This is a genomic window from Anabaena cylindrica UHCC 0172 (assembly GCF_034931625.1).
Taxonomy (GTDB): Bacteria; Cyanobacteriota; Cyanobacteriia; order Cyanobacteriales; family Nostocaceae; genus Anabaena; species Anabaena cylindrica_A.
In genome coordinates, this window is record NZ_JAYGGY010000091.1 from 1 (window position 1) to 57,671 (window position 57,671).

Annotated in this window: 50 protein-coding genes and 1 pseudogene (1 of these 51 running past the window's edge); 26 read left to right on the forward strand and 25 right to left on the reverse strand. The window is 36.8% G+C overall.

Going from position 1 to position 57,671, the window contains the following annotated elements; all coding sequences use genetic code 11:
* Positions 1-51: 51 nt before the first annotated feature.
* Positions 52-387, forward strand: a pseudogene (locus tag VB713_RS19810) (pyridoxamine 5'-phosphate oxidase); the annotation flags it as partial.
* 3 nt (positions 388-390) lie between these two features.
* Here VB713_RS19810 and VB713_RS19815 read toward each other — a convergent pair.
* From VB713_RS19815 to VB713_RS19830, 4 genes are all read right to left on the reverse strand, one after another.
* Positions 391-1,098, reverse strand: coding sequence for a L,D-transpeptidase (locus VB713_RS19815; RefSeq protein WP_323313223.1), 708 nt, complete (start codon positions 1,096-1,098; stop codon positions 391-393).
* A 69-nt stretch (positions 1,099-1,167) separates the two neighbouring features.
* On the reverse strand, positions 1,168-1,920 hold the full coding sequence (gene cysE, locus VB713_RS19820; protein ID WP_323313224.1) for a serine O-acetyltransferase: 753 nt from the start codon (positions 1,918-1,920) through the stop codon (positions 1,168-1,170).
* 109 nt (positions 1,921-2,029) lie between these two features.
* Complete coding sequence (locus VB713_RS19825; protein WP_323313225.1) at positions 2,030-2,515, reverse strand: hypothetical protein; 486 nt, start codon at positions 2,513-2,515, stop codon at positions 2,030-2,032.
* Between the two features lie 122 nt (positions 2,516-2,637).
* Entirely contained in the window at positions 2,638-4,311 is a 1,674-nt protein-coding gene (locus tag VB713_RS19830; protein WP_323313226.1) for a DUF3352 domain-containing protein, read from the reverse strand.
* A 62-nt stretch (positions 4,312-4,373) separates the two neighbouring features.
* Between VB713_RS19830 and VB713_RS19835 the strand changes: the two genes are divergently transcribed.
* Complete coding sequence (locus VB713_RS19835; RefSeq protein WP_323313227.1) at positions 4,374-4,733, forward strand: rhodanese-like domain-containing protein; 360 nt, start codon at positions 4,374-4,376, stop codon at positions 4,731-4,733.
* 167 nt (positions 4,734-4,900) lie between these two features.
* Here VB713_RS19835 and VB713_RS19840 read toward each other — a convergent pair whose 3' ends face one another.
* The gene (locus VB713_RS19840; RefSeq protein ID WP_323313228.1) at positions 4,901-5,911 is read right to left on the reverse strand and encodes a class I SAM-dependent methyltransferase; all 1,011 of its coding nucleotides are present in this window, start codon (positions 5,909-5,911) and stop codon (positions 4,901-4,903) included.
* Positions 5,912-6,603: 692 nt separating this feature from the next.
* On the opposite strand from VB713_RS19840, the gene hrcA reads away from it, so the two are divergent.
* Entirely contained in the window at positions 6,604-7,698 is a 1,095-nt protein-coding gene (gene hrcA, locus VB713_RS19845) for a heat-inducible transcriptional repressor HrcA (protein ID WP_323313229.1), read from the forward strand.
* 12 nt (positions 7,699-7,710) lie between these two features.
* Complete coding sequence (locus tag VB713_RS19850) at positions 7,711-8,391, forward strand: DUF2834 domain-containing protein (protein WP_323313230.1); 681 nt, start codon at positions 7,711-7,713, stop codon at positions 8,389-8,391.
* Between the two features lie 122 nt (positions 8,392-8,513).
* Here VB713_RS19850 and VB713_RS28290 read toward each other — a convergent pair whose 3' ends face one another.
* Entirely contained in the window at positions 8,514-8,600 is an 87-nt protein-coding gene (locus VB713_RS28290; RefSeq protein ID WP_416242459.1) for a DUF1563 domain-containing protein, read from the reverse strand.
* A 5-nt stretch (positions 8,601-8,605) separates the two neighbouring features.
* Between VB713_RS28290 and VB713_RS19855 the strand changes: the two genes are divergently transcribed.
* Complete coding sequence (locus tag VB713_RS19855; RefSeq protein ID WP_416242460.1) at positions 8,606-9,802, forward strand: AAA family ATPase; 1,197 nt, start codon at positions 8,606-8,608, stop codon at positions 9,800-9,802.
* 7 nt (positions 9,803-9,809) lie between these two features.
* Positions 9,810-10,574, forward strand: coding sequence for an RloB family protein (locus VB713_RS19860; protein WP_323313232.1), 765 nt, complete (start codon positions 9,810-9,812; stop codon positions 10,572-10,574).
* A 7-nt stretch (positions 10,575-10,581) separates the two neighbouring features.
* Here VB713_RS19860 and VB713_RS19865 read toward each other — a convergent pair whose 3' ends face one another.
* The 5 genes from VB713_RS19865 to purB form a co-directional block, all read right to left on the reverse strand.
* Positions 10,582-11,031, reverse strand: coding sequence for an SRPBCC family protein (locus tag VB713_RS19865; RefSeq protein WP_323313233.1), 450 nt, complete (start codon positions 11,029-11,031; stop codon positions 10,582-10,584).
* A gap of 19 nt (positions 11,032-11,050) precedes the next feature.
* Positions 11,051-11,239 (reverse strand): CPXCG motif-containing cysteine-rich protein, encoded by a 189-nt coding sequence (locus VB713_RS19870; RefSeq protein ID WP_015212398.1) that lies wholly within the window; start codon positions 11,237-11,239, stop codon positions 11,051-11,053.
* A gap of 66 nt (positions 11,240-11,305) precedes the next feature.
* Complete coding sequence (locus VB713_RS19875) at positions 11,306-12,937, reverse strand: radical SAM protein (RefSeq protein ID WP_323313234.1); 1,632 nt, start codon at positions 12,935-12,937, stop codon at positions 11,306-11,308.
* Positions 12,938-12,952: 15 nt separating this feature from the next.
* A complete protein-coding gene (locus VB713_RS19880; RefSeq protein WP_323313235.1) occupies positions 12,953-13,207 on the reverse strand; it encodes a SemiSWEET transporter in 255 nt (84 codons plus the stop codon).
* Positions 13,208-13,477: 270 nt separating this feature from the next.
* The gene (gene purB / locus VB713_RS19885) at positions 13,478-14,773 is read right to left on the reverse strand and encodes an adenylosuccinate lyase (protein ID WP_323313236.1); all 1,296 of its coding nucleotides are present in this window, start codon (positions 14,771-14,773) and stop codon (positions 13,478-13,480) included.
* 636 nt (positions 14,774-15,409) lie between these two features.
* On the opposite strand from purB, the gene VB713_RS19890 reads away from it, so the two are divergent.
* Together VB713_RS19890 and VB713_RS19895 are read left to right on the forward strand one after the other, a co-directional pair.
* Positions 15,410-16,807, forward strand: a complete 1,398-nt coding sequence (locus VB713_RS19890; RefSeq protein WP_323313237.1) for an ATP-binding protein — start codon at positions 15,410-15,412, stop codon at positions 16,805-16,807.
* A 308-nt stretch (positions 16,808-17,115) separates the two neighbouring features.
* Positions 17,116-17,457, forward strand: coding sequence for a multidrug efflux SMR transporter (locus VB713_RS19895; protein ID WP_323313238.1), 342 nt, complete (start codon positions 17,116-17,118; stop codon positions 17,455-17,457).
* Positions 17,458-17,460: 3 nt separating this feature from the next.
* On the opposite strand, the gene VB713_RS19900 is transcribed toward VB713_RS19895, so the two are convergent.
* Positions 17,461-18,006 (reverse strand): DUF5673 domain-containing protein, encoded by a 546-nt coding sequence (locus VB713_RS19900; protein ID WP_323313239.1) that lies wholly within the window; start codon positions 18,004-18,006, stop codon positions 17,461-17,463.
* A gap of 140 nt (positions 18,007-18,146) precedes the next feature.
* Positions 18,147-20,084, reverse strand: coding sequence for an FAD-dependent oxidoreductase (locus VB713_RS19905; RefSeq protein ID WP_323313240.1), 1,938 nt, complete (start codon positions 20,082-20,084; stop codon positions 18,147-18,149).
* A gap of 528 nt (positions 20,085-20,612) precedes the next feature.
* Here VB713_RS19905 and VB713_RS19910 point away from each other — a divergent pair.
* Positions 20,613-21,386: an ABC transporter permease gene (locus tag VB713_RS19910; protein WP_323313241.1), complete on the forward strand. Its 774-nt coding sequence runs from the start codon at positions 20,613-20,615 to the stop codon at positions 21,384-21,386.
* 66 nt (positions 21,387-21,452) lie between these two features.
* On the opposite strand, the gene VB713_RS19915 is transcribed toward VB713_RS19910, so the two are convergent.
* The gene (locus VB713_RS19915; RefSeq protein WP_323313242.1) at positions 21,453-22,505 is read right to left on the reverse strand and encodes a glycosyltransferase family 1 protein; all 1,053 of its coding nucleotides are present in this window, start codon (positions 22,503-22,505) and stop codon (positions 21,453-21,455) included.
* Positions 22,506-23,159: 654 nt separating this feature from the next.
* Between VB713_RS19915 and VB713_RS19920 the strand changes: the two genes are divergently transcribed.
* The 4 genes from VB713_RS19920 to VB713_RS19935 all read left to right on the forward strand — a co-directional run bounded on the left by VB713_RS19920 (position 23,160) and on the right by VB713_RS19935 (position 27,536).
* Positions 23,160-24,350: a hypothetical protein gene (locus VB713_RS19920; protein ID WP_323313243.1), complete on the forward strand. Its 1,191-nt coding sequence runs from the start codon at positions 23,160-23,162 to the stop codon at positions 24,348-24,350.
* Positions 24,351-24,430: 80 nt separating this feature from the next.
* Positions 24,431-25,534 (forward strand): polysaccharide pyruvyl transferase family protein, encoded by a 1,104-nt coding sequence (locus VB713_RS19925; protein ID WP_323313244.1) that lies wholly within the window; start codon positions 24,431-24,433, stop codon positions 25,532-25,534.
* Positions 25,527-26,714: a hypothetical protein gene (locus VB713_RS19930; protein ID WP_323313245.1), complete on the forward strand. Its 1,188-nt coding sequence runs from the start codon at positions 25,527-25,529 to the stop codon at positions 26,712-26,714. The genes VB713_RS19925 and VB713_RS19930 overlap by 8 nt, the downstream gene beginning before the upstream one ends.
* A gap of 66 nt (positions 26,715-26,780) precedes the next feature.
* Positions 26,781-27,536 (forward strand): class I SAM-dependent methyltransferase, encoded by a 756-nt coding sequence (locus VB713_RS19935; protein WP_323313246.1) that lies wholly within the window; start codon positions 26,781-26,783, stop codon positions 27,534-27,536.
* Positions 27,537-27,586: 50 nt separating this feature from the next.
* On the opposite strand, the gene hpsE is transcribed toward VB713_RS19935, so the two are convergent.
* Positions 27,587-28,525, reverse strand: a complete 939-nt coding sequence (gene hpsE, locus VB713_RS19940) for a hormogonium polysaccharide biosynthesis glycosyltransferase HpsE (protein WP_323313247.1) — start codon at positions 28,523-28,525, stop codon at positions 27,587-27,589.
* Between the two features lie 365 nt (positions 28,526-28,890).
* On the reverse strand, positions 28,891-29,841 hold the full coding sequence (locus VB713_RS19945) for a glycosyltransferase (protein ID WP_323313248.1): 951 nt from the start codon (positions 29,839-29,841) through the stop codon (positions 28,891-28,893).
* Positions 29,842-30,653: 812 nt separating this feature from the next.
* Here VB713_RS19945 and VB713_RS19950 point away from each other — a divergent pair.
* The 4 genes from VB713_RS19950 to VB713_RS19965 all read left to right on the forward strand — a co-directional run bounded on the left by VB713_RS19950 (position 30,654) and on the right by VB713_RS19965 (position 36,300).
* The gene (locus VB713_RS19950; RefSeq protein ID WP_323313249.1) at positions 30,654-31,553 is read left to right on the forward strand and encodes an ABC transporter ATP-binding protein; all 900 of its coding nucleotides are present in this window, start codon (positions 30,654-30,656) and stop codon (positions 31,551-31,553) included.
* A 69-nt stretch (positions 31,554-31,622) separates the two neighbouring features.
* A complete protein-coding gene (locus VB713_RS19955) occupies positions 31,623-32,012 on the forward strand; it encodes a DUF2358 domain-containing protein (protein ID WP_323313250.1) in 390 nt (129 codons plus the stop codon).
* 43 nt (positions 32,013-32,055) lie between these two features.
* Positions 32,056-33,243: a TRC40/GET3/ArsA family transport-energizing ATPase gene (locus VB713_RS19960; RefSeq protein WP_323313251.1), complete on the forward strand. Its 1,188-nt coding sequence runs from the start codon at positions 32,056-32,058 to the stop codon at positions 33,241-33,243.
* Positions 33,244-33,576: 333 nt separating this feature from the next.
* Positions 33,577-36,300 (forward strand): GAF domain-containing protein, encoded by a 2,724-nt coding sequence (locus VB713_RS19965; RefSeq protein ID WP_323313252.1) that lies wholly within the window; start codon positions 33,577-33,579, stop codon positions 36,298-36,300.
* A gap of 289 nt (positions 36,301-36,589) precedes the next feature.
* Here VB713_RS19965 and dnaN read toward each other — a convergent pair whose 3' ends face one another.
* The 3 genes from dnaN to dnaA form a co-directional block, all read right to left on the reverse strand.
* Positions 36,590-37,738, reverse strand: coding sequence for a DNA polymerase III subunit beta (dnaN, locus tag VB713_RS19970; RefSeq protein ID WP_323313253.1), 1,149 nt, complete (start codon positions 37,736-37,738; stop codon positions 36,590-36,592).
* A 507-nt stretch (positions 37,739-38,245) separates the two neighbouring features.
* Positions 38,246-39,205: a hypothetical protein gene (locus tag VB713_RS19975; RefSeq protein ID WP_323313254.1), complete on the reverse strand. Its 960-nt coding sequence runs from the start codon at positions 39,203-39,205 to the stop codon at positions 38,246-38,248.
* Positions 39,206-39,427: 222 nt separating this feature from the next.
* On the reverse strand, positions 39,428-40,804 hold the full coding sequence (gene dnaA, locus VB713_RS19980; protein ID WP_323313279.1) for a chromosomal replication initiator protein DnaA: 1,377 nt from the start codon (positions 40,802-40,804) through the stop codon (positions 39,428-39,430).
* A 140-nt stretch (positions 40,805-40,944) separates the two neighbouring features.
* On the opposite strand from dnaA, the gene VB713_RS19985 reads away from it, so the two are divergent.
* The 6 genes from VB713_RS19985 (at position 40,945) to dhaL (ending at position 47,730) form a co-directional block, all read left to right on the forward strand.
* Positions 40,945-42,156 (forward strand): HhoA/HhoB/HtrA family serine endopeptidase, encoded by a 1,212-nt coding sequence (locus tag VB713_RS19985; protein WP_323313255.1) that lies wholly within the window; start codon positions 40,945-40,947, stop codon positions 42,154-42,156.
* Positions 42,157-42,207: 51 nt separating this feature from the next.
* On the forward strand, positions 42,208-42,729 hold the full coding sequence (def, locus tag VB713_RS19990; RefSeq protein WP_323313256.1) for a peptide deformylase: 522 nt from the start codon (positions 42,208-42,210) through the stop codon (positions 42,727-42,729).
* 341 nt (positions 42,730-43,070) lie between these two features.
* Positions 43,071-43,511: a hypothetical protein gene (locus VB713_RS19995; RefSeq protein ID WP_323313257.1), complete on the forward strand. Its 441-nt coding sequence runs from the start codon at positions 43,071-43,073 to the stop codon at positions 43,509-43,511.
* 114 nt (positions 43,512-43,625) lie between these two features.
* Positions 43,626-45,722, forward strand: coding sequence for a tetratricopeptide repeat protein (locus tag VB713_RS20000; protein ID WP_323313258.1), 2,097 nt, complete (start codon positions 43,626-43,628; stop codon positions 45,720-45,722).
* Positions 45,723-46,001: 279 nt separating this feature from the next.
* On the forward strand, positions 46,002-47,075 hold the full coding sequence (gene dhaK, locus VB713_RS20005) for a dihydroxyacetone kinase subunit DhaK (RefSeq protein WP_323313259.1): 1,074 nt from the start codon (positions 46,002-46,004) through the stop codon (positions 47,073-47,075).
* Between the two features lies 1 nt (position 47,076).
* Positions 47,077-47,730, forward strand: a complete 654-nt coding sequence (dhaL, locus tag VB713_RS20010; protein ID WP_323313260.1) for a dihydroxyacetone kinase subunit DhaL — start codon at positions 47,077-47,079, stop codon at positions 47,728-47,730.
* Positions 47,731-47,734: 4 nt separating this feature from the next.
* Here the strand turns inward: dhaL and VB713_RS20015 are convergent, their stop codons facing one another.
* Together VB713_RS20015 and VB713_RS20020 are read right to left on the reverse strand one after the other, a co-directional pair.
* On the reverse strand, positions 47,735-48,721 hold the full coding sequence (locus VB713_RS20015) for a 2-dehydropantoate 2-reductase (protein ID WP_323313261.1): 987 nt from the start codon (positions 48,719-48,721) through the stop codon (positions 47,735-47,737).
* A gap of 516 nt (positions 48,722-49,237) precedes the next feature.
* Positions 49,238-50,731, reverse strand: a complete 1,494-nt coding sequence (locus tag VB713_RS20020; protein WP_323313262.1) for an acyl--CoA ligase — start codon at positions 50,729-50,731, stop codon at positions 49,238-49,240.
* Between the two features lie 401 nt (positions 50,732-51,132).
* On the opposite strand from VB713_RS20020, the gene VB713_RS20025 reads away from it, so the two are divergent.
* On the forward strand, positions 51,133-51,666 hold the full coding sequence (locus VB713_RS20025; RefSeq protein WP_323313263.1) for an ureidoglycolate lyase: 534 nt from the start codon (positions 51,133-51,135) through the stop codon (positions 51,664-51,666).
* Between the two features lie 212 nt (positions 51,667-51,878).
* Here VB713_RS20025 and aroA read toward each other — a convergent pair whose 3' ends face one another.
* Entirely contained in the window at positions 51,879-53,228 is a 1,350-nt protein-coding gene (aroA, locus tag VB713_RS20030; RefSeq protein ID WP_323313264.1) for a 3-phosphoshikimate 1-carboxyvinyltransferase, read from the reverse strand.
* A 215-nt stretch (positions 53,229-53,443) separates the two neighbouring features.
* On the opposite strand from aroA, the gene VB713_RS20035 reads away from it, so the two are divergent.
* Positions 53,444-53,956: a hypothetical protein gene (locus VB713_RS20035; RefSeq protein WP_323313280.1), complete on the forward strand. Its 513-nt coding sequence runs from the start codon at positions 53,444-53,446 to the stop codon at positions 53,954-53,956.
* A 90-nt stretch (positions 53,957-54,046) separates the two neighbouring features.
* Here VB713_RS20035 and VB713_RS20040 read toward each other — a convergent pair whose 3' ends face one another.
* From VB713_RS20040 to VB713_RS20050, 3 genes are all read right to left on the reverse strand, one after another.
* A complete protein-coding gene (locus tag VB713_RS20040) occupies positions 54,047-54,601 on the reverse strand; it encodes a thioredoxin family protein (protein ID WP_323313265.1) in 555 nt (184 codons plus the stop codon).
* Positions 54,602-54,729: 128 nt separating this feature from the next.
* A complete protein-coding gene (locus VB713_RS20045; protein ID WP_323313266.1) occupies positions 54,730-54,945 on the reverse strand; it encodes a chlorophyll a/b-binding protein in 216 nt (71 codons plus the stop codon).
* An 87-nt stretch (positions 54,946-55,032) separates the two neighbouring features.
* A complete protein-coding gene (locus VB713_RS20050) occupies positions 55,033-56,913 on the reverse strand; it encodes an MASE1 domain-containing protein (RefSeq protein WP_323313267.1) in 1,881 nt (626 codons plus the stop codon).
* Between the two features lie 243 nt (positions 56,914-57,156).
* Between VB713_RS20050 and VB713_RS20055 the strand changes: the two genes are divergently transcribed.
* Positions 57,157-57,671: the beginning of a thymidylate synthase gene (locus VB713_RS20055; protein ID WP_323313268.1), read on the forward strand. 1,036 nt of this gene lie beyond the right edge of the window; only the first 515 of its 1,551 coding nucleotides appear in the window; the start codon lies at positions 57,157-57,159; the stop codon falls past the right edge of the window.

The following is a 57,671-nucleotide window of genomic DNA, read 5'->3' on the forward strand; positions in this document are numbered from 1 at the left end:
AAAATATTATTTTATATTCTTATAGCATAATTTAATTGTTTTTCGGAGATGTCTAGAGAACAATTTCGGATTACTGGAAAATTAATTTTAGTTGCTGCTAATTCTCATCCACATTTACAATCTGCAAGAATCAAAATGTGGCAAGAATTAAGTGATACAGCTAGATTACAATTTGCTTGGCCTAATCCGGGTGAGATAAGAGTAAGAACTCCAGAAGCTTTTTCACCACCGGCACCAGATCCTATTCAATCAGTAGAAACTTTTTGTTTATTATTACTTGAACCTACACAAGTAGATCATTTGGAATTGCGAGGGGAACCACAAAATAGAACTTTTTATCAACTTGATGAAAATCAAAGTTGGTATTGTCAAGAAATTAATCCTTAAACATTAAGGCAAAATTTCCACAACAGTACCTTTCTGGACTAATTGATATATCTCATCTACATCTTTATTTTTTAAAGAAGGACAGCCTAAAGTCCAGTTATTGCGTGCATCAATCATTTCATCTGCACCCGCAGGTACACCATGAATACCTACTTGACCACCAATAGGAATATACCAAGCTAATTCACCATTTATTTTAGCTTGAAAATGCTTACGCCAAGATTGAGGATGAGGGTAATTCAACCACATAAATTTTGACCATTGGGGGTGCGGATAAAGGTCTTGAATTTGTAAAATTCCTTCTGGTGTTTTTTTGTCACCTTCTCTTTGTTTGTCACCTGTCGGGTTAGCACCAAAAACCACTGGATAGGATTTGATGGGACTGAGGTTATAATAAAGCGTTAATCTGTGTTGGGATTTCTCAATTAAAATAGAGATTTTCTGTTTATTGATAGGTTTTGTAATTAATTTTTCTATTGGTTGGTCATAATTTAATAATTCATCTCCAATTATAGGTTTATGTATTTTTTGTTCTAATTTGCAATTGTAAATACATAAAATCTCAGGAATTTCTGTAACTGGAAATATTAGACCTACTCGTAGTAGCAGCCAATAAAATATAGAACCAGCAATAAAAAACAAGGGAATACTGAATATTATTCCATGTTGTTTGACATTTTTTGTTAGTGCTTCTGTATTGATGATTGGCATATTTTTTAATTATCCAAAAATCAAAAATCTCAATTAATGAATGGGCGGGAAAAACCCAAATCTACTTTTTTAAATTCCCGCACCATCAAAAAATTCTTGGATATTTTTATCTCTAATATTACAAAAGTTGTGTTCTTTTGGTAATTCATTCTCTTGAATAAAGTTACCTGCTAAAACTGGAGTTTTTGCCGGAGTTTGGAGAGCTTGAATTTGTTCTTCAAGTGCTTCAATGCGGTCAACTAAGGTGCGAATTACTTGAGCTTCTGAATCTGGTAAGTTGTTGTGTTCTAGAGGGGAAACTCGAACGCCAGCACGATAGATAATGCGACCTGGTACGCCTACAACTGTGCAACTAGAAGGAACATCTCTCAAAACAACTGAACCTGCACCAATGCGGACATTATTACCAATTTGGATATTTCCTAAAACTTTTGCACCAGCGCCAACGACGACATTTTCGCCTAATGTGGGGTGACGTTTGCCGCTTTCTTTACCAGTACCCCCAAGGGTGACACCTTGATAGATTAAGGCATAGTCGCCGACAATGGCTGTTTCACCAATAACTACTCCCATTCCGTGGTCAATAAATACGCCTTGACCAATGACAGCCCCTGGGTGAATTTCAATGCCTGTTAAGAATCGAGCTATGTGAGAAATCAGCCGTGGGAAAAAGGGAATACTAATACTACGCAGCCAATGAGCTAACCGATGGAAGATTAAGGCTTGCAAACCCGGATAGCAAAACAGGACTTCCAACCAATTCCGGGCTGCGGGGTCGCGTTCAAAGATGATGCGAAAATCGGCACTTAGTGTAGATAGCACGAGATAGTACCCTTGGAGAGCAAGACAAGCTACTCTCCCATATTATCGTTACTTGGTCATTAATGAATGATTGGGGATTAGGAACTGGGTGGTAATTGATAATTACGAATTATTGCTCTACAGTCAAAGTGTAGTTATGCTTAAATCCGCGATTAAATGTACCTACCCAAACGCGATATTTGCCACGTTTCCATTTGCTGCCAATCACACTAGCATCTTTGCTTCTACCTGTATCATCACCGCAACGAATTGTTTCGTCGTCTGGGCCTTGGATAAATAAAGTGGTGTCATAGCCACTCTTAACTAGTATTTTCAGTTGATCGAAATCTTTTTCTAAGACGAGGATGTGATCAGGATTGGGATCACCAAAGCCGATGCAAATATTTTTATCGCGATCGCGGTTGCTCATGGCAGATAATGAATAAGATCCACCTGTATAACCAGTTACAGTTCCTTGTCCTGGTTCAAAACCTGGTAATAACTTCAGAGTTCCAAAATTTGCTGTCTCTGCGGCTACAGGTGTAGCTATTATGGTGATAATTGTAGCTAACAGCAAGCCACCTCGAAAGTGAAGCCAGAAGTGACGATCCTTCATGTTAGCTCTCCCAGATGTTGATTTTTGTGACTATATATACTAATTTTATGTGAAAAAATAGCCGATTGCTAGTACTTGTGTCACATGGAAATGTGACACAAATAGCACTTTTCTATTGATATTTATTTGGTGAAGCGATTAAGCTGCAAGAAAACACCACCTTTGAGAGTTCCTGCTTCACTACCATAACTACTGACTGTAAGCGATCGCAGATTATCAAAGAGTGGTTTTCCTAACACTTCCACAAATTTAAGAATCGGTAGCTGACCTTCGAGTATATTTTTACTCTTTTTCCAGTCAATATATATGTATCCTTGATTGGATTGGGGGAAGGTAGCAATACTATTCTGAAAATTGCGATCATCAACGAGAGAATTTTCTTGATGTGTAAGAATTTTCTCCATTGTTGCTAGGTCTGAGGTAAAAATTTCATAATTATCAATGGTTGTATGCACTCCTCCGATTTTGGCTTCGACGTTGACGGCTAATTTGTCTTCTGTCGTAGCAGTTAACTCTGTCCACGCGGAGACTTTTTGCTTGTTGAGAATGAGAGAACTAACATTAAAACCATTGTTGATAGCGATGTTATCTAACCTAGCTATACCTGTTGCTAATTGCGGCGTTTTTTCCACCACAAGCATCCAATTTGCTTGATTGGATAAAAGTGGGTTATCTTCAGTGAGGGATGCGATCGCATATTCTCCTGTTACCCAACTAAAAATATCCTCACTCAAGTTGAGATTCCAGCGTTTTTGGAAATCCACCAAAGGTTTAACCCAGCGAGAAATAGCCTGTTCCTCAGAACCGTAGATTGTTGCTGTTCCTTGTTTCCACAGTTTTGCTAAATCGCTTTCACCTAAATTACTTAAATTCACCCCAGCAACAGCCAAACCTGCTGATTTGGGAATATAGTGCAATGCACCCACAGGTTTAGACAATAATGGAGATGAAGGAGTAACTTCCGTCGTTGCTAAAAATGTACTTTCCGCCAGCAATCCTTGGGGATTTAATACTAAAGAAACAATTTGGCTATTATAGGTTGATTCTACTAACTCCAACCCTTGCCACTTAGCAACTATAGGCAGATTCAAAAAAGCTACAGCTACAGCATCTTTGGGCAATTCTTGAACAGCTTTTTGATATTCGGGAGCATCACTCAAATTCAATTGCGGTGCTTGAACATTATTAATCGCTTCTCGTAAAACCTTAGCATCATTAGCAAACAAAACAAAATTATCAACAATCGCACCAGCTAAACCATTTTGAATTTTTTCAGGTGTTGTTACTTCTTGAGTATCAGAAAGCAACTTCACACCTTTGTATTGTTCAACAGCCAAATTTGCTCCAGCTAAAGCCCGTTTAGAGAATAACAACTCTACAAACTCACGGCCTTTTTCTGGCTTCTCCGTAGAAAGCGCCATCAGATACCCCGGTTGCAGTCCGTTTTCTGAATCACGGTCTATATCTTCACTAATTACAGCCAGTGTAATTTCATTACTTAGCCAAGGTTTGATATCATCTTGGAAATCTATATTACTTTTAGCCAATAAACTGTTCTTGACCTTGGAAATATCCCCTTTTTCGTCTATTGCTTGCAAACCGTCGGGATTTATTAATAATGACACCATCACAGGTGACATTTTTGACACAAATATAGCAGCCCCAGGTTCAGACTTAGGAACACTGAGGTTGAATGGACTTTTACCGAAAAACCAATAAAAGCCAGCCATACCAATTAGTAGCAAGACGATAACACCAGCTACTAGGAAACCAAAAAATGAGCGCTGACTATTCACTTAAACCTATTTTCCAGCTTTTCTGCCAACATGAATAGTATAGGATCGTTTAGAAAAACTACATGACAGGTACATCTTTTGTTCAACCCTTTGCCTCAATTAGCGTAGAAGAACTAGCACAACGTCTTGCCACAGGTGATTCTAGTATGCAACTGATGGATGTGCGCGAACCCCAAGAAGTCGAAATATCAAGTCTAGAAGGCTTTGTCAACCTGCCCCTGAGTGATTTTGCCGCATGGGGTGAGCAAGTCCCTACCCGCTTTGATCCTCATGCAGAAACCCTGGTTTTGTGTCATCATGGTGTACGTTCTGCCCAGATGTGTCAATGGTTAGTTGCTCAAGGATTTACAAATGTTAAAAATATTACGGGCGGTATTTCTGCTTACTCTATCTTAGTTGATTCTTCAGTCCCACAATATTAGGCAATATTCATATCTTGCATCATCATAACCCTGATTATTCCCTAATAATTTTGTAGAGTGGATATTGCTCACCAGTGATTATTGAAAAGGTGCAAGATATGAAGAATCAGGAGTCAGAAGCAAGAAGAACAAGAAGAATATGTTTGAGTCTCCTCCTTGTCTCCTGATTAACCCTCTTTTAAAGGGTGTTCTAAAATTAATTTATAATATCCGAAAGCTTCTCCTTTAGGGCTGACAGTGAAAGGCATTAAAAGACCTGCAATTGAATTTCTCACTAAATATTTAGGTAACAAAAAAGTAAGTATTTTGACTTGCCAAGACAAGTAAAAAAGTTTCAGAGATAATTTTTGTAATTTTGATAGAGTAGGCTGAATTGCTGAAGAAACATCTTCAATAGCTAGAACTCGAAAACCAACTGAATGTGCGATCGCATTCCAATCATCAATTTCTGAAAATCCATGACGAACTGCCATTGATACTTCTACAAGTTGAGTTGCAGTTTGAAGTAATTTAGGAAGTTGTTCCAGTTTAATTTTTCGATAGCCATCGAATATAATTAATTGTCCACCTGGGCGCAGCACACGAAAAATTTCTGCTAGTGGTATTTCGGTTTCAGATGCGTGACATAAACACTCAAAAGCAAAAACAATATCAAATGATTGATCTAAAAAGTTTAATTGATTAAAGTTACCTTCTTGAAAAGATAGGTTAGAATATTTCTGTGATTTTCGATTTGCTATTTTTATATGTGATGGAGTTAAATCAATTCCAGTGAAGTTTACTTTTGGATACTGCTCTGCTAAAAAACAGCTATTAAATCCTTTACCGCATCCTAATTCTAAAACATTTTCTGCCTCAAGTTCACGGATTTGTTCAGCAACTGCTCGTGGTTGAACGTAGTAACCATCTGGATCAAATACACCATCAAAGTTCAACGCCATATGGATAGCATCTTGTCCAGAGTGATAGATTTTATAACCCCACTCACTTTGAGTATAGTAAGATATAGTAGCCTCTGAATCAAATTCCTTTAAGACAGATTCGCAATTAAAAAGCCAGTCAATTTTGGCAATAGCATCTGCTAAAGTTAGCTGATTAGCCAGTTCAGCATAGTCAGGTTCTACTCCCCCAGTCAGTAATTTAATAATGATATTTTTGAGAAATTTATTCAATGACATAAGTATTTGAGGAAATATTATTAAGTTACTATAGCAGCGATAATTGGTTATTGCTGGCTTTTAGAACAAGATATGATTAAGTAAGAATTCAGGAGTCAGGAGTCAGAAGTCAGGAGTCAGGAGTCAGGAGTCAGAAGTCAGGAGTCAGGAGTCAGGAGTCAGGAGTCAGGAGGAAGAATATTTTTCTCTTCTGTTCCCTGTTCCCTTTTAAAAACTCCACTGGCAAAGTCTTATGTAAATATAATCACAACGGTCTTATATTTATATGAACAGATAGAAAGTAATATTTTGTAACTAAAGTCACAGCTTATTGTTGATGGACTATGAGATACTAAGTAAGTAGGCGGAAATAAATCAAACTATGTTAAATAAGGTAACAAATTTTGAAATTGCCTCTTAGTGGGGTCTTCAGCCCTACTTTGAGGTCTAAAAACCTCACTACAAATCTTTAATTATTTATGTTATTCTACTTACAGAAGAAGATGAAAATTTATCCTATTTTTTGTTTTCAATGATCATAAAAAGCATACTAAAATAAATACTGAAGATAAATTTTGTGTTTAATGAACACAACATAAGTTTATAATTTGCTATCTTAATTAAATAATTATTAACCTTTTTTTGCTTTGCAGTTCTAGCCACAATATTCTTTCAACCTTTGATTAAAATTTGCCTTCAGTAAAATATCACCTATGCAAGTCCAGCTGACAAATCGACAACAGCATATACTTTGGGCAACTGTACGCCACTACATTGCTACCGCAGAACCTGTTGGTTCTAAAGCTCTAATTGAGGAGTTTGATCTTGGTGTTAGTTCCGCGACTATTCGCAATGTCATGGGTGTTCTAGAAAAATCTGGTTTACTTTACCAACCACACATTTCTGCGGGAAGGATACCTTCTGATTCTGGTTATCGCATTTATGTTGACCAATTAATTACACCTTCTTTCCGAGATGGTATGCGAACAGAAGCTTTAACTAAAGAAGTAGAAACAGTATTACAACAACTTCGACCTTGGGAAGATTGGAGTTTGGAAGCTCTATTGCAAGGTGCTGCACAAATTTTAGCGACTTTGAGTGGCTGCATTACTTTGATTACCATGCCACAACCAACTACTGCACAGTTACGACATTTGCAATTAGTGCAGATTGAGCCTGGTACAATTATGCTGATTGTGGTGACAGATGGTTATGAAACGCATTCTAAGGTGATGGATTTATTCACTGCGTCGTCAGAAACTAAACCTGATCCTGAGGTAATTGATCATGAGTTGCAAATTGTATCCAACTTTCTAAATAGCCACTTACGCGGACGGAGTTTGTTGGAGTTAGCCAAACTTGACTGGAGTGAATTAGATCAAGAGTTCCAACGCTATGGGGAATTTTTGAAAAATTCAATTGCAGAGTTAGCACGTCGCACTGCACCAACTGCAACACAAATTATGGTGCGGGGTGTGGGAGAGGTTTTACGTCAACCAGAATTTTCTCAATTGCAACAAGTGCAAACTATCATCCATCTTTTGGAAGAAGAACAGGAACAGTTGTGGCGTTTAATATGTGAGGAACCAGAAACAGAGGAAACTGGTAAATCAAGGGTAATGGTTCGCATTGGTGCAGAAAACCCACTAGAACCAATTCGTGGTTGTACTTTAATTTCTTCTACCTATCGTCGGGGTTCTATACCAGTGGGGAGTGTGGGAGTTTTAGGACCAACTCGTTTAGACTATGAAAGTGCGATCGCAGTTGTAGCCGCAGCAGCAGACTATCTCTCAGAAGCTTTTAGTTAAATGGTCTAAATCATGTTGAGAAAAATTTCTTTTGGTTTGTTATGGCTAGGATTTATTTCCTATGCCTTTTTCTTTGCTCCTCCTGATAATTTCCCAGAAAGTTTAGAGTTAATTAAAAATCTATCTATAGGTAATTGGCAAGATATTAATCCTATAATAATTGCCTTATTTAATATCATGGGTATTTGGCCTTTAATCTATAGTTCCCTATTATTTATAGATGGTAGAGGGCAAAAAATTCGCGCTTGGCCATTTGCGACAGCTTCTTTTGCAGTTGGTGCTTTTGCACTTTTGCCATATTTAGCTTTAAGAGAACAAAATCAAAATTTTGTAGGTAAAAAAAATCTATTTCTCAAAATATTTGATTCTCGTATAACAGGAATTTTGTTAACTTTAGGTGCAGGTATTTTATTTATATATGGTTTACAAGGAAACTGGGGAGATTTTATCCAACAATGGCAAATTAGCCGTTTTATTCATGTCATGAGTTTAGATTTTTGTATGTTGAGTCTATTATTTTCCGCATTGCTAGGAGATGATATGACACGACGGGGTTGGAAAGATAATCAATTATTTTGGTTATTTGCTTTTATTCCTTTGTTTGGTGCGTTGATTTATTTGTGTGTGCGGCCACCTTTGAAAGAAGAGAATGTAGCGTTAATTGATAATCAGCAAGCAACATTAACAAAATAATTTAACATGAAAATTAGTTTACAAGTATGATTAAGACAATTGGTTAGATACTTAAATTTCCAGTAATATGTTAATTAGATTCACAGTAGAAAATTTTCTATCCTTTAACAAAAGGGTCGATTTTAATATGATTGCTTCAAATGATACTCAGCATAGTCATCATATAGTTGGGGGAGAATCTGAAGAATCAATAAAGTTATTAAGATCATCAATTATATATGGTGCTAATGCTTCTGGAAAATCTAATCTTATTAAAGCTATGAAGTTTGCTAAAGATTTCATAGTTAAAGGAATAGAAAAGAATAAAAATATAAATATTGATAACTTCAAATTAGATAAAACTTGTTTCAATAAGCCATCAAGGTTTGAGTTTGAGTTTAGATATCAAAATAAGCAATATGCTTATGGATTTTTAATTGATAAACATAAAATTCATGAAGAATGGTTGTTTGAAATAGGGTTAAACATAGAAACTTCTATTTATGAAAGAACAGGAAAAAAAATTGAATTTAATTTTCATCATCATATATTTGCCAATATTTCAGAATATGAAAAAAATAGGATTCACTATGAAGCAGATAGCACAAGAGGAAATTTACTTTTTCTTACTAACTCTCAGGAACGGGAAATTAATCAATTAGAAATAATATATAAATGGTTTAGTAATGTTTTGACAATTATCTTTCCAAATGATAAACCTCTTGCATTACCTTTTCTCGATCAACGAGTTCAAGATTCGTTGAGTAAATTTCTATCATCGTTAGATTTGGGGATAAAAAAAATTAGTATTACGGAAACTGCTTTAGAAGATGACAAAGAAATAGAAACACATGATAAAGATGAAATAAAGAAAGTCTTTCCTTATGAAGAAAGTGAAAATTCGATGCTTTTTATACCCAATTATAAAAGTATTATTGCTAGGGTTAAAGATGCAACAGAGGAATTAGTTGTATTAGATATATCAATCATCAGAGATGATAAAGAACATAATGAAGTTAAATTCAAAATATCTGAGGAATCTGATGGTACACAAAGATTAATAGATTTATTTCCTATACTCATACATTTAGCGACTGGAAACGCTGTTTATGTAATAGATGAAATTGAAAGAAGTTTACATTCTTTACTGATTTATAAACTGTTTGACCATTTTTTAAACAATACTGAATATAAAAATTCAAATAGTCAGTTAATAGCGTCAACACATGAAGTCAATTTATTAGATATCAAAAATGTTTTTAGAAAAGATGAAATTTGGTTTGTAGAAAAAGATAAGTATGGACAATCAATACTATATTCTTTAGCAAATACAGATGTTGAAGATTTAGATTTAGTTGCTGGATATCTTAATGGTAGATTTGGTGCTATACCTTTTATTAAAGATTTAACAGCACTGGGTTGGAGTAAATAAAAATAATATGGGTAGGGAGAGAAATACTGATTATCAGCGGATATCAATTGAGATTGATAGCAAATGTAGTCCAGATGGAAAATGGAAATTATATGTAATAGTTGCGGAAGGTGATAAAACTGAATACAAATATTTCCGTGCCTTAAAAACTAAATATGCTGAAGAATTTCAGATGAGTAATTTATATGTAGAGTTTATAGACAGAGAAGAATCTAAAGCTGGAAATTCTCACGCTGATATCGTATTGGAAACTTTAGATAGCTTTCTGGAAGTACTAAAACAAAAATATCAACCCAAAGAAAATTATGATGAGTTATGGTTAATAGTTGATACAGATGAATATGATAATCGTAAAGCAGCTATTGACAAAATTAATAAAAAATGTTTAGAAAGTTCTCTTTATAAACTAGGTTTAAGTAACCCATGTTTTGAAATTTGGTTAATTCTTCACTTCGTTGATTTAAACACTACTTTAAAAGACTGTGTTTTAGGAGAAACATTAACTGAAAGTTTAAATGATTATATCTTAAAACATCCCATAAAAAAAAGACCAGGAATATGTAAACGTAAACTCTTACCTGGTATTCATCAAGAAAAGCATCAACCATATTACGAGAAATTAATTGAATATATACCTCAAGCAATTCCTAGAGCAAAAATACTAGGTGGATGTAATCCTAATGATTCAGATTATCCAGATCAAAAAATTGGTACAGAGGTTTACAAGTTGCTAGAAAAATTAACACAACTGTTTATCAATCTAGATGATTGATAATTAGTTATTTTGATTCACATTCCCTTTTTGTGACAAAATGACGATATCGAAACATCGCTTCTAATTGCACCTGTACTAACCAACCACTGACAAATTCCACAGCATCACCACCAGGCAGAGAAAAAGAAATGTTATCAGTTAATCTAGTCTTGCCATTTTCCGTTTCAAATTCATGACGATGTACCCAAGACTCAAAAGGCCCAGATATTTGTTTATCAGTAAACAGTTTATATTTTTCAAAGCCAGTGTGACGTGCTAACCAAGTCAAAGGTAAAAGCCCAATAAACAAGCGAAATTCAGTAATTGCACCCTCATTTAGTCCCCCTTCACGACGAATTACTTGAACTGGTTGCCAAGGTGGGGTGAGTAATTGTAAAATATCTGACCTTTCATGAAATTTCCAAACTACTTCTACTGGTGCGTTAATAATTGAGGAATGTTTAAAATGCAGCATGGAAAGAAAAACCTAAAAATTAGCCTTCGTATTCACTATCAATTTCAATATCTAGTGTATCTTCATCAATCCTGACATACAAAACATTAGGACGACAGCAAACCTGACAATCTTCTATATAACTTTGTTGCATTCCAGCACTAAAATCAATAAAAGTTAAATTTGGTTCACCACAATAAGCACAATAAAACTCTGATGTGTTTTGCATCTCTAGATATTATCTCAATAATATAACTCTGCGTACCTTTGCGTTAACCTCCGCGTTCCTCTGCGTTTATTTCACTTCCAACCCAGAGCGAAAATGACCCATAGCTTCACTCAAATGCTTTTGTAGTGTAGACTCAGGTAGAGGTCCTTGCAAGTGACTCCAAGGTAAAACCTGCTCAGTTGACCAGTTAGCGTGGACGTAAAAATCTAAATCGGGAATTTGCCCTTTGAGTTGCTTAAAAGCACGTTTGTAACTACCTAAAGAGTCACCAAAGTCACGAGTTAATTCTAGCAGATGGGAAATTCTGCGATCGCCCCTCGATAACAAAGCCTGTATAATTGACCAATTATAGCTTTCTGGACGAAACTCTATCCCTTGGGGTTTTAGGTGTTTTTGCAAAAACTGTAACCGTTTCTCCGCTTGCTTATTGACTCCAAACCATTGAAAAGGTGTGTGTGACTTAGGGACAAAAGTACTACACCCCAGCGTTAACCGCAAACCAGGTGCAGCTTTTTTAACAGCCTTCATCATTGACACCGTTTCCTCCAAGTCTTCCTCTTCTTCCCCAGGAATTCCTGCCATTCCGTATAACTTCAAACTCGATAAACCACCAGCTTTAGCATTTATAGCCGCTTGGATAATTTCATCGTTATATAACTTCTTATTTATAATCTGGCGTAATTTATCCGAACCACTTTCTATCGCAATAGTAAGCGATCGCGTGTCTCGTTTCGCTAAAGTTTGGGCTAATTTTACCGTTACCGTATTCGTCCTTACCGAAGCAACACTCAAGCGTACATCATCATATTTTGGCTGACTAATATAATCTAATAACTCTGTAAATTCAGGATGTTGAGTAACTGAAGCGCCTAATAAACCTAGACGTTTAGTAACTTTTAAACCCCGTTCAATAGCAGGAATTAAAGAGTTTTCTAAACTTGCAGTTCTAAAAGGTAAAGTTAAATAACTTGCTAAACAAAAGCGGCACATTTCTGGACAACTCCGCACCACTTCCACCATAAAAATATTTTCCCATGCGGCTTTTTCTGTGACAACAGTAGAAGCAGAGAGAGTATTTCCTCGGTAAGTTTGCTTTTGCACAACTTGGGGAATTTCCGTCGAAATAGGATTGATTGATTTTATTTCTCCATCTTTTGTTTCATATTCAACCGCATACAAACTAGGAATATAAATTCCTGGTACTTGGGCTAATCTTTTTAATTGAGTTTCTCTATCAGCGTTCCTAACTTCTTTATAAACATCAATAAAATTCCCCAACAGATTTTCCCCGTCTCCCAATAAAATCACATCAAAAAATTCAGCAAAAGGTTCTGGGTTAGCTGTGAGAACTGGTCCACCTCCAAAAACTAAGGGATGTTGTTTATTACGCAAAATAGCCCGGAGGGGGATTCCTAAAGATTCCAATAAATTGAAAATATTCACATAATCTAATTCCCAAGACATAGAGAAGCCTAGTATTTCTGGTTGTCTGGGAAGTTGTTCTTGAATATCGGTAAATAAGCGACTTACCTGCAAATCATCACGCATGGCTAGAGTCGCCCACACCACCTGATAGCCAAGGCTAGTTATGCCCACCGTGTACTCATTGGGAAAAGCAAAAATCAGTGGAATAGCGTCATTATAAGGGTTTGCAGGTGTGAATAGAAGGCGTTCAGAGTCAAATACAGATGATGTCACAGGTTTATCAAAAAGTTATCTATATTTAATTTTAAGCCAGAGAATAATAAAATTGAAAAATAAAGTTACACCATTAGCCATAATAATGGGTACAGCACCAAGAATGATCCCATAGATTAACCACAGAAATAAACCTATCATAAAAGTAATCAGCATCACGAAAGAAACATCTTTAGCTGATTTTGTCTTCCAGATTTTCAACATCTGGGGTAAGAAAGCGATCGTTGTCAATGAACCTGCGGCTAATCCTAAAAGGGTGATAAAATCCATAATTAATAATTTATTTACATACATATCATAGTTATGACCTACAGGGTGAGCGAATCTTAAACCCTATTGACAAGGGGATTTATTTAATATGTGGGAGGATGTTCAAGTGAGACAAATCAAGATAAGTTAATATACGAACCATCTAGCTCGCTGTTTGGGGAATGTGGGAAGAAGCGCCGTCAAGAATCCAGGAGTCAAAATTATTACCTGATTAGAGATAACATTAGAAGCTTGGTTTTTCACTTCTAGTTCGACTCCTGAATCTGAAATTTAAATACCCAATCGTTGATAAACCTGATCTAAATGTCTGAGATGCTGCTGTGGGTCAAAACAGGCATCTATTTCTGTTGGTGACAACTTTTCGGTGACACGAGGGTCTTTGCTAATCAAATCGCGGAAATTGCCTTCTGGTTTGTTCCAAGCAGTGTGGGCGCTTTGTTGGACGATCGCATAAGCTTCTTCGCGGTTGAGTCCTTTGTCTATTAAAGTCAACAGAACTTTTTGGCTGAAAACTACGCCACCATAGCAGTTAAGATTCCGTTCCATATTCTGGGGATAAACCAGCAGATTTGTCACCAAGTCGGTGATTTCATGCAGCATAAAGTGGGTCAAAATGCAGGCATCTGGTAAAACTACCCGTTCGACGGAACTGTGAGAAATATCTCGTTCGTGCCATAAAGCGACGTTTTCTAAAGCTGCACCTGCATGACTTCTGACTAATCGCGCCATCCCTGTTAGTCGTTCGGAACGAATGGGATTGCGTTTGTGTGGCATCGCACTAGAGCCTTTTTGACCTTTGGCGAAAAATTCTTCAACTTCCAAAACGTCTGTTTTTTGGAGATTGCGGATTTCTACAGCAAAGCGTTCAATAGATGCGGCAACCAAGGCCAATTGCTGCACATAATCGGCATGAATATCGCGGGAAATAACTTGAGTTGAGGCAGTATCGGGTTTGAGTCCGAGTTTTTGACAAGCGATCGCTTCTACACGCGGTTCAATATTCGCATAAGTTCCCACCGCACCGGAAATCTTACCCACAGCGATGGTTCCCCGGAGAATTCGCAAGCGTTCTTGGTGTCGCAACACTTCCGCCAACCACCCGGCTAACTTAAAGCCAAAAGTCATGGGTTCAGCGTGAACACCATGCGATCGCCCAATCATGACTGTATAACGGTGTTCTCTAGCCTTATGGCGAATTGCCTGAATTAAATCTTCCAGACATTGCAACAACAGATCCAGACTAGCAACCAATTGCAGTGCCAAAGCCGTATCCAGCACATCCGAACTAGTTAAACCCAAATGAATATAGCGTCCCGCCTCACCCACATATTCATTGACATTAGTCAAAAAAGCGATCATATCATGGCGAACTTCTGCCTCAATTTCTAGCACCCGCTGGGGGTCAAAATTCGCCTTGGCTTTAATCTCTGCAACTGCTTCTGATGGAATATAACCCAATTGAGCCTGTGCCTCGCAAACAGCAATTTCCACTTGCAGCCAGGTTTGTAGCTTATAGGCTTCATTCCAAAGATTGCCCATTTCGGGCAAAGTATAACGCTCAATCACATTCGGGCATATAATACAACCGTCATATTTTACATTTTAATTAGGGTATCTAATTTGTTCCTTCCGCTTTTTGCTCATCAAGAGGAGAGTTTAAAGCCTATTAATTTTGATTCGCATAGCTATAATTGTGCAGACTTACTTAGATATATAGATAGTTTTTACGCTACTTTAGCTAATTTGACTACTTATCCTTAACTTTTACTTAAAGGCTGGGTGCTAGGATGTGATTCGTTCTTTCAGCCAAGACTAAATTATTCCTAATATATATTTCTCAAACCCTATTATTGTCTGCAATCTTGAGAGTGCGATCGCCTTTCCTATGGTGAATTCAGCCTTCGACTGAGCGATCGCCAAAGTCTACGCGTAGCGTCTCATCTTTGCACAGCATAACGTAGACATAAGGCATCTTAACTAAGAATTACTTGATTTGATGAAGCAAAATCACACATTCCGCCAAAAAACTTGAAATTATAATTTTGCGTAATCAGAAGATTTACAAGTCTGTTTTGGGAATGCTAACAAGAGTAATAATGCAGATTTTAGTAACCATCAGACAATTTTAGATTTCATGTATAAATCCGGGGGCTTCTACCATCAAGAAATTATTGGTCAATATTACATCAAAGGATGGTAAAAATGCTGGCTATGCATACCATGAGAAATGCTGATGAATTGAACCTAAAACTAGATTCAACCTTGCAAGAATTACCAGTTTGGACTGTTCAAATTGAGCTAAATTATCCAGGAAATGCATTAGCTAAACTTTTTGAACAAGAGCCTTTACTCCCTGGAATTATCTTGACTAAAAATCAGCAATGTGTAGGTATGATTTCGCGACGGCTGTTTTTTGAGCAAATGAGTCATCCCTATGGTTTAGGACTATTTGCTGGTCGTCCGATTGAATATCTATATAATTTTCTGAAGCCAGAGATATCTGTCTTACCAGAAGATGTGCTGATTATGGAAGCGACTCAGATATCATTAGAACGCTCATCTAAAAACGTCTATGAACCAATTTTAGTCACAGATCAATCTTGTCAGTATGGAGTACTTGATTTCCATCAGTTACTGTTAGCCTCTTCCCACATCCAGGCGCTTACACTAACTAGACTGCAAAAAGAAAAAGAACGCGCCAGAGCAGCACACGCAGGATTTCGTGACCTTCAACACAACTATACTCGATTACTACAAAATGAAAAAATGATTGCTTTGGGACAAATGGTAGCAGGTATAGCCCACGAAATTAATAACCCCATGAATTTTATCTATGGCAATCTCAACTATGCCAGTGAATATGTACAAGAATTGATCAATATACTGCAATGCTATCAACAGGAACAGCCTTACTCCGATGTAGTATCACAAGCAAAAAAGCAGGGTATTGAAATAGAATTTATTATGGAAGATTTGCCTAAATTATTATCTTCTATGAAAGTTGGTGCTACCAGAATTAATGAAATTGTTTTATCTTTACGTAATTTTTCTCGCTTAGATCAAGCAGAAATTAAATCTGTTGATATTCATGAAGGTATTGAAAATACATTAACAATTCTCCAACATAATATAAAAGCTAAACCTGACCGTCCAGAAATTTCAGTAATTAAAGAGTATGGCAAACTTCCTTTAATCGAGTGCTATGCAGGGCAAATGAATCAGGTATTTATGAATATAATATCTAATGCTATTGATGCTTTATCTGAAAGATATAAACTTTCAAATAGCAGTGATAAAATAACTGAAAATACTCAAAAAGATATCAAAATTTTGATTCATAGCGAAGTAACGAATGATAACCAAATAATGATTAGCATCGCTGATAACGGTCTGGGAATACCGGAGGGTATACAAAAACGTTTATTTGATCCATTCTTTACCACTAAACCCGTAGGTAAAGGAACTGGATTAGGATTATCTATCAGCCATCAAATTGTAGTAGAAAAACATGGTGGTCAACTTTATTTTGTCTCTAATCCAGGAAAAGGCTCAGAATTCATCATTAAAATTCCCATTTTTTTAGACAAAAAATTGTCTTAGAGAACTCCACAAAAAAGATGATCTAATCTTGTATTATTAGCAGGCAAGATGCCAGCACCGCCAGAAATTTTGGGATATTTTTTTATTTGGAAGTCTCTTAATGAAAACTTTATGGCATTAGTTAGTTATTTTCAAGTAAGTAGTCGGATAAAAAGAACTGAATACTTAAATAGTATTTATAAATAACCAAATAACTGGCATAAATATATTAAAATAATGACATTAGATTTTATGCTTATAGCAATTTTTGAGTTTTATAGAGATAATTAAATAACCCTAACTCTGCAAAATAACAATCTATAATAACTATGTTAAGCAGTTGGTTTTACCTCATGATAGCAATTATTTTTGAAGTCTGCGGCACAACTTGCATGAAATTGTCCGAAGAATTCACTAAAATAGTTCCTTCCATCTTAATATTTGTATCCTATGGACTTTGTTTAACTTTTTTGACACTTTCTCTCAGAAAAATTGAAGTTAGTATTGTTTATGCCATTTGGTCTGGATTTGGTACTATCTTAATTACTAGTATCGGTATTGTCTGGTTTCGTGAGTCTTTCACACTCGTAAAAGCTATGTCTATATTTTTAATAATTGTTGGTGTGATTGGTTTAAATTTAGGTGAATACTTTCAGAATACTAATAATTAACACTCATTTTTCTAAAAATAGATACTGTTTTAAAATAGTATCTATACTCTCTTTTTGTGAAGTATTAATCGTTAAACGCCATATATCCCCAAAAAACATACTAGTGCTAATAATCAAAATATAGTCATCCGGTTTCATTGGATTCACAGTCCATTTATAATACCTAATCTTTTCCCACTTAGCAAAACCTCCAGCAGTCAAAATCCCTTTTTCTCTGATTGAGGGTGGATTATTCATAAATAGTCTTAATAAGAAATAGCTAACAAAAAGTATCCTTGTTATACTTTCTAAAGGATACATAAATAGCTGTATTTTATTAAGAATAGGATATAATGTTATGAATATGAAATTGCTATATAAAAATATAATCATCCCTTGTCCACGCAGAGGAAGTTTGATTAATAAATGACCTATCTGTTTACGACTAATTAAAAAATTTAAAATCACGCACAGCAAGATAAAGATTAACAGTACAAATAGCAGGTTAGCAATATATTGATATTGAATTGATACTGCATCTGTGATTAGTGTGGCTTCGTTTTCTATCATTGCCTATTAACCAAATTCTATTTTATAGCGTTTCCTCAGCACATGAGGTACATCATAGACCTCTGGGGTTGAGATTTTTGTACCTCACTCAACCGATAATCGCTATATTATACTTCTCCCATAATGGAAGCAGTTATTGATTAAATTTGTAATAATCCTTCTGGATTTACTGTTAAAAGCGGCCGACGTTGCAAACCTTCACGATGTAAAATTTCATTCGCAGCCAGCAAACCACTACTAACAGCCCGTTCCATTAAACCACAGGGAAAAGGCATTTTTACCCAATCACCAGCGAATAATAAGTTAGTCATATTTGTGCTACTTTCTGGACGTTCTGCATAACTATTGGGTGGATATCCAGAGAAGTTATGTTGATTGACTAATTCCTGATGTAGCACCTTTGCTTGTTTTAACTCAGGAACAATATCATAAAGTTCTTGTTCAAAAGTATTTAATAAAGCTTCTTGGTTAGGAAACTCTTTTTCTTTGTAACAATAAGCGTGTAATTCTACCACACTACCACCAGTGCGTTGTGACCAATCAATGAATTGTTTTTGAATGCGGTGATAAAGGGTAATGCTGTCAGTTAGCTGGTAGCCAGATAAAGAAGTAAAGTTACTATGTTCCCATTCAAAGTCCTGATCAAACCAGAAACGGCACACAGCAAAGGGATCAGCTATACTCAGCTTTTCAATTTGCGATCGCACTTTTTGATCTACATCCCCAGTCATGCGTTTAAATAGTTGTTGTACTCCCGGTACATCAGTAGCTAAAACATAATAATCTGCGGTAATTATCTCTGGTGATGATGACTCTTGATTAACTGCTAACAATTGCAAATTATCATCCTGTTTTTCTACAACTTGAAACTTAGATAAATCTCTTTGAGCAGGGCCTTTAACTACCTTACCTTCAGATGTAAATACCGCACCATGACAAGGACAATGGAATTGACCATCTGCTGCTATTTGCACAGTACAACCTTGATGGGTGCAAGTGAGAGAAATAGCTTCCTGACTACCATTTAAGTGAGCGAATACTTGATCAGCCGCACCAAAATATTCTATTTTACTATCACTGACAATAGAGTTGCGCTTTACCCAAAAAGGCACATTATTATTATTGTTACCCACATAATATTTAATTTCTGCAATCTGATTGTTATTAGCAACTATTTCACTCACAGTCGCACCTGTGATAATTTTCCCTTGCTGCTGAATTGCTTGAGCGATAGGTTGGACTAAACTTGTCCCCATATCGTCTTTTGTTCCATTAAAAGCCAGTCCTTCAGGATTTCCAAAAAAGTAAAAATGGAAGAACTGCATCAGTTCTCCTACACTCATGGTATCAGGTGCATTTAAACTAGATTTGGCAAAAGGTAAAAAATATAAATCATATAAACCTTGGGGAAATTCTGTTTTTACCCAATCAGCCACGGAAATATGATCAAAACGCCGATAATTTTTTTCTCGCTGGAAACCTGTAATCGCCTGAAAGACTTGTAAATGCTTAATTTTAGTGAGGTTGATACCCCATTTTAAGCGATTGGGAGATGCGATCGCTAAATCTATAATATTCCAAGGAAAAGCAGAGCTACTAGGGCGAAAAACTTCTGGTTGATATTGGGAACCTCGGTAAACAACCGAATAATAGTTTAACGACTGAAAATTATCCTTAACTCCCAGTTCAGATACAACATTATTTAAGTTATAATACTGAGGAAAAAAGCCATGAAACCCATGTTCCATCATGAAAGTTTCACCAGCAGCTTTTATCTGCCAACTAGCAATTTTCCCTCCCAGTTGGGGAGACTTTTCTAAAAGTGTAACTGCAAATCCCCTCTGAACCAATTCATAAGCACAAGCTAAACCTGCTAACCCACCTCCAATTACCACGACGCTTTTATTAGTATTTAAACTCTTGGGTAAGTTGAGAGTATCTGGCTGAAAAATAGACGGTTTTGGCTTACTAAAACGTGAGTATCCTGTTGCTCCGACAATAGTACCTACACCAAATAACTTCAGCAGTGTCCGCCGAGAAATAGGAGATGATTCTGGTAAGTTAAATATCTGGCTCATTGGTTATGTAATCAACTTTTCACGATGCACAATGGAGTAATATCAAAGATATAAATGGGCAGACTTTTGTAGTTAGCCTCAAGGGATATATTTTGACAGAAATTCAAAAATTGTCAAGAGTTAATTGGATAAATTGATCATATTACGCACTCATCAAAACAAGTTTTGTGATCTGACAGCAAATCAAGCTGCAAGATTTACAGTCATGAATCACAATATTACTTGACAGTGTAATACATTTACTAAAAATTGGCTACTGAGTGTGTAAGATACTTGGCGCATTATAGAATTCCAGTTGAGGCAACTTACCATATATCAATGCAAACTTAACCAGCAGTTAAAGATAATAGAATTTACACAAGTGTCACATTTAATATATCTTATAAGATGCATCAGATATCGAAAATCTGTTGATAATAACCAATTTATAGCTCTGATGCACCCTACTAATATGCCAATCACGTAAGTCCTGGATAATTTTGATGAATTTAAATAATTGCTTAACTCACCATAAATCAACTAATCACAATGAAATATTGGAGTGAAACTATAGCTGTTACTCAGCGCATATTAATTGAACTTTTGCGCCGTAGACGCAGCTTAATTTTTTGGAGTATTTTCCCAATTTCCATCTTAATTCTCAACGGATTTATTTTGGCAGAACGGGCAAAACTCACAATGGCTGTAGCTTTTGAAAATGCTGCACCTTCAACTTTAGTAGGCGCAGCACTGTTTTTTAGCTGTTTGGGTGGGAGTGTAGCTACTGTAGTTGCAGAACGAGAACAGCAAACCCTAAAACGCTTGTTTATTTCTCCATTAAGTGGCACATCTTACTTTTTAGGAATTTTTCTTGCTCATAGTTGCATTGGTATCGGACAAACGCTATTAGTTTATACCATAGCCGCTTTTTGGGGTGCGACATTTAAAGGTTCCATTTTATTAGGAATTATCATCATTTTATTAAGTATCATTGCTTATGTTGGCTTAGGGTTTATTTTGGGTACACAATTAGCCCGACGAATTGAAGATGTTAATGCTTTAGTAGCTGCTTTTGGAGTACCTTTATTAATTTTAGGCGGGGCATTTTTACCAACTTCCTTATTTCCCCAAACTCTCTTAAACATTGCCAAATATAATCCAATATATCACATGAATGAAGCTCTATTAGGAGTTTCAGCCAATGGATATAAAATTGGTGATATTACATCACATTTTTGGTTTTTACTTGTGTTTGCAATGATTATGTTAGGTTGTGGATGGTTATCTTATCGACGGATGTTGATGGTAGAAAGAAGACTTTAAATAAGTTATTAAGCAGTTCCCTGATTTCTTTGAAAAATTGGGATCTATCTGTATTTTTCAGAAAAACTATAGATTGGGGAAGAGTAATTGGGCGATATATTCTGCATTTCTTTTTTCTCGCCAAATCCAATGATTATCCTGACCTTTTTCTCGAACATGAATAATTGCCGCCTCAATTACTTGGTCTAAATCATCTAAACTAGAATAGGATGAACCTATAGAAACTGGCCAGGTAATTTGATGCTTTATCACAGGATAATTTGGTGCGATAATATAACACCCACAAGATCCTGCGTCACTTATCACCCCACTAGCTCGATAATAATAACGATCTTGATCAAAATCAGTAACTAAAATATCTAATTGTTGTAATGCTTGCAAATAATCTTGGTCTTTCGTGGTATCAATAAAAGTAATATCTGAGCAATTTTCTAGATATTTAGGTTTTTGATTAATAGGTGTACCAATAACTAATTCTAGTTGCTGGGAATGTTGCAATACATAATATCTGACTTTTTCCAAAATCTTATTAATAGGCTTATCTTCACGAATAATTCCTATAATACCAATTTTAATTTTCTCATCTTGTTTCAATCTTTTTCCTGGTGTTAATTTCGGAGTAGTTTCACTGATTATAGGATGGGGAATAACAATTTTAGAAGATGCGGTAAATTTAAACTTATCGCTGATATAATCGTCATCTAATTCTAAAAGAACTACTTTGAATTTAGGATTAAATTCTAGAAATTTTTTAAAATAAATAAATCCCCAATATTTTATTTTATTTTCTTGAGCAAATAATTGATTACCATGAATACCTAAAAATACTTTTTTTCCTGTTGACACCAACATAGGTAACAGAGCTAAAAGATGTTGATTATAAATTTCCATTACATAAATACTATCAACATCTTGAAGAGATAAAGCTTGTAATCCCATTGAAAAATGGCGATATTCACGCCGTAATTGTAATCCCACTGAATAACTAGGAATTGCTTGAGTGAATTTTTTAAACCATTCAGGAATCGGTCTTTCTATGGTAACAAAGCCGATTTTATGATTAGATAGGTGGTGATTTATTAGTAAAAGCTCTCTCAGTCCTGGGTGAAATAGTTGCATAGTTGATTAAATGTATATTTAATAATAAGTATATCGGCAAAATTAATTGGGTGCGGCTCTTTTAGGAAGAAAAGATATTACATTCGTATTACACGGATCTAACCCAACTATCTCTACATTGTTGGTTTCTAACCTAAAAATAATAAGGGTGCGATCGCATAAAAATCAAACAAAAAACCTCTTTTCACCGTGTAACACAATACTACAAAAAAGATGTAATCTTGATTTTGAGACCTGAGCGAACCATTTTTGGAATTCCTAAAACTTAAAATTCCTACCCTGTATAAACTATGGGCTTTATGCCAGGATTAAAGTTGTCTTTTCAAAAGAGCCGCACCCAAATTAATTAGAATATTCCGAGTAAAAAAATGCCCAATTGTCATTGCGAATGGGACAAAGCGGAATGAAGCAATCTCTGGTTTTGGAGCATTTATTATTTGGAACACTCTTAAAGGATGTTTAAAAAGTCTTTGGTGATGTATCAAAAATCGTTTGCGCCCTAAATCCCTCTTAAAAAGAGGGAATACGGGTATCAAATACTACATAAGGAAAATTTTTAAACATCCTCTTATACAAGGTTTATTCTTGCCAGATATGAGCTTGGCTCATTTTGATTTACTATATATAAGTAACAATACTACCATATATCAGTCAATGATAATATCTCAACCTACAATCACTGAGGAAAATCAGGAAATCTCTGTCTCAGCTAGAGTAGCGTTAGACAATCAAAGAAATCAAGCTCCCGACACTTTGTGGTTTAAATTTCCTTCGCACTATCGAAATTATGTCACTGATCGTTCTGATGGCTTTATAGTAGGTCTACTGCCTTCAGCTATGGCATTAGGAGAAAAGGTTATAGTTGAAGGGATAACATCACCCCGTCTTGCCTACGGACTGCGTGAATATCAGCAAATTCTCAATGCTTGGTGGCCTAAAAAATTCAAGATTGTAGACATCCAATACGATCGCCTTCAAGAATCAAGTTCATGCGATTCTGAGTATGGGGCAGGATCTGCATTTTCCGGTGGAGTGGATTCCTTTTATACCTTGTGGAAGCATCTGCCAGATCATGAAGAACTAGAGAAATACAGAATAACCCATTGTTTGATGATTAATGGTTTTGACAAGGATATAGATTTAGATGATACAGGTGCTTTTCGCCAATTATATGATATTTACGAGCCAATGATGCAGAAGCTAGGAATAACTCTGCTAAGGTCACGCACTAACCTACAGAAATTTAGACTAGCGTCCATAAATTCCTCCGATCTTCACCTTACATTTGGTGCGCCAATTACAGCTTCTACCCTGGTGTTGGGCAATTTATTTTCCCGTTTTTACATACCAGCCTCTCATAGTTATGCCTATGAAACCTTAATTCCTATGGGGGCGCACCCTATTCTAGATCACCTACTAAGCACAGAAACTTTGCAGTTGATCCATGATGGAGCAAATGCTTCGCGTACAGAAAAAATAGCCACTATTTCCCAGTGGAATGAAACCTATTCAAGATTGCGTGTCTGTTTGCAGAAGGCTAAATATGATGAAAATACAGGGCAGATTGAAAATTGCGGTAATTGTATAAAATGTATTAATACCATGCTTTCTCTAGATATATTGGATGTTCTACCTATGTATGCTACATTTCCCCATTCTTTAAAAAGTCAACAGATATGGAAAGCTAGAAATTTGACAAAATTCCGCTATAAGGAACATCTAAGCTTTGCTCATCAACAAAGTCGAAAAGATCGTATATTTGACTTATACTGTTATTTTTTACAAAACGATGTAATTTATCCTATCTATGCCAAAATTCGTAATTTATTCAGAGTATTTAGTTAATTACATATATAAGGAAAGTTGATAGATATTTGAATTCTTTTTTTAATCTATTTAGTTGACTAAAAACACCTGTTTAAGCTATGAAAAATACCACACCACAGTTAATTAAAGAAGAACTACACAAAGCTTTGGGGCAATTGGATAGTTTTGAATCATGTGCATTACTGAACTATCCAGATTATCTAAATTTGGGAGATCATTTGATCTGGTTAGGGACTGTAATGTACCTGACTGATGTACTAAAAACAAAAATTAAATACGCCTCCAGCATTGCAGATTTTTCTCCGACAGTAATGGAAGAAAAAATTGGTAAAGCTCCCATATTCCTTCAAGGAGGAGGCAATTTAGGAGATATTTGGCGTGTTGATCAGCAGTTTCGAGAGCAGATTATTGCTAAGTATCAAGATCGCCCAGTTATTATTCTTCCACAAAGTGTTTTCTTTTCCAAGCCAAATAATCTCCAAAAAACAGCAAATATCTTTAATTCTCATCCTAATTTAACTATATTTGTCCGTGATGATCGTAGCTATCAAATTGCACAAGAATCTTTTCATAAATGCCGAGTAATTAAATCCCCGGATATGGCTTTTCAATTACTGAATTTACCAGGTGTATCTACCAATTGCAAATCAAAATCATCAATTCTCTTTCTTTGTAGAAAAGACAAAGAATTAAATCAGGAATTTTCGGTAAATAATGTTAAAATTCCTAATTTAGTGGTTGAAGATTGGGTTTCCTTTCCATGGGTATTAGGACTTCGTTCTCAAATGGTAAAACGTTTTGCAACACAAATGTTTAGGGAAGTTTGGCAAAGGGGTTTAATGACTCCATTGGAGTGGATATATCGACAAAAATGGCAATCTTCTTACTCTAATGCTGATAAATTCAACCAGATGTATAACCCTTTTATACATAAGCTGTTATGGAATTTTATGTCTAGTGGAATTTATCAATTTCAGCAACATCAACTAGTGATTACAAATCGGTTGCATGGACATATTCTTTGTATCCTTTTAGGCATTCCTCATGTTTTTTTACCTAATGCTTATTACAAGAATGAATCTTTCTATGAAGCATGGACAAAAGATATTCCATTTTGTAGATTTGTTAAAAACACTACCCAAATTGAATCGGCGGTACAAGAACTATTAGAGATAAGTAAATCAGGTAAGTTAAATGTCTAAAACCCATCTGTGGCAGGAAGAAATTACAGAATCTGAAGGCTCAATTACTATCAGCATTACTATTGAAGATCATCAACAAACTCGCACTCGTCTTTGGTATAGTCTTCCTTCTGAATATAGAGAATTAGTTACCAATAGTTGTGATCCTTTCGTTTTAGCAACTGTTTTAATGGCAATGAACCAGTCAACTAATTTAATTGTACATGGGGAAGTTTCTCCATCTTTGCTGCAAAATTTGACAGAATTTCAAGCAGCTTGGAATTCTTGGCTGCCCAATAATTACAGCTTAATTAACATTATTGCAGACGTTGAAAAAGAACAAATTAATAATCAATCGTCAGACAAAGTAATTGCGGCATTTTCTGGTGGAGTTGACAGTTGTTTTACAATGTTCCGTCATCGTACAGGCAGTTGTGGAAGATGGCAACGTAATTTAACAGCAGGTTTAATGGTGCATGGTTTTGATATTCCCTTAAACCAGAAAGAAATATTTGACAGTGCTGCCCAAAGATCCAAGATTATGCTATCCAGTCTAGGTGTAGAATTGATTCCCTTAGCTACTAATTTCCGCCAAGTTATCAAAGTTAATTGGGAAGAAACATACGCGACCGCAGTTGCCTCTTGTCTGTTATTATTACAGCGTGGCTTTCAAGCAGGTTTAATTCCCAGTGCATATCCTTATAACGAACTTCATTTTCCCTGTGGTTCTAATCCAATAACAGATAATTTACTATCAAGTTATACGTTTCAATCTATTCATGATGGTGCAGCTTTTGGTCGGTTTGCAAAAATCAGAGAAATTTCTAATTGGCCAGAAGCTTTACAAAATTTGAGAGTTTGTTGGCAAGGTTCTCAAAAAGATCGTAACTGTTGTCGTTGTGAAAAGTGTATTCGGACTATTCTTAATTTTCGGATTTTAGGGATAGATTTACCATCTTGTTTTGAACAAGATGTTACAGATAATCAGATATTAAACCTGAAGTTACCGTCAGGGGGACCACTTAATTCGCTAAGAATTACTCTAAAAGCTGCAAAAAAAGCTGGTATTTCTGAATCCTGGGTAAATGCAACAGAAATATGTATCAAGCGTAGTAAAATAGAAAATACATTAAAAAATAATTTATCTCCTACTATCAAAAAGAGATTAATTCAACTCAGAACACTAATAGCTAAAAAATAATTTATTCACATAATATAAATTATCTCAAAATTGTATCAAATTACAAATAACAAAGGCTTTTAAGTAATGTTTGAAGATTACAAAGATATATTTAACCAAAGAGCTATATATTATCATCAAGCGATGGTAGATTTTCCATCTGCTAGAGAAGAGGAATTTTATCATGTACTTAACATAGCTGATATCTCCCAGGGAAATATAATTTGCGATATTCCAGCAGGTGGTGGCTATTTAAATCATTTTGTTCAATATGAAACCAAAATAATTTCTGTAGAAACTTCAACCGAGTTTCTCAGATTTTATGAAGATAAAGGTATTCATGAAACCATTATTTGCAATAGTATGAGTGAAATACCTTTAGCATCGACAAGTATTGATAGAGTAATTAGCTTGGCAGCTTTGCACCATGTAAGTAACAAAAAAGCTTTTTATCAAGAGTCATTGCGTTTACTCAAATACAAAGGTATACTCTGTATTGCTGATGTTTTTACAGGAACAGGTGTAGCTGATTTTTTAAATATCTTTGTTGACAAATATAATCCGATGGGACATAAAGGAGATTTTTTAAATAAAACTACTAAAGCTGACTTAGAGTCTCTTAGTTTTCAAGTTTTATCCGCTGCACAGATTGGGTTTAACTGGAAATTTGATTCTCTAGAAGATATGGTTCGCTTTTGCAAATTATTATTTTATATTAACGATGCTAATGATAGACAAATATTAGCAGGAATACAAAAGTATTTAGGTTATAAAGTAGTAGATAATCAATATTGTTTGCCATGGGAATTGTTTTTCTTAAAAGCTAGGAAAATAAGAGGTTAATATAATTTTTATTTATACAAAAATGTTCATGTTGATTGCCTATATGTTTTTTATTTTTTAGCTAATTGTTGCCAATGATAAAAAGGACTAAGAGCAAGATTTATAAGTAGTTCCATTTCTCCAATAGCAACAACATCTGTTTTTAAAGTGTTTCTGTTTTTAATATAAAAATAAATGGCTTTTCGGAAATCATTAACCATATATATAAGACTAATTATAGGTTGTTGCCAAGGTTGATAATTCAACATTCTATAATAATATCGACATATTCCATTTTGACGAAAAAATCTTCTTAAATATTCCTTCTCAAACCTTGATTTAGGAATCAAATGATCTAATTCCATTTCAGCATTAAACCATAGTTGCCACTTTTTTTGCCAAATATAATTTAACATTTCTAAATCTTCATTTGTTTGTGGCAATAAAGGATGTTCAGGAATACTTTCTAACCAAGCTTGATTACGAATGACTATTCCTGCTCCTGGAGGAAACATTCTTTTTTTAGTTGACTGATATTTTTCGTTATAGCAATAAGTTTTTTTGCCTTCTATGATTGCAAAAAAGCGAGCTATTCTTTCAAATCCCGGAGGGGGTTCAACATCAAATTTGCCATGAATTTGTCCCCCATAAGCACCAGCATTTGCATGAGTTTGACCAAATTTATAGGCCTCTGTTACCCAGTTAGGATAGGGTAAATTATCATCATCCAGAAATCCGATTAAATCACTTTTCGCTTCTCGGATAGCGCATATGCGAGCAAAAGCAAGTCCTTGTTTAGCTTCAAAGCAATATTTAAGAGGATAAATTTCACTCCAATTAGATAGATGCTTTTGTACTACTTTGGCAGTATTATCAGTGCTATTATTGTCAATAATCAGAATTTCCCAGGAAATCTCCTCTGTCCCAACTTGCGATCGCAATTTCTCTAGAACATCTAATATGCGGTTTTCTCCGTTATAGGTACAGATAGCCACTGTAAAATCAACCATAAGCCCTTGGTGGTGTTAATTTTGTGAATTAATCTGCTCTGAATGCGCTAGTGATTAGAAAATTCAGGCTCATACGTAATTATCCTTATTCATATCACACAAAATCCTATTTAGCATAGTATCTTGATTAAAAAATTCAGCTTCATACGTAATTATCCTTAGTCATATCGCATAAAATCCTATTTGGCAATCTATATACCTAGTCAGGAGAAAGAAGGAGTCAGGAGTCAGGAGAAAAAAGGAAGAAGGAAGAATATTTTCTCTTCTGTTGCCTATTCAGCGATGAAAGGGCTAAGATGTACCTCATAAAAGCGGTTTCCGCTGTATCAAATATTCTGTATCCTGAATCCTCACTGTCATGGTAGTTATTTTTGATTAAATTTTTTCAGAAAAATCCAGAAAGATTGAGCTTTTTTTCCAGGTAAAACAATTCCTAATATACTTTTTATAACTGCAATTAAAGTTATTTTCCTTCTATTCCAAGCGATAGCCGGCTGATATTTAAAAGTTTTTCCCAGTAACTTAAGAGCTACTAAGCTTTTTTGCGGTTTTGGATAACCTTCTAGAGATTTTAGAGTCAGAAACATATATAAATTTGCTAAACTCTGGTTTTTTAAAGACTGTAAATCTTGAGGTGCTTGACAAAAGGCTTTGTTGATAATTTTTAAGCCTGCTTCCTCCATTTTATTTATATTGGTGGACATTGAGCTATTTGATACTCTATATAAAATTTGTGGTGTAGGGACACAGACAAAAGGATAATCAGCAGCTAATCGCAGATACATATCCCAATCAGCGGAACGTTCTAAAGATTCATCAAAGCCTCCTAAATCTCTTAAAGCTTGAGTCAAGAATAAACCATTAGATCCATTTTCTAAAAAATTAGTGAATAATAGCTTTGGTAAAGCATAACCATTAACAGTAATATATAAACCTGAACGCAAAAATTGACTAGATTCATCAATATAATCAGTCCAACTATAAGCAACAGCAGCCGTAGAATTTTTAATTAAGGCATTTAATTGAGCTTCTAGTTTATCAGGAGTCCATATATCATCGGCATCCATAAAAGAAATGTATTTTCTATTAGCAATTTTTAATCCACGATTTCGACTACTTGCTAGTCCAGCATTGGGATAAGAAAATATTTTTATTCTGATATCTTTGATCTGATCAATTATGTCTAAAGTTGTGTCTTTTGACCCATCATTGATCACAATGATTTCAAAATCAGTAAATGTCTGTTTGAGAATAGATTGAATAGTTTCTTGAATTGTTTTTTCGCCATTATAAACTGGGATGACAACAGAAATCATAAATTTAAGCACTCTTTTCTAAACTAAAGCATCTCTATATTTTTTATAAAACGTAAGGTAAGGATTCAGGATAGAGAATACTCTAAGTCAGGAGAATAAAGACTTTTCGAGTCAAATTTAATGATTTTGCTAAAATCTCGCTTCTCTCTATATCTTCATTTCATAAGCATTCTGAATCCTGAATTCTTACTATAAAACTAAGTTTTTTAAGCGCAGAGTACAGGTGTAGCCTACAGAAATCAAAATTTTCCTCTGTCCCAACTAGTAGTCTGTCAAGAACTAATTGACGGGTAAATAAATTTTCTTTCTTCCTTCTCCCTTCTTCCTATCCCTACGGGACGCTACGCGAACGCGGTTCGTTTCTTCTTTATCCGTCAAAATATATTTGACAGACTACTAGCGATCGCAGATGCGGTTTTCTCCTTTATAGTTACAGATAGCCACTGTAGAATCAACCAGAAGCCTTTTGTGATGTCAATTTTGTAAATTAATCTGCCTTAAATGCGCTGGTATCTTGATTAAAGAATTTCGGCTAATACGTAATTATTCTTAGTAATATCGCACAAAATACTATTTGGCAATCAGTATAATATATATGTCTCTATTGTCACTTTAGGGAAGTTCGTGATGAAATAAATCGTCACCGAAACAGTATTGATGTGTGAATTCCAACAAATGACTACAGATTACCTTAAAATCAAGCTAGTTACTTAGTAATTTTAGTTGCTCACTCAAAGCTTATTAGCTTTCAATTACTGCTATCAGACAGTCAAGTTGATATTCAAAAAATTTAAAATTTATGAATTGGAAATATGCTGAAAATTAAAAACTTAAACAAGTCTTACGGCAGCAGAAAAGTTCTCCAGGACTTGCAATTACATATTGAATCAGGGGAAATTTATGGCTTATTAGGTGCAAATGGAGCGGGTAAAACTACAACAATCAATATTATTTGTAATCTCCTCAACACAGACAGCGGTGATGTTATAATTAATAATCAATCTGTTTCAGAAGCGACCAAAAAATTAATTGGGATTGCACCTCAAGAAAATCTGTTGTATAAGACTCTATCTTGTGAAGAAAATCTCAATTTTTTTGCTGCTATTTATGGTTTAGATCGTCAAACACGCCAGAAACAAGTAAAAGCAACTCTCACGGCTGTTAACTTATTAGATAGGGCTAAAAGTCCTGTAGAAACTCTTAGTGGTGGAATGCAAAGACGGTTAAATATTGCTGTGGCTTTAGTACATCAGCCGCAATTAGTAATTCTTGATGAACCGACTACAGGCTTAGATATTGAAGCAAGATATGAAATCTGGGAATTAATTCGCCAACTTAAAAATCAGGGCATGACGATTTTATTAACAACACATTTATTAGATGAAGCTGAAAGACTGTGTAATAGAATTGGGATTTTGAAAAATGGTAGAATTTTAGCTGAGGGGAGTTTATCTGAGTTAAAAACCTCAATTCCGGCTCAAGAAATTATCGTGTTACAAACTACACAAGAAGAAGAAGCGATCGCACTAGCTGATAAATATGGCTTTACAACCCGGCGTTATGGGAGCGATTTAGCTTTTTGGTTGCCAGAAACGCTAGAATTAAAAGAAATCATTGCCAAGTTTGACAGTATACCCATTGATTCAATTTCACGTCAGCCTGTGCGGTTAGAGCATATTTATGTAGAAGTAACTCAAGGTAATGAGTATTGAGTACCGAGTACCGAGTACCGAGTATCGAGTAAAAAGCTCTAATTTTTGACCCATTACCTATTACCTATCATGGATATTATTGAAATTCTCAAAGCCGACTATCAAAGATTTCCAGTCAATCAAACTTACAGTATTTATGCGTCAGATGTTTATTTTCAAGATCCGGTTTTTAAATTTCGTGGTTTAGAACTTTATAAATGGATGATTAAATTTATCCAGACTTTCTTCCTCAATCTGAAAATGGATTTACATAATATTCAACGCCAAGAAGACACAATTAAAAGCGAGTGGACACTTAGTTGGAATTCCCCTCTACCGTGGAAACCCCGCATTTCCATATCTGGTTGGAGTGAACTACTTATCAACGCTGATGGTTTAATAGTTTCCCACATTGATTATTGGCATGGTTCTCGATTAGATGTCTTAAAGCAACACCTATTTTCCTTAAACAACGGATAATGTAAATAAATGTAAACAAAATTAAAGCAGGACAGAATCATCCATGCGTGTAATTTTAATGACAGGTAAGGGTGGCGTGGGTAAAACCTCAGTCGCCGCAGCAACGGGACTTCGTTGTGCAGAACTCGGCTACCGAACACTAGTTTTAAGTACAGACCCTGCTCATTCTCTAGCAGACAGCTTTGATCTAGAATTGGGACATGATGCTCGACAAGTACGCCCAAATTTGTGGGGTGCTGAACTCGACGCATTGCAAGAATTAGAAGGTAACTGGGGTGCTGTAAAGCGTTACATTACCCAAGTTTTGCAAGCACGGGGTTTAGACGGGATACAGGCGGAAGAATTGGCGATTTTACCAGGCATGGATGAGATTTTCGGCTTGGTAAGGATGAAACGTCACTATGATGAAGGGGAATTTGACGTTTTGATTATTGATTCTGCCCCAACTGGTACTGCACTACGCCTATTGAGTTTACCGGAAGTTGGCGGCTGGTATATGCGGCGTTTTTACAAACCTTTTCAAAACATCTCTGTAGCACTTCGACCTCTGGTTGAACCTATTTTTAGGCCAATTGCTGGTTTTTCTTTACCAGATAGAGAAGTGATGGATGCGCCTTATGAATTTTATGAACAAATAGAAGCTTTGGAAAAAGTATTAACTGATAATACTCAAACCTCAGTCCGTCTTGTCACCAATCCAGAAAAAATGGTGATTAAAGAATCTCTCCGCGCCCATGCTTATCTAAGTTTATATAATGTGGCGACAGATTTAATTGTAGCTAATCGTATTATTCCTCAAGAAGTTAAAGATCCATTTTTCCAACGGTGGAAAGAGAATCAAGAACAATACCGTCAAGAAATTCATGATAACTTCCACCCTTTACCGGTGAAAGAAGTACCTCTTTATTCTGAAGAAATGTGCGGTTTGGCAGCATTAGAGAGACTTAAAGAAACTCTTTACCCAGATGAAGATCCAACTCAGATTTATTACAAAGAAACAACTATTAGAGTTGTACAAGAGAATAACCAATACAGCTTAGAACTTTATTTACCTGGCATTCCTAAAAACCAAGTGCAACTCAGTAAAAGTGGTGATGAATTAAATATTACTATTGGTAATCATCGCCGTAATTTGGTTTTACCCCAGGCTTTAGCAGCACTGCAACCATCAGGTGCAAAGATGGAAGATGATTATCTGAAAATCCGCTTTGCTGAGATTGTGAAAGTTTAGGTGACAGGTGACAGGTGAAGAAAAAGCTATCAGTTATCAGTGGCAATAGGTAGGAGTTTTTAATTTTTGTGAATGTGACCTACCGGAAGCACTATTTTGAATTGTTTTTGTCACCTGTTACCTTTTAAGAGTTCCCTGGCTATAATTTTGTGGAAATTGATGATCAAAATAATGATTTTTGCCTCCAGTTAGGATGTGACCGTATACTTACTGTGGGCAAAGCTCTCAGGAAAACCTTTAAATATTATTAAGCTCAAGAATCGACTATAGTAAGATATTAATTATTGTATAAAAAAGATGGTTTCTATCCCTCCACTAAACCAGAGAGCAGGTATGTCTCAAGAAACCTTACTGCGTTGGATTACAAATCGCATCCGGCAGTCTTTAGAGTTGAAAGATATTATCACAGCGACAACGGCGGAAGTTCAGTCTTTACTGGGAACTGACCGAGTAATGATTTACAAATTTCATGCTGATGGCAGTGGTCAGGTTATTGCTGAATCCATTTATGAAAATCGGATACCATCCTTATTGGGGTTGAATTTCCCTGCTGATGACATTCCGCCTCATGCGCGTGAAATGTTTATGAAGTCGCGGGTGCGTTCTGTCGTGAATGTTGATTCCAGGCAGATTGGTCAAAGTCCTCAGCGTGATATGGAAACAGGGGAAATTATTTCTGAAGAGATTCTTTACCGTTCAGTAGATCCATGTCATGTGGAATATTTAACGGCTATGGGGGTTAAGTCTTCTGTAGTTGCGCCGATTATTCATGAAGATCAATTGTGGGGATTGTTAGTATCTCATCATTCTGAAGCCCGTGATGTGGCAGAATATGAACTAGAAGCGATGCAGATGGTGGTAGAGCAGTTGTCTGTTGCGATCGCACAAAGTAATCTCCTCAACCAGGCCCGTACCAAAGCCGAACGAGAAACCATTATCAACCGTATTGCTACCCTCCTCCATTCACTGCCAACAATTGTCTTACAGCCAGCTTTAGAAGCCACAGTTGCTGCTTTTAATGGTGTTGGTGGCAGGTTATGCATCAGACACAATGCCTTTGACTTCCAACATAGTAGCTTTCAATCTTTAACAAAATGTTTAATTCCTGGGAGCAATTGTCTTCGGCTTTATGTATGTGGACAGCAACCTGTTATTTCTGAACAAAATATATATCCACTGTTAGAGCAGTATAGCGTCTGGCAAGAACATTACAAATCTGGTCAATACGACATTTGGGCAATTTCTGATATCTACCAAAATTCTAATTTACGCATTGTCCAACTTGCTTTTAAACCTACAAAAATCCGCAGCATTTTAATGATTCCCCTCCACTATCGACAAGAATTAGTGGGTTATTTAAGCATTTTTCGCAACGAAATAGACACAGAAACCCTTTGGGCTGGTAAATTTGACCCAGACAACAGACAACTTTATCCCCGTCTATCTTTTGACTTGTGGAGCGAATCTAAACAAGGACAAGCCCAAAAATGGACAAATGAAGAAATTGAACTAGCTAGAGAAATTAGTAAACACTTTGCTTCTGCTATTCAGCAATATGAACTTTACCAACAGGTACAAAGTTTTAATGAAAATTTAGAAAAACAAGTCCACAAGCGGACATTAGAAATGCAAAGGACTGCTGAACAACAACAAGCTGTATTTGGAGTTATTAACAAAATCCGCCAGTCTCTTGATACCGAGGCTATTTTTAAAACCACCACAAAGGAAGTTTGTCAATTAATCAAAGCAGATCGTGTTTCTGTTTATAAATTCAGTGCTGATTGGGGTGGGGCATTTGTGGGTGATTTTGAAGCTGCTAGTCCCAACTGGTTCAATGAATCTAAACTTGGTATTAATACAATTTGGAATGATACTTATTTACAAGACACTGAAGGAGGAAGATATCGTAATAATGAAACCTTTGCCGTAGATGATATCTACCAAATGGGATTTACACCCTGTCATGTCGATAATCTAGAACAGTTTCAAATTCATGCTTTTGTATTAGCTCCTATTTTAATTAGAAAAAAACTTTGGGGTTTACTTTGTACTTATCAACATACAGGTCCGCGTCAATGGAAACCATCTGAAGTTAATTTTATCAGTCAGATCGCAGCGCAACTTGGAGTAGCAATTCAACAAGCTGAATTGTTGGTAAAAACTCAGCAACAAGCAGAACAACTCACACAAACTCTGCATGAACTACAAGCTACTCAAACCCAACTTATTCAAACTGAGAAAATGTCTTCTTTAGGGCAACTTGTGGCAGGTGTAGCCCATGAAATTAATAATCCAGTTAACTTTATCTCTGGCAACCTCATTCATATCAATGAATATGCTGAAGACTTACTGAGTATGCTCAATCTCTATCAGCAAAAATGCCCAGAACCAAGCCAAGATATTTTAGAACTGGCAGAAGAATTAGATTTAGAATTTTTGATCAAAGATTTACCTAAAAGTTTATATTCCATGAAAATTGGAGTTGAGCGCATTCGGCAAATCGTCTTATCTTTGCGAAATTTCTCGCGACTTGATGAATCTGAAATGAAGGAAGTTAATATCCATGATGGCATTGATAGTACTTTGCTGATTTTGCAGCATCGGTTAAAAGCCAGACCTGAATTTCCTTGTATTAAAATAATTAAAGAATATAGTGATTTACCGTTAATAGAGTGTTATGCTGGGCAACTAAATCAAGTATTTATGAATATTTTGAGTAATGCGATTGATGCCTTAGAAAGTTACAAAACATCCACCGCAGAAACTCCCACAATATGGAACATTACTATTTCTACTACTATTAAAGAAGTAAATAGCAATCTTAAAAATGTAGTGATTAGAATTAGTGACAATGGACCAGGAATGCCAGAAACTGTCAGGACAAGAATATTTGACCCATTTTTCACTACTAAGCCAGTAGGTAAAGGGACTGGCTTGGGGTTATCAATTAGCTATCAAATTGTGGTAGAAAAACACGGTGGTTTGTTGAAATGTAATTCGCAACCAGATAGGGGTACAGAATTCTTGATTGAAATTCCAATTAAGCATTTGGTGTAAGAATTCAGGAGTCAGGAGTCAGGAGTCAGGAGTCAGGATATTCCTCGTTCCCATACTCTGTATGGGAATGAATTTCAAAAGGCTCTACCTTTAGTTACAGCACTTTTCTTATTAAAGTGCCACACTTAAGTGTACAAAAGGTTTATGGTGAAAGGATTATAGGATTTCATTTTGTACCAAACGGTTGAGCAAAGTGCTGTATATTAGAGCCAGAGGCTCTATGATGACATTCCCAGTTAGAAACTGGGAACGAGATAACGAGATAAAATCCTAATTAAACATAGTACTGCTAATTTCTCAGTTGTACAGGCATTGCTAAATAAGTCATTTTTAAACCACCTAAAGGCGTAAAAATTACTGGAGTTAAGCTTTGATTTAAGTGCATTTGAATTTCTGTAGATGGTAACTCTTTCAAGCCTTCCATTAAATATTTAACATTAAAGGCAATATCTATATCTTCACCAGATATTTGTGCTGACATTGATTCTGTGCCACTACCCACATCTTGAGCTTCACAAGATAGGGTAATTTCTTGATTGGCGTTATCAATGCTGACTTTGACAATATTATTTTTCTGGTCAGCTAACACAGCAATTCGCTCTAAGGTGCTGATAAATTGTCGCCGTTCTAATGTTACTTGTCGCTCAAATTGACGGGGTATTAGTTGGCGATAAGCGGGATATTGACCTTCTAAAGTGCGGCTAGTTAAACGTTGATTTTGCCAAGCAAATACAACTTGACCTTGATCAAAATATAAGGCTACAGTTTCTTCTGATGAGCTATGAGCTAACATTCTTTGCAGTTCGCGTAATGCTCTTGCTGGTACTGTGACTTCTAGTTGATTGCTACCATCTAGAGGACGCTCATTAGTGGTTTCCAGCACAGCTAGGCGATGTCCGTCCGTAGCTGCAAATTCTAAAGTATCTTCTTTAACTGTTAGATGTACGCCGGTGAGGACTTGTTTAGTTTCATCTGCGCTGGTAGCGAATAATGAACCGCGTAAGCCTTCAATGAGTGCAGCGGTGGTGAGTTGAATGGCTTCAGAATTTTCAATGATTGGTAATTCGGGAAATTCTTCTGCTCCCATAGCGCGGACTTGATACTTGCCGTTTTTGGGTTTGAGGGTGACTATTAAGCCTTCTCCGGTAGAGTCTGCTGATTCGTCATCTAGGGTGATTTCGCCTTCTGGAAGACGAGAGGTGATATCTACAAGTAGTCTAGCAGGAAGTGCGATCGCTCCCCCTTCAATTACATCGGCACTAAAACTGCTACGGATACCCAAGCTGAGATCAAAGGCTGTTAAGCTAACTTGGTTAGTTTGAGCATCGGCTTGTAGCAGTATATTGGCAAGTATAGGATGAGTTGGCCTTGATGGTACTGCACGACTAACGAGTGAAAGATTGGTACTAAGATCGCTTTGAGCGCAAACTAATTTCATATAGCAGGGAACAGGGTTGAAAAAATAATCCTAACTTATTATCTTGCTCTAAGGACTAGGAATCTGGAGACTAGCATCTGTGGAAAACTTGTGGAAAACTAGGCTGGTTTTTCCACAGAGTAATTATACTCAAGAGAATTTACTGGAAAAATCTTGACGTTTTCCACAGTTTTTTCCACAAAAGGTAATTATTTCTCCACAATTGTAGTTAAATTTAACAATTTTTTATACTTAGCTTAATATTGCTGCTGAAATACTCAAATATCAAGACTATCAGTTTGGCTGTTGGTTGTGGAAAACATTGTTAATTCGTAATTCTTAATTTTATCCTCTACCCTTCTGCTTCCTCTGCCTTATTTTTGAGAACGACTATTCATGTGAATGCGATCGCTGCGCTCGCCGTATCCCTTACGGAACCGTAGGAAAGACATCGCTCAATTGGCGTAAAGTTGGGATTAAAGTCCTGTCTCTTGGCGCTAAACCATAACTCCTTTGATTTGTAAATAGCTATTTTGTAAACCTATTTAATAAATCTGCACGAGATAAATTTAAAAGTAAGGGAGTAAATTCTTCCCTAGACATGGTAATTACTTGATCAATAATTTTCACCAACTCAGGATCAATTTGTCCAAAACGTACTTGCAAAATACTTTCAACCATAGCGCGACGTTCTCTTTGTATCCCTCTATCAATTCCTATTAATTCTCCTTCTTGTCGCCCTTCTTGTCGTCCTTGTTGCCTTTGTTCTTCTTTGAGTTCTTCTAATAATTGTTGATACATTTCTGATAATTTCATAATCAACTCCTGATCATCTTGATCAATATCTTTTTCTTTTTGTTGACGTGCTGATAACATCGCAATTAGGTCATGTACTAATTTTATAACATTCTCCAAGAATGGATTATTATTAGCTAGTGCTTCTAATTCTTCCACTGCTTGTCTTTGTACCTTCCCTCTACCTAATACCCTCAAAAACAGTGTTTCTGGTGTACTTGGTAATTGATGTATGACCACAACGCCAGTTTTTAACACTTTCCCCAGGAAATAAACTCCTTGACCCCATGTTTCTATATCTACAGTAGCATTACAACCTGCTAGAATGTCTTCTGATGCAGTCGGAGTGAATATCCATAAATGCGGTAGTTCGGTTTCATTAATTCGCGTATCGTTGCGTTTATATTTTCTTTCTGTTTCTGCATGGATGTCAAATAGTTTACCCATGCAACTACGAATTTCACTTTTGCTGACTGCATTACGGAATGGTTCAAATATTACTGAGGCTGCATAAGTCCCCATTTTTCCTAACAGTCCTAATTCTTCTATATTTTCAGGAGATGTAGGAGTAAAAAATACGTCAATTTGTCTCACTTCTGAAGTGATATCCTTACTCATCTCTACTTGGCCGTAAGGTGTGAAGAGTTCTGTCAGATATTGTTTAGAAAATTGGTCATGGATAAAGCGTGTCATTTTTCCTCAATTTACAAAGATTGTGGCAAATTATAGCCATAACATAAGGTGTCAATTCTAGAGTATCTTTTTTTGACCCTTAAATCCCCCCAATCTGAGGGACTTTGAAAATTCTTTTCCCCTCATAATCGAGAATTAGGTATGGAGTGGAACTTTTGCAGGAAGTCTAAGAAATATCTCTAAAAGGGTAAGATTTTCAGATATCCTCATCCTCATAAACTCCTATTTTTGAGAACGACTATTCATGTGGATGCGATCGCTCAATTGGCGTATAGTTTGAATTAAAGTCTTGTCTGTCTCTAGCAATTGGGTAATCTTCTCGCAAGAATACATCACCGTTGTATGGTCTTTACCACCAAACTCCTCACCAATTCTCGGTAAACTCAAGCCTGTATGTTGTCGCATTAAATACATTCCTATCTGCCTAGCCCAACTAATTTCTCGTTTGCGGGAATTACTTTTTAAGTCTTCAATGGAAATATCAAAAGTCTCCCCTATCACTTTTAAAATTACCTCTGGTGTCACTTCTAGCTTTTGATTAGAAGCTCCTAAAACTGGGGTAATATTTTCCACAGTCATAGCTAAACCCCAAATAGAAATATAAGCTAAAGCTCGAATTAAAGCCCCTTCCAACTCCCGAATATTAGAAGTATAATTACAAGCAATATATTCAACTACATCTCTAGGTAAACGAATATTTTCATACTCAGCTTTTTTTTGTAAAATTGCCATTCTGGTTTCTAAATCAGGGGATTGAATATCTGCAATCAACCCCATCGAAAACCGTGAACACAGCCGTTCTTGCAAACTAGGAATCTGATTAGGAGGACGGTCAGAAGCAATGACAACTTGTTTGCCAGACTCATGTAAAGTATTAAAAGTATGAAAAAACTCTTCTTGAGTATATTCCTTCCCTTCCAAAAACTGAATATCATCAACTAACAAAACATCAGCAGCCCGATAATGCTCCCGAAAACTTTGCATACTATCATTACGAATAGCAGTAATTAAATCATTAGTAAACTGCTCAGTCGAAACATAAAATATTTTAGAATTAGGATAAATTTCCCAACGATAATTACCAATAGCTTGCATTAAATGAGTTTTACCTAAACCCACACCACCGCATAAAAATAAAGGATTAAATTCCCTGCCTGGATATTCTGCCACTGCCAAAGAAGCCGCATGAGCCATCCGATTATTAGCACCAACCACAAACCTTGAAAAAACGTACTTGGGATTTAATTCTGTAGTTTTTTGTTGATTTTTGGATACATTGGGGAAAATAGGATTAACTGCTGGCAATTCCCAAGCAACTTCTTGTTTACCCAATGGAGAAACTTCATCACCTTGAGCAACAGTAATGTAAATTTCTACTGGATAACCCAAAATATCTTGCACAACATGAGCGATCGTATTGATGTAATATTTCTGGAGCCAATTGCGAGCAAAAGGGTTAGGAGTCCGAATGACCAAGCAATTATTTTCTAATTGCTCTGCACTAGCAGTTTTAATCCAAGTTTCAAAGGTGGGACGGGATAGCTCTAGCTGTAAGCGCTCTAGCACCTGACTCCACAGACTGTCAATGGGAATTTCCATCATCTACCACCTTTGCTGCTAATTGCCACAATAGAAGATATGAGCCAGCAATAATTTAACTTTAAACTGTAATTAATCTGGCATAAACCAGGTAGCCAATATCCTATCACCCAGTGACTAACACGGAGAGAAAAGTACACATGACGACAAATAATCATAAACTAGTGCAACAAAGAAGAGGGTGGATGCTAATCACTGGATTAGCCGCAGTGCTGCTGAGTAGCTGTTCTAGCCTCAATAGTAAGACCTTAGAGGCTGAACAAAGTATTACTCAAGCCCAAAATACCACCACACCGACTTCGGTATTTGCACCCCCTCCTATCATCGCTGCCACAGGTGATCCTAATTTTGTAGTTGGAGTAGTACAAAAGGTAGGAGGTGCAGTTGTTCGTATTGATTCTGCTAGAACTGTTACATCTCAAGCACCAGATCAATTTTCAGATCCATTTTTTCGTAGGTTTGACAGAGTACCACAGGAAAGACAAAGGGTAGAAAGGGGTAGTGGTTCTGGATTTATTATTAATTCTGCCGGTCAAATTTTGACTAATGCTCACGTAGTTGATGGTGCTGACCAAGTTACAGTTACACTCAAAGACGGTCGGACTTTTGACGGTAAAGTATTGGGAGAAGACCAAGTTACAGATGTGGCAGTCATCAAAATTGAAGCCAATAATCTACCTACCTTAGCTTTAGGCAATTCCAATGTGTTGCAACCAGGAGAAGCAGTCATTGCCATTGGTAATCCTTTAGGTTTAAATAATACGGTCACATCTGGAATTATCAGTGCTACAGAACGTTCTAGTAGTGCTATTGGTGCTAGTGATAAGCGTGTGGATTATTTACAAACAGATGCAGCAATTAACCCTGGTAACTCTGGCGGACCATTGCTAAATGCTCGTGGTGAAGTGATAGGAATGAACACAGCAATTATCCAAGGCGCTCAAGGTTTAGGATTTGCAATTCCTATTAATACTGTGCAGAAAATTTCCCAAGAATTAATTGCTACAGGTAAAGTAGATCATCCATATTTAGGCGTGGAAATGATAACGCTAACACCAGAAATCAAAGAAAGAATTCTTAGTAGATCTCGCGGACGAGTAAATTTAGTTGCCGAGCAAGGAGTTTTATTAGTTAGGATAGTTTCTAACTCGCCAGCTGCAATTGCTGGATTCAAACCAGGGGATGTAATCAAAACTATTAACAATCAACCTGTGAATAAAGTGGAGGAAGTCCAAAAGCTTGTAGAAAATACCAAAATTGGTAATCCTCTCCAAATTCAAGTAGAACGTGATGGAAAAGTGGCTCAATTAATAGTTAAGCCTGCGCCTTTACCAGCGCGTTCTGAAAACTAATTGTTTATTTATTTTTCTGCATTTACCATTACCTAAATAATTTTTTCTTCCATGATTGAGACAGTACCAATTATTCAATTAGGCAATCCGATATTACGCCAAAAATCAGCTTGGGTGGAAAATATTCACAGTGAGCATATCCAAAAACTCATTGATGATTTAATAGCTACTGTTTCTCAGGCGAATGGTGTGGGAATTGCCGCACCCCAAGTAGCAGAATCTCATCGTTTATTTATTGTTGCTTCTCGTCCCAATTCCAGATATCCTGATGCCCCAGAAATGGAACCAACGGCGATGATTAATCCAAAAATTATTGCTTGTTCAACTGAGGTTGTTAAAGGTTGGGAAGGTTGTTTAAGTGTTCCGGGAATTAGAGGTTTAGTTCCTAGATATAGGACAATTGAAATTGAATATACTGACCGCTATGGTCAAATTAAAAAGCAAGAGTTATCAGATTTTATTGCTCGTATTTTTCAACATGAGTATGATCATCTTGAAGGGAAAGTATTTTTAGATAGGGTAGAATCTACTTATGAATTAATGACAGAAGCTGAATTCCAAAAGCGGATATAGGACTAATAACGTAAGTTGCTAGTTAGAGAAACTGTCTGAATCAGGATTTCCAGGATTTAAGGATTTTCAGGATGAAGTCTGGGATTTGATCACCTTTTTCCCAATTACCCATTACCAATTACCAATTACCAACCTCAACTAGATAACTAGCAACTTGGGTTAATACAGCTTGGGATAATTCGTAATTATTAAAACACCCCACCCCCAACCCCGCAAGCGAGGAGGGGACTATGATGTATTTCATGCAAGTGCATACCGCTATATCCTTAAATCCTGGAAATCCTGATTCTGACAGTTATACTATAATATGGACAAAAATGATACTTTAAAACATATCACAGATGGAACCATTAACTACTGGTGCTGTTGCTCTTGCAACTGTACTGGCTACCAAAGCACTAGAAAAAATTGGCGAAAACATCGGAGATGGTTTATCAAACAAGACTAAGCAGTTTTTGGAATCGTTGAAAAAACAATCTTCTGCAACAGTCACCGCTATTGAAAAAGCACCACAACAACCCCTCGATTATGGCAAGGCTGTACTGGAAATAGAAGCCGCAGCTAAAACAGACCCTCACGTTAATCAGTCTATCCAGGAATTAGCCCAGTTAACAGAAACTAACCCACCGGCGAATTTAGCGGAAATTCTCAAAGAGATTCAAGCAGCTTTTGCAAACTCTCAACACCCCCAGGCGACAATTTTTAATCAAAACATCCAAAAAGCTATCAACGCCGCGCAAAATCAAAATATTGACCAAAGAGGAAGTACGTTTAATATTTGACAGCACTCGTCTGACGGGGAACGGACAAAGTTAACCCCCACTAAACATATACCCTATCGTGGTTCTAGGCATTTTGTTGGACGAGAAACAGAACTGACAACTATCCATGAAGATTTGCGACGGGGAAATTATGTAGCGATAACTGGAATGGGTGGTTTGGGTAAAACGGAATTAGCCACCCAATATGCAACACAATATCAAGATGAGTATGGGGGCATAATTTGGTTTAATGCTAGAGAAAGCAGACTCGCAGCGGAAGTATTGGAGTTTTTTAGCTTACAGTTGGGTTTAGAAATTCCCCAAGAACGAGGAGGACAACTGCTAAATTTACAAGAACAGGTGGCTTGGTGTTGGTTGCAATATCCACAGACAGATTTACCTGTTTTAATTGTTGTTGATGATTTAACTGATTTAGCACATCTGCGAGAAATTGTCCCCAGTCTGCCACGGTTTCGGGTGTTGATAACAACTCGGCTGCAAAATTTAGATCCTAATTTTATTCAACAACTACTTTTAGATGTTCTCTCACCAGAAAAAGCATTAGAACTTTTACAAAAGCAACTGGGGGAAAAAGATAAACGAGTTTTCAAAGAACCAGAAGCTGTAACTGCAATATGTAAATCTTTAGAATATTTGCCTTTGGGGATGATTTTAGTTGGTGGTTATTTATTAAATGACCCTGGACTGTCTCTAACTGAGATGTTGGCACGGTTGCAAAAAGGTAAGTTAGCAGAAGCAGCTTTACAAGAACGGGAAACTATCAATAAAACTCAACTGGGAGTTAAAGCCGCATTTAATTTAACTTGGGAAACACTAGATAATCAAGCTCAACAACTGGGCGCATTTTTAAGTTTATTTTCTCCTCAGTTGATTGTTTGGGATTTGGTAGTTGAGATAGTTAAGTTTGAAGTAGAAAATGAAGAGAAACAACTAATTTGGACAGACGAAGAATTAAAAGCAGCAAAATTGCAACTTTATCAACGCAACTTATTACAACTGGCAGAATCACCAGAAGAAGCTTATAAAATACATAATTTGGTGAGGTGGTTTTTGCAAGAACAGTTAGCCGAATACAGAGAAATGCAGCCAGTTTTAGAAAGAACTTTTATTAATCCGATGATAGCCCTTGCTCAAGCACTTTCTCAGTCACCCACCTCTGAAGATATTGGAAATTTTCAGTTTATTGTTTCTCATTGGGAAGCTTTGGGACAACGTTTAATAGATAATATAAAGGAAAAAACAGAAATAGAGGCCAATTTACCTGTATCCATCCTTACAGATGAGTTTATCTGGGTTTTTGTGGGGCTGGGCATATTTTACGAAAGAAAGGCATTATATCAATTAGCAGAACCTTGGCGGAAGGGATGCGTAAAAGTTTACAAGGCGTTGTTTACAGGCAACCATCCTGATATTGCTGCAAGTTTGAACAATTTAGCATATCTATACGATAGCCAAGGGCGGTATGGTGAAGCCAAACCTCTCTATATTGATGCTTTGCGAATGTATAAGCGACTATTTACAGGCGACCATGCTGATGTTGCTTCTAGTTTGAGCAATTTAGGCGTACTTTACCATAAGCAAGGGAAGTACAGTGAAGCCGAATCTCTCTACATTAAAGCTTTAGAGATGAGAAAGCGGCTATTTACAGGTGACTATCCTGATATTGCTAATAGCTTGAATAATTTAGCCTTACTCTACAAAAGTCAAGGGAAGTACATTGAAGCCAAACTTCTCTACCTTGAGGCTTTAGAGATGAGAAAGCGGCTATTTACAGGCGACCATCCTGATGTTGCACAAAGCTTGAACAATTTAGCAGTATTCTACCATGAACAAATGTGGTACAGTACAGCCGAACCTCTATACATTAAAGCTTTAGAGATGAGAAAGCGGCTATTTATAGGCGACCATCCTGATGTTGCTAATAGCTTGAATAATTTAGCTGACCTCCACAAAAGTCAAGAGAATTACAGTGAAGCCAAACTTCTCTTCCTTGATGCTTTAGTTATGTTGGAACGGGTGTTAGGAGTTAATCATCCCCATACAATAACCGTTCGAGAAAATTTACAACTTTTGCAACAGCAACTCACACCTCGTTCTGCTCCTAAAACTCTGTTACGTGATCCATTAGCTATATTAGCTTTACCGTTCTATCGTTTGTGGTTATTGATTAAACGTATTGTGATCTTTTGCTTGCGTTTGTTCCGACATTAACAATAGCTTGCTCAACTTTGATAAAGTATCGCCATACAATCTTATTGTATTGGACTACAAAGCTAAGTTAGCGGTTAACAGAGTTAATGTAGTTGCGGCTTTTTCAATAAGCTTAGTGGAGAATCTCGTAGTTTGTTGAATTTTGACGGATAAAGAGGAATGAACCGCAAAGACGCAAAGAGCGCGAAGGAAGAAGGAAGAAGGTTTAATAGTCGAACAAAGTATGATGGGGTTAATGGATAAGGAAGCATCACCTGCAATGTTTTTGTCATAGAAATTATGAAAAAGCTAATTAATCAAGCCGATGACTTTGTTAGAGAAAGTTTAGCAGGAATGGCTGCTGCTCATGGCGATTTAATTAAGGTCAATTATGAGCCGACTTTTGTTTATCGAACCGATGCACCTATACAGGGAAAGGTAGCAATTATTTCTGGGGGTGGTAGTGGTCATGAACCTATGCACGCTGGCTTTGTCGGTATGGGAATGCTTGATGCGGCTTGTCCTGGGGAAGTTTTCACCTCACCAACTCCTGACCAAATGTTAGCAGCAGCGCAACAAGTAGATGGTGGTGCGGGTATTATTTATATCGTTAAAAATTATAGCGGTGATTTGATGAATTTTGAAATGGCGACGGAGTTAGCCAGAAGTGAAGGCATCCGCACGCTCAATATTATCATTGATGATGATGTGGCGGTGAAAGATAGTCTGTATACCCAAGGGAGAAGAGGTGTAGGTGTAACAGTGCTGGCGGAAAAAATTTGTGGTGCAGCAGCGGCAGCAGGTTATGATTTGCAGCAGGTAGCAGATTTGTGCAGAAAGGTAAATCTGCATGGACGTAGTGTAGGAGTTGCGCTCAGTTCTTGTACAGTTCCAGCTAGGGGAACACCGACTTTTGCTTTGGGGGATAACGAGATAGAATTAGGGATTGGCATTCATGGAGAACCGGGAATAGCCAGGGTTTCTATGCAATCAGCAGATGAGATTACAGAGATTTTAGTGCGATCGCTCATTGATGATCTTCCCTATAATCGCACAGTTAGGGAGTGGAATGAAGCCACAGAGGGATGGGTAGATGTGGAACTGTTAAATAAACCCCTGCAAAAAGGCGATCGCATTCTGGCTTTTGTTAATAGTATGGGTGGGACTCCCATTTCTGAACTCTATCTCGTCTATCGCAAACTAGCAGAAATCTGTGCCAGGGAAGGATTGCAAATCGTGCGAAATCTAATTGGCCCCTACATTACATCATTAGAAATGCAAGGTTGCTCCATTACTCTGCTAAAATTAGACGACGAAATGCTCAAGTTATGGGATGCACCAGTCAAAACAGCAAGTTTACGCTGGGGAGTGTGAGATGGTTACTCAGGTGCAGATTGTCGAATGGTTACACGTATTTTCTTCTGTGATTGAGCATCATAAGGAAGATTTGACGGAATTAGATGCGGCTATTGGTGATGCTGATCATGGTATCAATATGGATCGTGGGTTTAAAAAGGTCAACAGTATTTTACCGAGTATTGCCGGCAAGGACATCAGCAGCATTTTCAAAAACGTCGGTATGACTTTAATTTCCAGTATTGGCGGTGCGAGTGGACCTCTGTATGGAACTTGGTTTTTAAAAGCTAGTTCGGCTACTGCTGGGAAACAAGAATTATCTCAAGACGATGTCTTAAAGTTACTTCAATCTGGTTTAGATGGAGTGCTGGAACGGGGGAAGGCGCAGTTGGGAGATAAGACAATGGTGGATGTACTTTCCCCGGCTGTAGTGGCTTTTGAGCAAGCTGTGGGTGAAGGGATGATGGGGACTGTGGCAGCCTTGGAAGTGGCTGTTTCGGCTGCGGAACAAGGGTTAAAGGCAACTATACCCATGTTAGCAAAGAAAGGTAGAGCGAGTTATTTGGGCGATCGCAGTATAGGACATCAAGATCCCGGTGGAACTTCTGCTTATTGGATGTTGCGGAGTTTGTTGGAAGTACTAAAAGGCTCTAATGCAATTCGTAATTCGTAATTATTTATTTTCTTCTTTGTTTCCCTGTCAACTCCAATAACTTAACACTGGCGTAAAGTGCATCAATATGAGGCGTGGGTGTTTGCGTAAGTTTACTTAATTCTACCACTGCACCTGCGATCGCTTCTATTTCTGTTGGTCGTCCGGCTTCAATATCTTGTAACATTGATGTTTTATGAGCGCCAACTTTTTCTGCACCATTAATCCGCTGTTCTAAACTAATGCCAAATTTAATACCTAAGTTTTCGGCGATAGTTTGTGCTTCTAACATCATTTGTCTTGCTAGTTCTCGGCTGGGAGGGTATTGAGCAATGGCTTCTAGGGTTGCACCAGTTAAGGAACTAATGGGATTAAATGCGATATTTCCCCATAATTTCACCCATATTTCTGTTCTAATTTGATTCCGTACAGGAGCTTTAAATCCTGCTTTTTTTAAGGCTTGGGCTAATAATTGGATACGTTCAGTTTTAGAACCGTCGATTTCTCCGAGTGTAAATCTTTCCCCTTCCAGATGCTGAATTACTCCCGGTGCTACTATTTCCGCAGCAGGATAGACAACACAGCCAATCACCCTGTCAATATCAATGTTGTTTTCAATAATACCATCTGAATCAAGAGAATTTAAACGTGTTCCTTCATATTCCCCACCATGTTTGCGGAAATACCACCAAGGAATACCATTTTGAGCAGTGACTACCATTGTTTGCTCATGACAGAGTTGAGGAAGAAAAGGTGCGATCGCACTCACACTATTAGATTTTACTGCTAAAATCACTACATCTTGAGGTTCAATTGCTGTAAAATCACTAGTAGCTAAAACCGGGTTAGCAACTTGGCTAGAACCATCAGCTAATATGATTTTTAGTCCATTTTTTTGAATTGCTTCTAAATGGGAACCGCGAGCAATTAAAGTTACCTCTTCACCACTTAAAATTAACTTAGCACCCAGATAACCACCAATCGCACCAGCACCAACAATACAGATTTTCATAACAGCTATTACTAAAATTATGCAAAAATTGAAAATGTCTGAATCAAGATTTTCAGGATTAAAGGATTTACAAGATGTTTATTTACATTTGTTGTGTGAAAACTAATTAAAAAAACATAAGAATTCAGGAGTCAGAATGCTTATAGAATAAGGAATAGAAAGAAGTGATACTTGCTCAAAATCATCAAAATTGACTCGAAAAGCCTTTATTTTCTTAACTTGGAGTATTCTCTAGCCTGGATACTTACAGAAAAACAAATAATTACAATCCTGATTCAGACAAATAAAGAAATAATCACCATCCTGTAAATCTTTAAATCCTGAAAATCCTGATTCAGACAGATATTTATTTTATCCAATATCCAACAATTTCGCAAAATCATCAAAATTGACTCGAAAAGCCTTTATTTTCCTGACTTGGAGTATTCTCTAGCCTGAATACTTACAGAAAAACAAATAATCACAATCCTGTAAATCTTTAAATCCTGAAAATCCTGATTCAGACAAATATTTATGTTATCCAATATCCAACAATTTCGCCATTGCTAAACGTTGTAACTTACCCGTAGCACCACGAGGTAAAGCTTCTAAAATGTGAATTTGTTTAGGTACTTTAAAATCTGCTAATGTATTTGAGCAATATTGCTGAAGTTCTTTTTCACTAACTTCTAATTTCAGCACCACAGCAGCGTGAATTTCTTCACCTAGATTTTTGTGAGGTACAGCAAAAGCTAAAGCTTCCGCAACCGCAGGATGACGTAATAAAACATTATCTACTTCTAAAGGTGAAATTTTTTCCCCACCCCGGTTAATTAATTCCTTAATTCTCCCAGTTAAATGCAGATATCCATCAGCATCTATTATCCCTTGATCTCCGGTGCGAAACCAACCATTTATAAAAGCAGTCGCGTTAGCATCTGGGTTATTTTCATAACCATCAATCACATTTGCACCCTTTACTACCACTTCACCCAAACTACCTTGAGTTAACAAATTACCTTCATCATCCATAATTCCCACATCTACATTAAAACCATAACCCACAGTTCCTGGTTTACGAATTTTTGGTGGTAAGGGGTTGGTTGACATTAAGTGGGCTGCTTCCGTCATACTGTAAGATTCTAAAACGGGAGAATTTAAGGTTTTCTCCATTTGTTCGATGATAACTGGCGCTAAAGATGCACTACTAGAACGAATGAAGCGGAAGGGGTTATTTTTAACAATTTCTTGATTACGAATTGCCCGTGCTAGAATTGTTTGATGCATGGTAGGCGCGGCTGAATACCAAGTAGGTTTGTAAGTTTCTACGAGTTTCCAAAATTCCAACGCATTAAAACCATTGGGACAAATTAAAGTCCCTCCTGATGCAAGAGTTGCTAATAAACATCCTACCAATCCATGAATATGGAAAAGTGGCATTAGACAAAGTGTAATATCAGCAGATGTGAGTGAATAAGCAGCGATGATATTATTAGCGGAAGCGATTAAGTTACGATGACGAATGGGTACACGTTTAGGACGACTGGTAGTACCACTAGTATGTAAAATCATCGCCACATCATCAGCGTTGGGTGATTCAGAATTGATGGTTGCTGTTGATATCGGTTTAGCTAATTCAAAGTTTAAAGTTCCATTTTTATTGATTTTAGCATTAATTAACATCATATCTTGTGTAACACCTTTAATAGCTGCTTCAGGAGTTTCCGATAATGTAATTAGCGCTTTAGCTTGAGTATCTTCGTAATAAAAAGCAAATTCGTCTTGTTTATATTTAGGATTTAATGGTGCAGCCGTCCCACATAATGCAGATGCTAAAAAGGTAATAGCCATTGGGACACCATTAGTCATGGCGATGGCGATACGATCTCCTTTTTTTAAACCAAAGCTATGCAGTTGAGATGTTAACTCAGTTATATTTTCACGTAACTGCTGATAAGTAATTATAGAACCATCAGGAGTGATTAAAGCTGAATGATTGTTTGTTCCTGTTAAAAGATCAAATAAATTCATTGTTGATTCCTTATTACGTTATTGACAAAATTACTTTTTTCTAGGACTTACGCACTGTAAAAACTTCATGATATGTATGAACGAAATTACTTAGTTTCAGGTTTTTGAAATAGCCTATTAGTGCGGTGCGTCAGATAGAGAAAATCTGGTGTGTACTAAATTAGCGGGTCTGACGCACCCTACAAGAGATAAAATCCATAATCCATATTTAATAGATTTTGTCAATGTGTAAGTCCTATTTTCTTAATTTTCCTCTGTCACCTGTTCTTGACATTTTAAAGCCAAAGCAATAGTTTTATTCTATAGGTAGGGGTTGAGTAAGTATTTATCTGTTTTATGATTCCTATAATGGGAATTAGTCTTCGGAAATAATTAATATAGCTAAATCAATAGGATTTTTTATGAACACATCCACATCCTTAAAACAGTTAAAGGCAGAATTGATTACGCCGGAAAATTTTCAGCGTTATGGACAGGTGATATTTTCTAGTGGAGACGGAAAAGCTTTTGATGCTGAAGATGCACATTTAAATTTACAAAATGGCATTCCTCGCTTTTATATTATGCGATTGCAGAAAAATGGGAATAAGTTCCATAAAATTACTCGACATATTCAATGTACTCAATGTTTGGGTTCTTTGGCAGGGAAAGATTGGTTGATGGCAGTTTGTCCACCTGATAATGCAATTAATGAACCTGTGTTAGCTGAACTTGCTGCTTTCCGTATTCCGGGAAATTGTTTTATTAAATTAGAAGTGGGAACTTGGCACGCGGGACCGTATTTTGACCATGAGTTTGTCGATTTTTATAATTTGGAATTAAGTGATACAAATGTGGTGGATCATTTCACTCATGATTTTCTCAAAAGTCATCAATTAAAGTTTGAAATGATTTACAGCAGAATTCAGGAGTCAGGAGTCAGGAGTCAGGAGTAAAACTGCCTTGGTGTCTAGGTTTCAATTTAGATTCTGTACCTCATTGATCTGCAATCTGCTGTATTAGGAAGAAGATGATAGCAAAAATATATAGATAGCGTTTCTTTGGTTAAGTTGAGTTACAAGAACCCCACCCCCAACCCCCTCCCCGAAACAGCGGGGAGGGGACTATGATGTCTCTCCCTCATCTCCCTCATCACCTCTCTCACCTTTTATTGACAAACTTCGGCTAAGGTGTTGGTAAAGTTGGGATAGGAAATAGCAGCGGCTTCTGCACGGTGAATGGTGGTTGTACCGGTGGCGTTGAGAGCTGCGATCGCTAAACTCATTGCTATACGATGGTCTGTATGGCTGTCTACGTCGGTTCCTACTAGGGGAGTACCACCAATAATTTCCATGCCATCGGCTAATTCGGTGATTTTAGCGCCCATTTGATTGAGTTGTTGCGCCATCACGGTAATGCGATCGCTCTCTTTCACTCTCAACTCGGCTGCATCCCTAATAATAGTAGTACCTTCAGCGAATACCGCCGCTACTGCCAAAATGGGAATTTCATCAATTAATCTCGGTATAATATCTCCAGCAATGGTGCAGCTTTTTAACCGACTCGAACGCACCCGCAAATCAGCAACTGGTTCCCCAGCGACTTCCCGCTGATTTTCTAGCTGGATATCTGCTCCCATCATGGCTAAAGCTTCTAAAATCCCCGTGCGCGTTGGGTTCACACCGACATTTTCCACCAGCAAATCTGAACCAGGAACAATAGATCCTGCAACTAACCAAAAGGCTGCTGAACTAATATCACCGGGAACAACCACTTTTTGACCGTATAACTTAGCATTACCCATCACAGTCACACTATGGGTTTCCGGGTCTATACTCAATTCTGCCCCAAAAGCCCTTAACATTCGCTCACTGTGATCCCGTGATAAAGCGGGTTCGGTGACGGTAGTTTTCCCTTCGGTGTTTAAACCCGCTAAAAGAATACAGGATTTAACTTGAGCCGAAGCAATGGGAGAATGATAATGAATGGGTTTGAGGGCTTGTCCTTGAATCGCTAAAGGTGCTAAAGAGTTACCTTTACGTCCCCAGATTTGTGCAGCCATTTGTTGTAAAGGTTTGACAACACGGGACATGGGACGCGATCGCAAGGAATCATCACCTGTAACCGTAAAAAACCGCCCTGGATGGGAAGCTAACAGCCCTAACATCAATCTGATGGTTGTCCCAGAGTTACCCGCATTCAACACATCCACAGGTTCTTGAAAATTGCCCAAACCAATTCCTTTTACCCGGACAAACTCTGTATTTAATTCCGAAATTTCTGCACCTAGCAATCGAAAACAGCTAGCAGTGCTACGGGGGTCTTCTCCCAACAGGAGTCCTTCAATCTGAGTTTCACCTTCTGCGATCGCACCCAACATGAGTGCGCGGTGGGAAATGGACTTATCCCCAGGAACCCGAATACTACCCTGGAGGGAGAGCATTGCAGGGGAACGCTGAATAATTAACTTATGAGCAGCGTTTTCTTGAATTTCTACGGTTATAACAGCAGCCGACATTAGGATACACTGGCTTTTGAATAGACTAGAAGCTTTTGGGTGACTTGATCTGCTGCCACTTGTAACTTCCTCCCTAGTATCCTACCGCTTTTTGTTGTTCTCAACTTATTTCAAGTCAGTATCCACTCAAATAAGCATCATTTTTCTTTTTTAGCTCTCAATTCTGCCTTTCTACATCTGATTTTATTTAATTGCTTCTAGCACTTATCGCTCCCATGCTTACTCATCACCGCAAACCCGTGTGCTTATCAATTATTTCCACTGACTTGCCAGTCTGGTCTGTGGTTGAAACTGCCGGGACATTGTATCAAAAAGATACTGACCGATTTCATTTACTATTGACTGCACCACCCTTAATTAGCTGTGAAGTAGGAAGTTTTACCAATCCAGAAGAGAACTTTCCTAAAAGCATAAACAATGCTGATCTTCCCAGCAGTCCCAGAATTTTGTGGTTGGAAATATCACCCTATCGCGTCATCATGACTATGCAAGGTAATAGTCAAGTGAGTTACCGTCATTTTTGGGAACAGGGCGTTTATGGCGTTAGTCGTTATTGGTTGCCTGCTGAGTCATTACAACCACACAAGCCACTTCGCTTACGTAATTTTACTAGAAAGTTGCACCTCAATGGCAAAACTTTACCAGAGCATTTGCGGCTAGAGTATGAATTATGGTCAGAAAAAGTCCAACTGGGAAGCTACATCCTCAATTTGGAAATCCACCACTAAAAAAAGTAATGAGTGCTGAGTACCGAGTAATGAGTAGAAATCCAACAAAACAACGGCCACACCAAACACCCAACACTCAGCACTCAGTACTTACTTCCATTTAATATTGCAACCCACACTAGGTTGTTGTTCACTTATAACTGGTTGATCAGCCAAAACTGCTTCAATAGCTGCTCGTAAATCTGCACCTGTTACAGGTTTATTGTTACTGGGACGACTATCATCTAATTGTCCCCGATAAACTAGTTTATTTTCACTATCAAATAGAAAAAAATCAGGTGTACAAGCTGCTGTATAAGCTTTTGCTGTTGCTTGGTTTTCATCGTAGCAGAATGGAAACTTAAATTCCAGTTCGGTTGCCATTTCTTTCAATGATTCGGGTGCATCATTGGGATAGTTTTGAGCATCATTGGCACTAATAGCAACAATACCTAAGTTACTGTTCAAATAATCTTTTCCTAATTGCGCCAACTCTTGTTGTATATGCTTTACGAATGGACAATGCCGACAAATAAACATGACTAGCAATGCTTTTTTGTTAGCAAAAGTAGCAAGTGAAATTATCTCTCCAGATACTACTTCTGATAGATGAAAATCTGGGGCTTTAGTGCCTAGTTGTAACATTGATGAAGCAGTTAAAACCATAGATCCCCCTTGACTGAATGTTTACAACATAGCATTAAATTTTCCCGAAAATTCCCAAAATTAAAGACGGAAATTTTCCCGTCTCTCTTGATTTATAAGTTGTTATGTAAGCAAATTTTAACTTATTTTTATAGGCTGGACAAAAGACCGAAAACACCGTGTCCTGTGAATACTTCTAATGCTATTAGAGATATAAAACCAATCATTGCTAACCGACCATTAAGTAATTCTGCGTAGGTAGTAAATCCTGTTCTATTACCCTGAGCGTCTATATATACCTTTGGTTCAACTGCAAAGTTATTCATTTTGCCTTGGTCGTCTTTAATAGAGCCGCTTTTACGCATTAGTTTATTTTCCTAATTTTCTTTAATGTAAATAAATATAACAGTAAAATTAATATTTGTAAAGTATTTTCATCTGAGAGAGATAATCTAGATTCTCAGGATGATGCGATCGCGTCCCTGGTTTTTAGCTTCATAAAGTGCCTGATCTGCGGTGATCACTATTTCTTCAGGTCGATTTTCCGCTATGGGAATACAGGTAGCAATGCCAATGCTTAAGGTTACATGGTCACATACCCGCGAACGTGGATGGGGAATATTGACTTGGTGGATGTGTTCCCGAATCGAGTTAGCAATATGAAATGCTCCCTCAGAAGTAGTTTCGGGGAGAAGAATTGCAAACTCTTCCCCACCATATCGAGCTACTAAATCATTGGGACGCTGAACATTAATCTTCAGTATCTGCGCGATTTGAATTAAACAAGTGTCTCCCATTGGATGTCCATAGGCATCGTTATAAGCTTTAAAGTCATCAGCATCACATATAAGTAGCGAAAGTGGCTGTTGAGTGCGAATACATCGTTGCCATTCTTTAAATAATACTTCATCAAAATGACGGCGGTTGGCAATTTGTGTTAATCCATCTAAACGAACTTGTTGTTGGAGTTGGAGTTCTAGCTGTTTGCGATCGCTAATTTCCATAACTACAACTCCCACCGCAAAAGGAATATTGTCTGCATCCAGGATGGGGAAATATGAAGCTAACCAAGTTCTAGACATACCTACTTGGTTATGAAATTTAAAAGTTATTTCTTGATTTCGCAAAGGTTTTCCCGTTGCGATCACCTGCTGACAAATAGATTCTATCTCTGGAGATAGCTGCGGTAATATTTCTTGAATTTTCTTACCCAGGTGATCAGCAACCGATATCCCGTTAATTTCTGCGATTATTTCATTAACTCGAATATACCTAAGTTCGTGATCTAAAATACACATCCCAATTGAGGCAGATGAGAAAAAGCCATTAAGTTGGGACTCACTCTGTTGCAATGCGGCTGTTCGCTCTTTTATTTTTATTTCTTGTGTAGCTAAAGTCTGGTTCAGAGATGACTCAGCAACTTGTCGTTCATCAATCACGGCTGAAAGTACAAGTGCGGTAATTGAAAAGACACCTGTGAAGGATTGTAAAAGCATAAACGATTGATAGGGTTCGTCTTTCACAAACGGGCCGTACCCTTGTGACGTAGCAAAAATAGCGATCGCAGAAACCAAAGTCACAAAAATACTAGAAACAAAATTACCAAGACGAAAAACAGACCATATCAAAATAGGGAGCAAAGTGTATTCCAAATTATATCCGCCCATAAATGTGAGCCAGTTTACACATAGAATAATGCTCAATACAACTAGTGTCTCCCCTCTACGGTAGTAATATTCTTTTTTATGCAAATAGGTTTTCCATAAGAGTAACGATGGCGTGAATATCAGGTGAGCTAACGCACTTGCTAACCACCATATTAGCCAGCAAATACCATAACTATTCCAAGGAATCGTTCCCATCAAACATGATGCTGTAATTCCCATAGTCGCTGATATAATTGGTGAAGCAACAGCACCCAAAATAAATACAAAGATTGCATTGACCTGATTAAATATATTTCCATGAGGAGCAAACTTTTTAATTATATAAGTAGCGGCTAAAGGTTGTAGACAATTCCCACAAGCACAGATAACATTCAGTAAAATAAAATTTAAAATTGATAAAGGTGGCGTTAAACTCAATAAGTTTTTAGAAAGACCAAGTATAGAACCCAAAATAATTCCTGGAAATACCCGCTTACCTAATAAAAATACTGCTGCTAATGTCATTGCTGAAGGAAACCAAACAGACGCAACTTTTCCTGGCAAAGAAGTAAATTCCAAGCTAATTAGAACACAAATACTGTAGGCTATTGCTATTAATAAGTTGAGAATAATCAGCTTCTTATCTGTATATTTAAATAACCAATTTGTTCTTTTGATTTGCCACATAGTTTTAATTCATTAAAATTCATGACATTTCCGAAAAATTGCTCTATTAATATAACTTGAAATTAGTTTACATTAATGCGGATTATAACATATTCAAATCTTTATCTATCTGTAGAAAAATCTTTATTTTTTGACATTCCAGGTTATCTATTGTTTTTCCTGACAAATTTAAGATTTGTAAAAATAAAAATATATTGTCCTATGCTCCTTGCTACGATAGTAAAATTTGACTTTTAGCCAATTATGAAAGGAACAGGTCAAGTAACTGAATTTCGTTACACAGCACAGCACAAACCGAATCAGTTAATTTACGGAAACGGGCAAACGGCAGTGATTACAGGGTGGACAGTCAAGCAAGCGATCGCTAAACACCTGCAACCGTCAGATTATGCTGTAATTGGGCAGTTGTATTCGCCCACCAGAGGCATAAACCTACTAATTCGTAACTTATTATTGAATCCTCATGTTCGTTATTTGGTTGTCCTCAACGCTACCAAAGAAGATAAAAACGCAGGTGCATCTCAGTGCTTACTAGATTTTTTCCGCAACGGTGTCGAAGAAAGTTTAAGTGACACCGGACGCAAAGCTTGGGTAATTCGTTCTACTATTACTGGATATATTGATATTGATATTGATATTAATGCTTTAGAAAAACTCAGACATTCTATAGAATTTCAAGAAGCTAAATCAATCACAGAAGCAGTTGAAAAAATTAAACATTACTCCCAACAAGAACTAATTGAATCGTGGGGAGTTTC

What these genes read in the sequence shown, in the direction of transcription:
- VB713_RS19995 (WP_323313257.1), top strand. Translation starts at nt 43,071, where the DNA reads ATGGAACCATTAACTACTGGTGCTGTTGCTCTTGCAACTGTACTGGCT.
- VB713_RS28290 (WP_416242459.1), bottom strand. Translation starts at nt 8,600, where the DNA reads ATGATCTTAATAACTTTATTGATTCTTCAGATTCTCCCCCAACTATAT.
- VB713_RS19950 (WP_323313249.1), top strand. Translation starts at nt 30,654, where the DNA reads ATGCTGAAAATTAAAAACTTAAACAAGTCTTACGGCAGCAGAAAAGTT.
- VB713_RS19955 (WP_323313250.1), top strand. Translation starts at nt 31,623, where the DNA reads ATGGATATTATTGAAATTCTCAAAGCCGACTATCAAAGATTTCCAGTC.
- VB713_RS19915 (WP_323313242.1), bottom strand. Translation starts at nt 22,505, where the DNA reads ATGCAACTATTTCACCCAGGACTGAGAGAGCTTTTACTAATAAATCAC.
- VB713_RS19850 (WP_323313230.1), top strand. Translation starts at nt 7,711, where the DNA reads ATGTTGAGAAAAATTTCTTTTGGTTTGTTATGGCTAGGATTTATTTCC.
- def (WP_323313256.1), top strand. Translation starts at nt 42,208, where the DNA reads ATGATTGAGACAGTACCAATTATTCAATTAGGCAATCCGATATTACGC.
- VB713_RS19935 (WP_323313246.1), top strand. Translation starts at nt 26,781, where the DNA reads ATGTTTGAAGATTACAAAGATATATTTAACCAAAGAGCTATATATTAT.
- VB713_RS19975 (WP_323313254.1), bottom strand. Translation starts at nt 39,205, where the DNA reads ATGACACGCTTTATCCATGACCAATTTTCTAAACAATATCTGACAGAA.
- VB713_RS19865 (WP_323313233.1), bottom strand. Translation starts at nt 11,031, where the DNA reads ATGCTGCATTTTAAACATTCCTCAATTATTAACGCACCAGTAGAAGTA.
- VB713_RS19895 (WP_323313238.1), top strand. Translation starts at nt 17,116, where the DNA reads ATGTTAAGCAGTTGGTTTTACCTCATGATAGCAATTATTTTTGAAGTC.
- VB713_RS19945 (WP_323313248.1), bottom strand. Translation starts at nt 29,841, where the DNA reads ATGATTTCTGTTGTCATCCCAGTTTATAATGGCGAAAAAACAATTCAA.
- VB713_RS19870 (WP_015212398.1), bottom strand. Translation starts at nt 11,239, where the DNA reads ATGCAAAACACATCAGAGTTTTATTGTGCTTATTGTGGTGAACCAAAT.
- VB713_RS19840 (WP_323313228.1), bottom strand. Translation starts at nt 5,911, where the DNA reads ATGTCATTGAATAAATTTCTCAAAAATATCATTATTAAATTACTGACT.
- VB713_RS20020 (WP_323313262.1), bottom strand. Translation starts at nt 50,731, where the DNA reads ATGAATTTATTTGATCTTTTAACAGGAACAAACAATCATTCAGCTTTA.
- VB713_RS19835 (WP_323313227.1), top strand. Translation starts at nt 4,374, where the DNA reads ATGACAGGTACATCTTTTGTTCAACCCTTTGCCTCAATTAGCGTAGAA.
- VB713_RS20035 (WP_323313280.1), top strand. Translation starts at nt 53,444, where the DNA reads ATGCTTACTCATCACCGCAAACCCGTGTGCTTATCAATTATTTCCACT.
- VB713_RS19890 (WP_323313237.1), top strand. Translation starts at nt 15,410, where the DNA reads ATGCTGGCTATGCATACCATGAGAAATGCTGATGAATTGAACCTAAAA.
- VB713_RS19905 (WP_323313240.1), bottom strand. Translation starts at nt 20,084, where the DNA reads ATGAGCCAGATATTTAACTTACCAGAATCATCTCCTATTTCTCGGCGG.
- VB713_RS19920 (WP_323313243.1), top strand. Translation starts at nt 23,160, where the DNA reads ATGATAATATCTCAACCTACAATCACTGAGGAAAATCAGGAAATCTCT.
- dnaA (WP_323313279.1), bottom strand. Translation starts at nt 40,804, where the DNA reads ATGGAAATTCCCATTGACAGTCTGTGGAGTCAGGTGCTAGAGCGCTTA.
- VB713_RS19930 (WP_323313245.1), top strand. Translation starts at nt 25,527, where the DNA reads ATGTCTAAAACCCATCTGTGGCAGGAAGAAATTACAGAATCTGAAGGC.
- VB713_RS20015 (WP_323313261.1), bottom strand. Translation starts at nt 48,721, where the DNA reads ATGAAAATCTGTATTGTTGGTGCTGGTGCGATTGGTGGTTATCTGGGT.
- VB713_RS20040 (WP_323313265.1), bottom strand. Translation starts at nt 54,601, where the DNA reads ATGGTTTTAACTGCTTCATCAATGTTACAACTAGGCACTAAAGCCCCA.
- VB713_RS19825 (WP_323313225.1), bottom strand. Translation starts at nt 2,515, where the DNA reads ATGAAGGATCGTCACTTCTGGCTTCACTTTCGAGGTGGCTTGCTGTTA.
- VB713_RS20025 (WP_323313263.1), top strand. Translation starts at nt 51,133, where the DNA reads ATGAACACATCCACATCCTTAAAACAGTTAAAGGCAGAATTGATTACG.
- VB713_RS19900 (WP_323313239.1), bottom strand. Translation starts at nt 18,006, where the DNA reads ATGATAGAAAACGAAGCCACACTAATCACAGATGCAGTATCAATTCAA.
- VB713_RS19860 (WP_323313232.1), top strand. Translation starts at nt 9,810, where the DNA reads ATGGGTAGGGAGAGAAATACTGATTATCAGCGGATATCAATTGAGATT.
- VB713_RS20050 (WP_323313267.1), bottom strand. Translation starts at nt 56,913, where the DNA reads ATGTGGCAAATCAAAAGAACAAATTGGTTATTTAAATATACAGATAAG.
- dhaL (WP_323313260.1), top strand. Translation starts at nt 47,077, where the DNA reads ATGGTTACTCAGGTGCAGATTGTCGAATGGTTACACGTATTTTCTTCT.
- VB713_RS19985 (WP_323313255.1), top strand. Translation starts at nt 40,945, where the DNA reads ATGACGACAAATAATCATAAACTAGTGCAACAAAGAAGAGGGTGGATG.
- hrcA (WP_323313229.1), top strand. Translation starts at nt 6,604, where the DNA reads ATGCAAGTCCAGCTGACAAATCGACAACAGCATATACTTTGGGCAACT.
- hpsE (WP_323313247.1), bottom strand. Translation starts at nt 28,525, where the DNA reads ATGGTTGATTTTACAGTGGCTATCTGTACCTATAACGGAGAAAACCGC.
- VB713_RS19925 (WP_323313244.1), top strand. Translation starts at nt 24,431, where the DNA reads ATGAAAAATACCACACCACAGTTAATTAAAGAAGAACTACACAAAGCT.
- dhaK (WP_323313259.1), top strand. Translation starts at nt 46,002, where the DNA reads ATGAAAAAGCTAATTAATCAAGCCGATGACTTTGTTAGAGAAAGTTTA.
- dnaN (WP_323313253.1), bottom strand. Translation starts at nt 37,738, where the DNA reads ATGAAATTAGTTTGCGCTCAAAGCGATCTTAGTACCAATCTTTCACTC.
- VB713_RS19965 (WP_323313252.1), top strand. Translation starts at nt 33,577, where the DNA reads ATGTCTCAAGAAACCTTACTGCGTTGGATTACAAATCGCATCCGGCAG.
- aroA (WP_323313264.1), bottom strand. Translation starts at nt 53,228, where the DNA reads ATGTCGGCTGCTGTTATAACCGTAGAAATTCAAGAAAACGCTGCTCAT.
- VB713_RS19960 (WP_323313251.1), top strand. Translation starts at nt 32,056, where the DNA reads ATGCGTGTAATTTTAATGACAGGTAAGGGTGGCGTGGGTAAAACCTCA.
- VB713_RS19880 (WP_323313235.1), bottom strand. Translation starts at nt 13,207, where the DNA reads ATGGATTTTATCACCCTTTTAGGATTAGCCGCAGGTTCATTGACAACG.
- VB713_RS19910 (WP_323313241.1), top strand. Translation starts at nt 20,613, where the DNA reads ATGAAATATTGGAGTGAAACTATAGCTGTTACTCAGCGCATATTAATT.
- VB713_RS19815 (WP_323313223.1), bottom strand. Translation starts at nt 1,098, where the DNA reads ATGCCAATCATCAATACAGAAGCACTAACAAAAAATGTCAAACAACAT.
- VB713_RS20045 (WP_323313266.1), bottom strand. Translation starts at nt 54,945, where the DNA reads ATGCGTAAAAGCGGCTCTATTAAAGACGACCAAGGCAAAATGAATAAC.